This is a genomic window from Sneathiella sp. (genome assembly GCF_036960985.1).
Taxonomy (GTDB): domain Bacteria; phylum Pseudomonadota; class Alphaproteobacteria; order Sneathiellales; family Sneathiellaceae; genus Sneathiella.
In genome coordinates, this window is the sequence record NZ_JBALWD010000018.1 from 1 (window position 1) to 57,671 (window position 57,671).

Sequence of the window (57,671 nt, forward strand, 5' to 3'; positions counted from 1 at the left end):
CTCACTTTTGAAGCTCTAAAACAGTATAGTCGACACAACGCTTCTCTTCCTTCTAGCACCACACTTACATGCCGCCTTACAGATGCTTCAGCGAGGGCTTAACAATCCAAACAAATTGAAGAAGAACACGCCCGGCTCTTTGAATCAGAATTCCCGCGCCAGGAGGTATAGATCGACTGCCGACTATGGCCGATGCACTTAACAAGAAGCCTTAAAGGCAACTTCAATGTTCAAGTAATAAAGTGTATAACGCCCGGACCTAATTAAACGCGTCGATGGCACGTAATACAGCTGGGCCGATAAGCACAATGAACAATGCGGGTAAGATAAAGATGATCATTGGCACTGTCATAATGGCCGGCAAACGAGCTGCTTTTTCTTCTGCTTTCATTAGACGCTCTTCACGCATTTCAGCGGCGAGTACACGCAAGGCCACAGCCAAAGGTGTACCATATTTTTCTGTTTGCAGCAGTGTATTGACAAGTGTCGTCATCGCCTGGAAATCAACGCGGCTAGCGAGGTTTCCAAGAGCTTGTTTTCGGTCCGGTAGAAAACCTAATTCAATAGAGGCTAACCCAAATTCGTCTGCCAATTCTGGCGACGAGTTGGCGATCTCACGACATACTCTATCAAGACCACTATCCAGATTCAGCCCAGCTTCAGTACAGATAACCAAAAGATCGAGCGCGTCTGGCAAGGTTTTACGAATTGCTTCATATCTTTTCGACACTTTGTTTTTCACAAGCATATCCGGAAGGATATACCCAACAAATCCAGCACCGATTGACGCAAGAATACAAACAAAAAAATCCCAATCCCAGGGATTTGTCCCTAGAAAGTACATCAACGCTAGGCTTGTAAATAACAGAGGCAACGATATTTTTGCAAAGAGGTAAGTAACGAGCGCATCCTTTGAACGCCAACCACCTTGAGCGAGTTTTGCCGCCATGACGCGGGCACGTTCACCTCGCATGAGTTGCATTTTTTTCACAACCCCATGCATGAGGTTTTCGCGCACAATTAGCTTGCTGCGTTGTTTGGTCTCATTGGCGATGTTCTCTTTTAGCGCCGTCCGCCGCTTATCCAGGCTTTTAATTCGCCCTGGCAACGCGTCTTTTACAAGAAATGCTCGCCACATCATTAAGGCAACAGCCAAGGATGCCCCGCCCGCAATAAGGGCTAACATATCCTCGGACCGAAGAAAATCTGGTAATAGGCTAACTAGATCGACCATGTCGCCTCCTAAATTTCAAATCTGACCATTTTTGCCATTACCGCGCACCCCGTTCCGATCATTGTTAGACCGGCACCAATCATATAGGCACCTCTAGGATCTTCGATCAGCGTACCAACATACGCATCATTGGCGAACCATAAGAGTACGAACATGATAAAAGGCAGAGATCCAATAATCCAGGCACTGGCACGTGCTTCTGAAGACATCGCTTTAATTTTAAGTTTAATTTGCCGACGTTTGCGCAAGGTATTGGCGAGTCCGCCCAATGTTTCAGCGAGGTTACCGCCCGTCTCCCGTTGAATGGAAATGGCAATAATCAAAAATTTGAAGTCTGGTAGATCAATCCTTTTAGCAACGTCCCAAAGACCATGCTCAATACTCTGCCCGACACGCATTGCATCTGCCACGCCCCGAAATTCCGCACCGACTGGATCGGGCGCGTCGTTACCAACTGTGACAATCGCCTCACTGATCGGCAATCCTGCACGCAGGCCGCGGCACATAAGCTCGATTGCCTCTGGAAAGGTTTTCATAAATTTTTTAATCCGGCGCTGTCCAAGAAACCCAACAACTACATGCGGAAAAAATAAACCGCAGAATAAGCCCATTGGAATAGCAAGAAACAGCTGAATATCGTATAAAACGTGACTCAAGACCGCTACAACTAGCGCCAATACAACAGCGATCGAAGAATACTGAGAAATCGAGATTTTTCTCCCCGTTTTCTCAAGCCTACTGCGAAGAAGATCTGGGTTGGGAATCAATTTTTTTAGTAACAGATCAACTATTTTAATACCGCTAGTTTCTTGCGATCTCCGGGCTGTCTCCCTTGCTTTGGTTTTACCGGTCGTTTTCTGACCTTGGCTTATCTCTGATAATCTACGCCGTGAGTTGGAAGCATGATTTGCTCCACCAGCAAACGCAAATACCAAAAGCAGCGAAATCAATAAGGTAGCACCGCCAACGACGAGCATAACTGTTAACTGATCGATAGGTCCGGAAGTTCCAAACATTATACAGCTCCCAATAGCATTTTTTCTAAGCCGAAATAGGCGGCACGAGGGGCGAAATGAGGGCGTAGTCCCGTCGACTTGAAATCACCCAGCAACCGACCGCCTTTATCTTCCCCATGGAATTCATACCAGAAGAGGTCCTGCATGGTGATGACGTCTTCCTCCATGCCGACGACTTCGGAAATATATGTGACACGACGCACACCGTCCCGCATCCGGCTAATCTGGACGATAAGATCAATGGCAGACGCAATTTGTGTCCGAACTGCCTTCGCCGGCAAATTCACATTGGACATGCCAACCATATTCTCTAGCCGTGTTAAAGCTTCTCTCGGACGGTTAGCATGGATTGTTGATAGAGATCCATCATGACCCGTATTCATAGCTTGCAGCATGTCAATTGCTTCGCTGCCACGAATCTCACCAAGAATAATTCGGTCAGGACGCATCCGCAGAGCATTTTTCAATAGATCTCTCATGGAGATCTCACCGCCACCCTCCAGGTTTGCCGACCGTGTTTCCAGTCTTACAACATGAGGTTGCTGTAGTTGAAGTTCTGCTGCATCCTCAATGGTGACAATTCGCTCACCCGGATCGATTAACTGCGAAATGGCATTAAGCATTGTGGTTTTACCCGAGCCAGTACCACCCGAAATCAAAATATTCAAGCGACACCTACCAGCAACGCGCAAGACAGTTGCCGATGCAGGAGACAGGTTTTTTGTGCGCTCCATTACATCCAGTGTTATTTTTTGTTTCGCAAATTTACGTATTGAAATAGTGGGCCCGTCAATCGCCAGTGGCGGGATGATAATATTAACACGGCTACCATCGGCCAGGCGGGCGTCCACGAGTGGGCTGGTTTCATCGACACGACGGCCAACATGACTCACAATTCTACTTGCAACGCTTAGTACATGAGCATTATCTCGAAATTGGCAATCGGACAGAACGAGCTTACCTTCTTTTTCGATAAACACTTGTTTCGGGCCGTTGACCAAAATATCTGTTATGCCGTCGTCAGCCAATAACGGTTCAAGCGGACCCAAACCGAGCATATCATGCATCAGGCTTTCAGTTAATTCGCGTTGCTCGCGTTGATTAAGCTGAATACGCTCCTCAATCAAAATGTCCGTAATAATGTCCGAGATATCGCGAGCAAGATCCAGCCTATCCATCGTAACGGCAGCACTGATATCAATACGTTCCATTAACAAGGGCTGCACAATAGATTTGATACCTTCTAGATGCGCATTAATTTTAATGCCCGTCGTTTCCGGCGCCATAGACAGATTGAAAACGGCGGAGGAATCTTCTTCTTCCTCCTCTTCCGTATCCGCACTTCTGGCCAAAGGGACAACTGGCTCAGCGAGTTCTTCCTCTTCAGCAGATGGATTTTCCTGGAACGAAGCAAGATTTTGAGGTTGATCGAATTCCGCTTGAATTTCCGCAGGAGCGACAGGGTCAGCACCAAAGACTGTTACGCCTTCCTCAACAATCTGTGTATTATCCGGCGTGTTGGCACTTGTTGTAGATTCGGAAAAATTTGTTTGTCCCGAACCATTAGTAGCAGCCGTAGGACTTACGGGCGTTGCTCCATTTGTATTTTTCTTATTTTCGAATTCAGACCATAATCCGACCGTCAAGTCATTCACCAAAGTCCGTTGCTCGAGCACATTCAGTTGAATCTTCTCACGCGACATCGCGTCGCGAACGAACGTTTTTACCTGTTGAGCAACGACGGAACGGTTTTCGTCGGTCGAAAGATTTGGTAGAAGCGTGTCTCGAACTTCCGGCATGTATTTTGCCAAAAGCTCAGCCGCCGTTGATCCTGCCGCACTTGGTGCAGTGGGAACAGGTTTGACTTTACTGTCAGAAGAAGATGATCTCCACAAACTCACCCTTTAGGCCCCACTTCTTTTTTCTTCTTGCCACCTGGAACCATCTTGAAAAGTCCCTTCTTTTGCGGCTCAGTATAATCGGAAACATCTGCTGAGATTTCGCGCAGAACTTTAGCGATTGAAGATTTCGCAGCAACCTCACCGATTGCCTTACCCGCATTCGCACAAATCGTCATAGTTTTTGCTTCTTCCGGAACGGTATAGTCTACTTTTTCATTCAACCCACGTTCGAAGTCCGCTTTGGAAACCTGCGCAGATCGCTCAGTACCTACTCGGCTTACTATTTTTAAGATGCGACCTTTTGTTTGCAAAGACGTCATTGCCTGGGTAATGCGGTTAATATCGCGAATACCTGCTAATGATTGATCTGAAATCAAAATCACCGTGTCCGCAGAGGCCAACAACGCACCTTGTGTCGGGAGAAGGTGGCGTGGCAAATCTACAATCACCTGGTTATAGTCCTGGCTAATTTCGCCAATCAAGGTATCAATCGATTCTTCACTTAGTTCGACTACCTCGTCGATTGGTTCTTCCGTGCCCAGAACAGCAAGTTTATCGCCGTCTTTCACGATCGCACTGTCTAAAAACAATTTATCCAAACGATGCGGGTTTTCCAGTGCTTCACGGAAACCGCCACCAGTTTCGATATCAAGGGACAATGTTGAAGTGCCAAAATGTAAGTCGAGGTCTAGCAATGCTGTCCCCAACTTCTCTTCATTCGCCATAATCCAGGCCATGTTCGTTGCAATAGTAGTTGCCCCGACGCCACCGCGTACACCAACAACAACTGTCAAGCGGCCGCTTTGCGCAGCCTGAAAGGCTTGAGATTGTCTATCAACATTTTCGACAGCGTCCTTTAGAACTTCCATCGTGAGCGGCTTTACGAGATAATCTTTCGCGCCCAGTGCTATCATTTTGCGAAATAGACTAACATCATTTGATGTCCCGAGAATGATCAGCGTATTGTTTGGGCCGACTTTTCGAATAAGACGAGTAATATCGCCATCTGGATCAATACTCTTACTTATATCTGCCAGAATAACTTTAGGAGAATTTCCCGGCTCAATACGTTCAAGTGCGGCTGCTATACCGCCATCTTGACTAGCGTCGGCAGACCATTCCAGAGCGGAGCAAACTTCGCGGCTTACGCCCAAGGAATGTTCGTCATCTACAAAGGCCATAAAGTCTTCGCAAACTTGTGTTCCAAATAACGTGCTTAAATTTGATGCTGCGTTGCCCATGCGTTTAATCTCCCTTAATTGCTTTCCGAACTGGTTGAAGCACCGCCTGCACCAGCGCGGTATGTCTCAACAGCTTTAGCTGCACGTTCTCCGATGGCAGGGCTCGAATTATTTGGGTCGATCAGATCTTTTGGATTGTCGACCATTCCCGCCAATGCGTTTGCTGTCGAACAACCCATATTTGGCAGTGGAAGGTTTTCAAACCCTAAGCCTTTCGGACGGTACCATCCGTTTTCACAATCTGGATCGACAGTAGCCACATATTTTGTGGAATAAACTCGTAATGAATCCCGGCTGTTCTCTTTAGTGACAACAGGCGAAATTTTGAAACCACGGTCTTGCAAGAACTCACTTACTTCGCCAAAACGTTGCTCATTAAGACCGCTATTGCCAACGAATGTCGGTAATTCAACTTCAAGGTCCGCTCCAAAGCCTATTCCTTGTGCTTCTAAAAATCCAAGTATCTTACCTTTTGACAAGTCACTCATTCCGGCACGGCCTGGTTCAAACTCAACGATAACCGTCGGCGTTAGTTTATCCACGCTAATATTCTTTGCTAAGTTGGCGTTTTGAGGTGACGCCGTCTCGTTGAAACTCGGATCAAAAGCAACTGGAGAACAAGCTACTGACAATGCAGACAGTGCAACCAGACTAATCAAATTTAATCGTTTCATTGGATTTTTCCGATACATTTGGGTTACTCCAGAATAAAGCCTGCAGGACCAACTAGTTTAACCTGGTCGTTCGCAGCAGTTGTTGATGAAGGTTGGGCCGTTGGAGCGTCTTTACCCAACGTCGGCCGGAAATTCTCACCGTCTACATACATATCGCTATCATTCGGTGGAATATATCCATCCGTAGGATCTGCAATACGTGAATTGGAAGGCTTAACTAAATATGGTGTAACAATTATGATCAATTCAGTTTCATTTTTCTGGAAAGAAGCAGATCTGAATAGAGCACCCAGGATAGGAATTTCTCCTAACAACGGTGTTTTGGAAATATTATTGTTACCATCATTATTCAGCAAACCGCCAATAGCAAAACTCTGCCCACTTGCAAGTTCAACCGTTGTTTCTGCGCGTCTCGTTAATAATGACTGAATAAAAGAACCGTTCACATTAATTGCAGAATTTGAAGAAAGCTGGCTAACTTCAGGCTTAACCTGCAGATTTATACGGTCTTCACCAACAATCGTCGGAGTGAATTCCAATTGAACACCGAACGGTTTGTATTCGACCGTAACAGCACCATCTTCTTGTGGTACGGGAATTGGAAATTCACCACCTGCGAGAAAATACGCAGACTCACCAGATAGAGCTGTCAGATTTGGTTCGGCTAGAACGGTTAATAATCCTTCTTCATCCAAAGCGTCAACCAAGGCATTTACATTGACGTTATCGTCTTGATAACCTGCATACCCTTGAGTTCCAGTCGTTGGCCGAATAATAGTACCCGCGGCGTCCACAATGTCAGCCCCTCTCGCGAAACCCAGAGCCGCATCGCCGATATTACCCAAAACTTCCCAGTTCACACCGAACCGCTTTGTGACAGATCGGTTAACTTCAGCAACCCGGACGCGAAGATTGACTTGCATCGCACCCTCAACATCTATGCGATTGAAAACAGTTCCGCCGCCAAGGTAAAGGGCCGCCATACGATTAGCGTCTTCGGCTTCCGCAGCCGTCTTTACTCGGCCCGTCAACATAATACCTGTAGGTGTTGATCGCGCTTGCAGCCCGCCATATGCAGAAATACTCTCCAAACTCTCGTTGAGCGACGTCACATCATGAGTGATCGTTACCGGAGAATTCAGTAGAACTCTGCCTTTTGCATCCAGGGCGAATAAATTTGTGCTACCGGTCCCTTTACCAAAGACATAAATAATCGTTGGTGACTGTACCTGCACATCGGCTAATTCTGGATTTCCGATAAAGACAGATGTCGCGGGTTTATCAAGTTGAACCAGCTTTCCTGAATTCAGCGTTAAGGCAAGAATATCACCTTTTGAATTAATAACTTGCGCTGCATTAGACATTGACGGAGTTATCACGGCTAAACACAAAGCCAACCCAAACGCTGCTATCGGTTTTACTATTTTCGTCAGCATTGAAACTACTCCTTAGTCGAACAACTTCTGCTTGGCTTCGCCAGCTCTTACGACATTGATAACTGTTGTGGGAATTCCTGTACGTCGCGGACCCGTAACAATAGAACTTGCCTCGCTATCCCATGTATGGCCACGTCCGCGCTCACTCTTAAATACAAGTTTACCGTCTTTACTCTTTTTCTCGTCAGTAACTTGAGCCAGGCTTCGTAGCGATAAACTTAACTGTCCCATTTCCTTGGCAACTGTAAGTATTTCAACCTGTTTAGGCGTTACTTCAAGCGTTGCAAGACCGCGTACAGATGCTGCCTGTTCTTGATCATTCGTCGACTGATCCATGGCAATAACTCTGGCATTTGTAAGTATTGTTTCACTCGCACGTCGCGCTCCTGATCCGTCATCTTCGGATTCAGATTCTGTAACCCTACCGTGCGTCAAAACAACGTCTACCCGATCACCGGGAAATACGAACCCCGCAATACCGGATGATGCATTAATCGATATTGAAATAGCACGTTTTCCCGGATTCAAAACTGCAGCTAAGAAGCCTTGTTCGCCTGGCTTAATAAACCTCGAATCGGTGACTGGTTCGCCATTTCCGACGCCCTGCCGTACAACCGTTCCGATAAATTCCTCCAAAGTACGTACATTTTCTACAATATACACTTCTTCCATATCGTCAGAATCCGGCCAGGGCTGCCATTTCAAATGTTTCTCTTGCACCAAGGTTCCTGCAGGAAGATCTGTAGAGACGACAAGAATCTGATTCTCGGCCCTAACGGGAGCAACATCAACAGTTTCTACAAGGGGCTGTTTTTGCTGTCCAACCCAACTGCGAACGAAGAAAATGGTTGACCCAGTGATTAATAGAGCAAAAACGATTAGTAAAATTTTTCGCGCCATGGTGCTAAATCCATTATGTTTCAATTAAATACTACGTTACGCCGCAAGACATTAATTTCAGGTTAAATTTAGGATGATTTCATATGCTTATGCCGATAATTTTTTCGTAGGACACAAGAATACTCAAACTCCCAAATGCAACGGCAACACCATATGGCACCTGCGTTTTCGATCGTATCGCAAACATCACTCCACGTGCGAAACCTGTTCCTTCGAAAGCCTGGCGAATTCCTTCACGCGAAACAATCAAAGTCACTAAAATCCCGCCAGCCATAACGGTTACAAACAAAAATTCTGTGAGAAGCGATGGCCCTGCCCACAAAGAAAGGGCCGCTATCATTTTGATGTCGCCTGCTCCGAATAATTTTAAAGTGAAGAGAATAAATCCAACACCAAGAACACTCGAGGCGGCAATCAAGCTACTTACCCAATCGACGTTATCTGGTGTAACCATAATCATCAGGGGGTAAAGTATTACGATGGCAATACTTACAAAATTGGGGATGGTAAAATCTCGGATATCTGACAGAGCGGCATACACAATTAACGAGAATAGAAAAAATAATATCAAGTGATAAAAAATAATCATTCAGAATCTATTTCGAAAAATGCTCTTTCATTTGGAAAGAATTACTTAAGCAACAAACTGGCCTTCCGCCAGAAGGGCTTAGAAGACACAGCTGTCCACACCCGTATTCGTTATGGCAAAACTTCCACCAACCGCCGTACAAAAATCGTCAGTTATGTTTGTAAACGAGGTCAAGATTGTATCGCCCGTGGCTGTAAATGCGACCACTCCAGCGACAGCGACGAGAGCCGCAATTAATCCATATTCAATTGCTGTGGCTCCGGCATCGTCCTCAAAAAACTGAGTAAATTCAAACATAATGACCTCCAAAACTCTTCTTCAGCAATGTCTTAAAAAAATTGTTCAGTATTTGTAGAGTGGGTGGAGCGCTTCAAAAAGCGCTCCACCCGAGATTCTCATTAAGACTTAGTCTTATGTGCAGCTGCCCGCACCGTTATTAGTCAGGACGAAGGTGCCATCTGTACCATTACAAAGAGCTGACGCAATATCACTGAATGCTTTAGTGACTGTGTCACCAAGAGCAGTAAATGCAACTACGCCAACCAATGCAACAAGCGCTGCGATAAGGCCATACTCAATGGCTGTCGCACCCGACTCATCATTTACGAAAGAACGAATAACTTTAATCATTTTCAGTCTCCTAATACTCAGGAAAAATTCCTGACACTAAACAAAACTTGGTTTTCAGCCCCTCAAGGAAAATAACCCGTCGGCACCTAGACTTTTCAGCCTGCAACAAAGCGCAACCTGCAAAGCCCCTTAACATCTAAAGCGCTTTCCAAGTTCGTCTTGCCTCGCGCCTTGTTGAGCATTTAAACCTCAATTGATTAATCAATAGTTAAAAGAAAAATGATTTTTATGTCGTAATTCGAAGTAAAAATTGCATAAATTTTTAAATATATTCTTTATTTATTAGTATAATTTAGAAAAAATTATGAATTCTATGTTTCTAATCTACCTGACCTATAATAAAGAAGAGTAATACTTCGGTAAAATAAGTTTTTATTTCTCATTACATAGATAAAATTTTGTAGAAATTTACAGGAATTCTTTAGGCAACGTTAATGTTTTAGGCACATATTATTCGCAATTAATTTCGTCATATTAAATATGGTGTCAGCATGAACAAAAGATTTACCTTCACTTCGTTTTACCAAAATCTAAGAGAATTTGGCCGTAATACTCGCGGCGTTTCTGCCGTTATTATTGCGTTTCTTGCAATTCCTTTGTTTGGCTTCGTTGGGCTTTCAGTCGATCTTGGCCGTGCCTATGTGTTAAAATCTAAGCTATCAACGGCTGTTGATGCTGCAGGCCTAGCTGCAGGCCGAAATATTTTTGCAGACGACGCAGAAATTTACGCCGATGCACAAAAATATTTCGATGCGAACTTTCCGTCAGGATATATGGGCACATCTCCCATTACAATGGATGCAACAACGTTAAATTGGGATGCTACCCGAGAAAAAATTACACTTAATGTACGAGCAGACATGACGACTACATTCATGAACGTACTAAAACAACCAGAATTAACTGTTGGTGCAAGTACTGAGATTACGCGATCCAACCGAGGCCTGGAATTAATCATGGTTCTTGATAACACAGGATCAATGGCACGTGACAGTGGCACAGATTCTTATACTGGTGTCGAAGCCACTATGAGAATTGAGGATCTGAGAAGATCCGCAAAGAAACTTACAGAGATTCTTTATAGCAACGAAGATACACAGGATAACCTGTGGGTAGGGCTTGTCCCGTACGTTACGCAGGTGAATGTCGGATATGACAATATAGCTTTTTTGAAATCAACTGAAAGAAGCAATATTAAAAGCAGCTCATCCAGCATCTTTAAGGACGACACAACACATCACCAATCGATAGCCTCGGGTGGTACTAGTTATGGATGGAAAGGCTGCGTGGAATTGCGCGGCAATTTAGATGGCGGAACAACAGATGTGACAGATAATCCGCCGAGTAACGACTTCGCGCCATATTTTTACACGTCCAATACATACGATAATGATTGGATCGGTAATGGAATTACACATCAAACATTCGGACAGAATGATGTGGACGATTTCTTTGATTCTGTAGGTGAAGGCCCCAATGCTGGCTGTCCTAGTCCCATACTTCCGTTGACTGCAGAAAGATCGGTTGTTGACGCGGCTATTGACGACATGCGCCCGTGGTACAGCGGCGGCACGATGGGTAATGTTGGTATGGTTTGGGGGTGGCGCGCAATCTCTCCACGCTGGCGCGGTTTATGGTCGGGATCGTCCACATACAACCTGCCAACGGGATATACTGCCCTTCCTATTGACTACAATGACCCACTAATTGACAAAGTCGTCATTATGATGACTGATGGCCAGAATCTCATATTCAGCCATCAAAGCAGTACAGATGGCTATGATTATAACTCCTATGGTAGCAAAGACGTTGCCGCAACGGCTGTGGCGACAACAAAACACAATGAATATGGCCGCCTAAAAGGATATAGCAGCTCTGTTCGGGCAGGGTATGAAGATGATGTGGATGCAAAATTTGCTCAATTGTGCACTTCCATGAAATCCGCTGGTATCACGATATATACTATTAAGTTTAAAGCCGGAAATGAAAGCCTATATAGGAATTGTGCCACTTCGACGAAACATTACTACGACTCCCCCTCTACAGCTGATTTGGAAGCAGCCTTCACATCTATAGGGCAAGAGCTCAGTAACTTGCGTATCTCCAAGTAACCCTTTACGGTTGCTAGTGAAGTAATAAAAGCGACGGTTCTGCCGTCGTTTTTTTTATTGACCGGGCCGAAGCAAAGTAAATATTCTAGCGTGTTGCAAGGCGTATTGTAGCAACATTTCCATCCATCATCTCAATGCACCAATGATGTCGCTATAGCGTAGGTTAAATGGTGGGGATTGTGTCTGGGGTCCCTAGAGAGAGAAAAGCCTGACCTTTCTCATTGAATACAGCTATTGCCCACGCTTCTCGACGACATAGCAGGACTAATTCAGGCATAAAACTAGCAACGACAACTGCCGTGCCGATAAATCCGCAAAATTGGAAGACTGATTACGAATTGTAACAAATTAAGGAGAAGCTGGAAACTCGATTTTGTCCGTAAATCGAGGACGGAAAAAGGCGTTTCTATAAAAGACTTGATCGCCAAAAAACCCAATATCACCTGTAAGATAAGGAGTATAGTTATATACGAGTTCGGCTACAACGAGTGTTTCACCATTATCTAAGGTCTCACCGGAACCGGCATCCGGAAAAGCTGATGGCAATGTCGCATTTCCATTTATCGTCGTACCAATTGCACTCACTGCGCCGGTGACGGATCCAGATATACGCTGACTCAGTATTTCTGGCGCTTGCCCAGTCCGTCCTTCAACCGACGTCAATATCATCATTGCGTCACCCGTAATATCGAATGGCTGGGCCATAAAAAACGCCGAATCCATGATATTTGAGATTTCTGTTTCTGTCATTGTCTCATTGCCTGAACGGGCTACCAAATCAGAAAGCGTTGCAACAATTCTATCCAGTTTCTGCATTATCAATGCATAACGCGCCACCTCAAAACTACCGGCGGCAAGTAACATTAATAGAGGCAATAACATGGCAAATTCGACCATGGCGACACCACGGCGATTGCGTATGAAGGAATAGACACCGTCCAGCGATTTGTCTTTAAGTTTTCTAAGCAGGGTTTTCATACTGACCTCAACTTTTCATATGGGTGTAAGGAACGCTTCGCTCCGTCCCACCATTAATATTAATAAGGTTCATTTTGCACCACAATGGAGGCGGCCATTGGAATTGTTCCGTCTAAAATCGGAAGTACCTCGCCGCTTAGAAAATTCCAGTTGTAGGAAATCGTATAAAGTACGATATCCCCTTGCACGCCGAGGCCGGCAGTACCGAAATCTGCGTCATAGGTGCCATTCCCGTTCACCTCGGTCCATGGTTCTCCTGTGGGGTATATGGTTCCGTCTGGGGCAGTAAACGGCCCTGGATCCCAATTACCATCCCCATCAAGGTCCGTAAAATCTTCGCCTTGACCTACATATGCGAAATTTTCATAGACGAGTGTTGTCACATCAGCCGTCGTCAACCCCAACAAACCTAAGGAAGCTTCGTTGATCATATCAACAATCGCCTGGTCGTTACTGACACCGTCCTGAATTTGCCCGGTTAACCCGAGGCGTGACGCATCACGCAGACTACCTTCGACGACAGTATTGATGAACATCCCAATGCTCAGTTCCATAATACCGACCAAAACAAGGATCAGCACCGGTAAAACCATAGCTAATTCGACTGCGGTTGCCCCTTTAGTCTCTTGGGCAAAAGCTTTTAAGATCTGGCGCTTTAAAATACCGTGTCTTTTCATGGGACATCCTTCCACTAATTACGTGAAAACATACCCTAAAGCCCTTAATTCCTCGTTAATAGCTGTCGTGAAATTTGCTAAAATGTTAAGTAAAAAAATCTACAAAACTACTCTTTACCACCGAAGCGAAGTTCCCATTCCCCGACTTCATCATCCGTAATCTTGCGAAAGAGAACATCTGGAATTTCGAACTCATGCCCTGCCTGCAAAATATTCAATGCCTCTGCACAATCGCCTTCGATCCAATCCTTGGATGCAAGGTCCAGCCCAAGTGCCTCAGAAATTTTTGCCGAGGTTGCCGGGATGGCTGGAGCACTCAAAACCGCAAAAATTCGAATTAAATTAATCGCAATTCTTAAACTCGCAGCTGCGGCATCTGGGTCAGTTTTAAATACAGTCCACGGTGCCACTTCCGTCAAATACTCATTTCCCATTACCCAAATGGCCCGAAGCTCTTGCATAGCCTTGCGAACCTGAAGATCGTCCATATGGGTATTGTAGTTTTCCAGACGCTCATTCAACGCTTTTGCCAATAATTGCTCACGCTCTCCCGTCTCGCCGCCGGATGGAAGCGCATTACCAAATTTCGAGCTGCAGAATTTCAATGTCCGATTGACAAAATTCCCTAGAGTATCGGCGAGATCTTTATTGACTGTCCCGGCAAATCCATCCCAGGTAAAACTGGCGTCGGAAGTTTCTGGTGCGTTTGCAAGTAAATAGTAGCGCCAATAGTCTGAAGGCATTATTTCGACAGCATCAGACATAAATATACCGCGCTTTTGGCTCGTTGAAAACTTACCACCGTAATAGTTTAACCAATTGAAACCTTTAATATAATCAACCATTTTCCAGGGTTCTCTGCTGGCGAGTTGCGTACCTGGAAAAGTAACGGTATGGAACGGGACATTGTCTTTTGCCATAACCTGCACATATCGTACATCGTCCGCTTCGTACCACCAGGATTTCCAGTCACGGTTGGCTGGATCTTCGTCGGCCCATTCCTTTGTCGCAGCAATATATTCAATCGGCGCGTCAAACCAGACATAATAAACTTTATCCTCCATGCCCAGCATATCAACCGGAACACCCCATTTCAAATCTCGCGTTATGCCCCGATCATGAAGGCCCTCATCAAGCCATTTCAAAGCGATAGACGAAACCAGTACCGGCCATTCCGGATGTTTATTCACCCAGGTCCGAATTTCATCAGAGAGTTTTGATTGAAGCAAGAATAAATGCCGGCTTTCACGCACCTCTAGATTAGTGCTTCCTGATACCGCAGAACGGGGATTGAGCAAATCGGTTGGATCCAGAAGGCGCGTACAATTTTCGCACTGATCACCTCGTGCTTTGTCGTAATCGCAGTGCGGACAAGTACCTTCTACGTAACGGTCAGGCAAAAACCGATCGTCATCGATCGAATAGATCTGACGCGTAATCCGCTCGTCGATAAAACCGTTTTCAAGCAACTTTTTACCAAAATGCTGGGTCAGTTCTTTATTCTGCTGTGACGAAGAGCGACCAAAATAGTCAAAAGATAGATCGAAGGCCGCACCCAAATCCGCTTGAACCTTATGCTGCTCCGTGCAAAATTGCGAAACTTCTAGGCCGGCCTCCCGCGCTGCAAGTTCTGCTGGCGTGCCATGCTCATCCGTTGCGCAAATAAATAGAACGTCTTCTCCGCGTGCTCGCAAGTACCGGGCATGCAAATCCGAGGGCAACATGGATCCAATAAGGTTTCCCAAATGTTTTACACCGTTGATGTAGGGCAAAGCAGAGGTTATTAAATGGCGCGTCATTTGGTTGGCACTTCCTGAGATACAGCAAAAGTTATTGTTAGCGCATGTTTTACAGGAACATGTGAAGCGGGGCAAAGCAAACAATTGTCTAGGCCATCTTTTTGAATAAATCCGCCACTTTCTTCATGAGTTGCGGACCAAATTCATTATTCCTTTACCAATAATTACGATATTTTTCTAAATAGTAGTATTTATATAGTAAAGAAGTCGGTACCAGAATGATCCTTCAACGTCTTTTTCATCAACGTAATAAAATTGGAATATTGCCTACGGCGATCCCAACAAGTGATCAGTCTTATTCTGATGCATCGGAAAATGTGAAGAGCCACAGATCCGCGCTAGCTTATTGGCAGCAAGCAAAAAGAGATAATCTGCTGCCGAGCAGAAACGATTTCGATTTAGCCGCTTTAGCGTCAATATTACCAAATATTGTCCTTCTCGATGTTATTAAAAATCCGTTGGATTTCAAATATAGAGTCATTGGTAATGAGGCGATGCAGAATTTTACGAAAAACTATACCGGTGTAGCAATGTCTGAAATACCGGGAAAAGGCCCGGAATCAGCAGTTTTTTCAAGCCTGAAAACTGTCGTCCAAAGCAAAGAACCTTGTTCACAACATATCCCTTATGTTGGCCCAAATCATGATTTTAAAAAAATTTCATCCCTCGCATTGCCACTTGCCAAGGACCATGTAAACGTTGACAAAATCATGATCGTTGTCGAATTTATTCGAATACAGCCGTATCACAAGCACGCTTAACAGATGTCGCTTTCAGTATAAAATCATCTTCTTGTTTTCTTTGTCCTTGTTAAGCTGTCGCTCTATGAGCGATGGCGAACTGTGGTTATACTTCCAGAATTGCTAAACCGTAGATGGAGAAACACAGAATGATCAGCCTTCAGCAGAATAGGGAAACAACCAGCGGGCAAAAAACTGTTTCCCTCGTACTTGGATCTGGTGGTGCGCGTGGAATGGCGCATATAGGCGTTATCCAATGGCTTACTGACAACGGCTATGACATTCGGTCAATTTCCGGGGCATCCATCGGATCTTTGGTTGGCGGTATATATGCTCTCGATAAACTGGATGACTTTACTGGTTGGGTTACAGCGCTTACAAAATCAGACATCTTAAGATTGCTGGACTTTTCAATTGGACAGGCGGGTCTTGTAAAAGGCGATCGGATCATTGACACCTTGCGAGACCTTGTCGGCGACAAGCTAATAGAAGATCTTCCCATTTCTTACACGGCTGTCGCATCAGATATCGTCAATGAAAAAGAAATATGGTTCAGCAATGGCCCTCTGTTTGAAGCAATACGAGCCTCCATTTCCATGCCGATGTTTTTTACACCGGCCAAATATGGCGACCGAGAACTTTTGGACGGAGGAATGTTAAACCCTGTTCCCGTTGCCCCTACATTCCGCGATGCAACCGACGAGACAATTGCCGTCAATCTTGCAGGAGAAGCGGTAATTTTACCCAAGGCCAAAGAGCAAAATTTTGACTTTCCGGAAATAGCTGGATTTAGATCAAAGGTGAATCAATATATTGAAAACATGACTCCAGCAATATTAACAGAAACTAACTCTCGAATAGGCTTCTTTCAGATGATTGATCAGACTATAGACACAATGCAGGGTGCTATTGCGAGGCAAAAACTTGCGGCCTACCCTCCGGATATTATACTAAAAATTCCCCGTAACTGTTGTGGTACGTTAGAATTTGATCGTTCCGCGGAGATGATTGAGCTTGGATACAGTATTGCCGCAAAAACAATACGGGTTTGAGATGTTCAGGTCCCCGTTACTGTGTTAGTAAGCGGCTCCCTTTATTCTTGGACAAAACAAATGAAATTGATTGTACTTAATCTTCCGCGCAGTCTAAGCGAAACAGATTTGGCAAGTCTGTTCGAGACTTTCGGCAAAATCTCGGCCTGCAATCTAGTAATGGATGATGAAACAGGAGCCTCCAAAGGGTTTGGTTTCGTTGAAATGACAAGTGACGAAGAGGCGGAGAAAGCTATCGAAGAGCTTCACGGAAAGAAAATTGACGGAAGAAAAATTCGGGTCAAAGCTGCGCATTGAATATGGATTTCAAGGTACGGTTTTACTCGCTATCATTGGGGCCGCTAATATGTATCCGAACGCCAGCGCAACTTCAGTGAATGTAAGGAGATATCTATGCTTAGCCCAGAAGAGCGAATAGACGAGCTCGGGTTCGCACTCCCTGCTCCTGTCACCCTTCCACCAAATTTACATTTGCCTTTCACATTTGTGAACGTTCGGGGCGACAAGGTGTTCATATCTGGCCATCCAAAACAATCAATGGATGGCGCCATAGCTGGCCCATTTGGGAAAGTCGGGACGGATTTGAATACAGAAGAAGCTCAGCTCGCGGCGCGCGATATAGGATTATCCGTCCTCGCTAACCTCAAAGCTGAAATCGGGCAGTTGTCCCGTGTCGCCGGCTGGAACCGCGTTTTCGGTATGGTCAATTCGGCGCAGGGTTATGATCAGCAGCATCTTGTGATCAACGGCTTTAGTGACCTTATAATTGATGTTTTCGGTCCCAAGGTTGGACGGCATTCCCGCTCGGCAATCGGCGTCGCCGGGCTTCCTATGAATTTTGCCATAGAAATCGAAGCCGAGTTACAGTTGGCTAACAACTAATTCATTTATAGATTTTCTTCGGAAGACAGGTCGAATTTCAGAAAAATCCGAACAAATATTTCGTTTTTTCTTTGGTTTTATTTCCATATCCTTATATCAAGGGCAAGAAAAGAAATTTAGGGAAGCCTGTGAGCAAACTAGATCGCACTATTAGTATCGCACCAATGATGGACTGGACAGATCGACATGATCGGTATTTCCTGCGCCTAATCACTAGTCGCGCCTTGCTCTATACGGAAATGGTCACGACGGGCGCTATCTTATTTGGAGATGCGGATCGGCATCTACGGTTTGATCCAGCCGAACAACCCGTCGCTTTACAACTTGGCGGTAGCTCACCTGACGATTTGGCAAAATGCTGCGAAATTGCTGAACCTTATGGTTATCGGGAAATAAATCTGAATGTTGGTTGCCCGTCGGACCGGGTCCAAAACGGAAGGTTCGGAGCCTGTTTAATGGCGGAACCGAAAACAGTCGCCGCTTGCGTCTCGGCAATGAAGGCCGCTACGTCCCTCCCCGTCACTGTTAAAAACCGCATCGGCATCGACAATCTGGATAGTTACGCACATTTAACGGAATTCACCGATACCATCGCTGCCGCGGGATGCAAAACTTTTATTATCCATGCTAGAAAAGCTTGGTTGACCGGATTGAGCCCGAAAGAAAACCGTACAATCCCTCCCCTCGATTATGATCGCGTTTATCAGCTTAAACAGGATTTTTCAGAGTTAGAGATCATCATTAACGGCGGCATCCAATCAACAGACGAAATTGATCTACATCTTGACAACGTAGATGGTGTGATGATTGGCCGGGAAGCTTATCAAAATCCTTATTTTCTTGCAGAAATCGATAAGCGATATTTTGGTCTTGAAGAAACAGCACCGGAACGAAAAGAAGTTGTCGAGCGGATTTTGCCTTACATTGACCGTGAAATGGCCAATGGCGTTCCGCTTAAATCCATTTCGCGGCATATGCTTGGATTATTCCAAGGACGACCCGGTGCTAAGGCCTGGCGTCGCCATATTTCTGAAAATGCCCATTTAAACGGGGCGGCTCCGTCTCTTTTGGAAGCCGCCGCCGCAAAAACACGCTAACGAGTATTTCATATTTGCTGCGGTTTGTGCTCTTACACTCAATCAATCACTACTTTTTCGGTGATCTAAGCTATAGGCACCGGCTCCAACACCAACAAGAATGAGTAGTCCACCGGCGACCGCGATATTTTTCATCAACAAAATCATCTGGACCTGATCTTCCGGTTGAAAATGAAATAAGATCCCGGATACCACGCAAAACCCCGCCAATAGAAAAGCAGCGATACGGGTCTGCCAACCAACAATCAATGCCAAACCGCCGCCTACTTCTAAAATTATAACCAAAGGAAGGATGATACCTGGAATGCCAACTGACTCCATATACTGCTGCATACCGCTGTAATTACCAATTTTGCTAATACCGGCAGGCAGAAATAATGCTGCAACAAGTATCCGACCAATTAGGACAAATAGGGGGTTCAATTTTTCCAATTGAAGTATCCTCGGCTGATTGTTTGAAAGGCAGTCATCGTAATTTTTCACTCGCTTATGTTTTGACATCATGAACGATCTATCAGCGAACAAATTGATGAACTTATCGCGCTTGTGAATGATAGGCCTCGTTAGGCATCATATCGATAGCCACTGACATTCGGTTACTCATATTAAAAAATGCGACGGTCGCCGATATGTCCCAGATATCCCGATCAGACCATCCTATATCCCGAAGCGTTTTTCGGTCCTCTTCTTCGATCTTGGCAGGCGTCTCTGTCAATTTATTAGCAAAATCAAGCATGGTTTTTTGCTTTGGCGATAATTCAGCCGCACGATAGTTCATCACCATCAATTCCCCAAGGATTGGATCGCCTGATAATTCCCGGACAGCGGCACCATGGGCCGTAAGGCAGTAAAAACACTTATTTACAGAAGAAACAACAACTGCAATCATTTCCCGTTCAAGCTTGGACAAACCGGAATCCCCAAGCATCAAGTCACCATACATATCCGAGAAAGCCCGCAATTTAGCAGGGTCGAAGCTATAAGATGCGAGAACATTTGGGACCATTCCCAGTTTCTCATCACAAATGTCAAAGTATTTTTGCGTGCCCGCGTCCAGATCTTTTCTTTCAGGTACGGGAACATCTAGAGCGTGAATATATTTAGGCTGAGACATAGAAGGCTCTCCTTTTTAGTTGTTCTTTTGTTGGCTAACCGTTTTGCCCACGATGCCGTAGGAGATGGTCGGCGAGAACACAAGCCATCATCGCTTCTCCGACGGGAACACCGCGAATTCCGACGCACGGATCATGCCGACCCTTGGTCATAATTTCTGTCTCATTGCCATCTTTGTCCACCGTATCACGCGGTTTAAGAATGGACGATGTCGGCTTTACGGCAAACCGAACAACAATATCCTGCCCCGTAGAAATTCCGCCAAGAATTCCACCGGCATGGTTACTGACAAATCTTGGTCCGGTCTCATTTCCCTGACGCATTTCGTCAGCATTGGTCTCACCAGTCAACGCCGCAGTTGAAAATCCATCGCCTATCTCAACACCTTTAACGGCATTGATCGTCATCATCGCTCCGGCGAGATCAGAATCAAGTTTTCCATAAACGGGAGCTCCAAGGCCTGCCGGAACACCAGTCGCAACAACTTCAATAATCGCTCCGACGGAAGAGCCATTTTTTCGAATTCCATCGAGATATTCTGCCCAGTTATCCACCATACCCGGATCCGGGCACCAGAACGGATTTGTATCTATGACCTCTAGAGAACATCGCTCGCGATCTACAACACGGTCACCTATCTGCGTCAAATACCCTTTGATAGTAACGGAGGGGCCGAGAATTTTTCTAGCGATACCACCTGCAGCCACCCGAGCAGCTGTCTCACGGGCGCTCGACCTGCCGCCACCACGATAATCGCGAATACCATATTTCGTATGGTACGTGTAGTCTGCGTGTCCCGGTCGAAATTTGTCTTTGATATCACCATAATCTTTAGATCGTTGATCTTTGTTTTCGATTGACAGGCTTATGGGGGTCCCTGTTGTTTTCCCTTCGAACACACCTGACAAGATCTTCACCAAATCCGGCTCTTTACGTTGCGTTGTGAATCGGGATTGCCCGGGCTTACGGCGGTCCATCCAGAACTGAATTTCCTCTTCGCTCACTTCAATAAGTGGCGGGCATCCATCTATGACGCATCCAAGGGCTGGGCCATGACTTTCGCCCCAGGTTGTGACCCGAAAAAGATGGCCAAAACTATTATGTGACATAACGAATTCCGTCTAAACTTAACTGAAATGAGGTTTTCACTTCTCTATGTCCGGTGCGTCTTCCGCTTTCATCCCGACCACATGATATCCAGCATCGACATGATGGGTTTCACCAGTCACGCCGGCACCTATATCGCTCAATAAATATAACGCTGATCCGCCGACGTCATCGATTGTGACGTTTCTCTTCAACGGAGAATTATATTCATTCCATTTGAGAATATATCTAAAGTCCCCAATGCCAGAAGCCGCAAGCGTTTTTATGGGCCCGGCGGACAATGCATTCACCCGGATATTATTTTTTCCCATTTCCATGGCCAGATAACGAACGGAGGCTTCCAAGGCGGCCTTAGCGACACCCATCACATTATAATGAGGAATAACTCGCTCAGCACCATAGTAGGTCAACGTCACCATACTGCCGCCGTCTGACATTAACGGAGCTGCACGCTTTGCGAGCGTTGTGAATGAAAAACAGGAAATATCCATGGTCATCAAGAAATTATCGCGAGTTGTATCAGAATAATTTCCGCGTAGCTGTGCCTTGTCCGAATATCCGATTGCATGAACGAAGAAATCAATTTTTCCCCATTTCTCTTCCAGTACCGCAAAGACGGCGTCCATTGAGTCATCGTCACTTACATCACATTCAAGGACAGTATCTGATCCAACGCTTTCCGCGAGCGGAATAACCCGTTTTCCCAGAGCTTCACCTTGATATGTAAAAGCAATTTCTGCGCCATGCTCATGTAATGTACGCGCTATCCCCCAAGCGAGCGAATGACTATTGGCAACCCCCATAATCAATCCTCTTTTGCCTGCCATCAGACCGTTATGCTGTGTCATCAACGAAACCCCATCATTACAAATACCGTAACCATCTTACTATCTAACTTGACTGAGAAACACAGTCAAAAGACTTATTGGGCCTAATATCTACAACTATTAGTCCTTTAATTTTGATCGTGCGTCATAATCGTGTTTCTCCGACCATTTTGTAACCCAATCTTGTAATTCTTCATCTTGCTGATCAGGCAGGACGACTTTCAGCTTTACAAGCTGGTCCCCTCTTCTCCCTTTTTTCGGCGCACCAATGCCTTTTCCTTTTAGACGGAGAGTGGTCCCGGTGTTTGAACCTTGCGGGATCTTTAAATTAACAGTTCCATCTACTGTGGGCACTTTAACTTGCGCACCGAGAACGGCTTCCGGCAAACTAACCGGGAGTTCAACCAGCACGTTAGATCCTTCGCGTTTGAACAAAGCATGCGTTCGAACAGAGACGTTTATTAATATGTCACCGGAGGGTCCACCCCCAGTACCTTTGTCGCCCTGCCCTTTAAGCCGGATTTGCTGTCCATCAGTAATTCCGGCAGGAATATTTACATCAAGTGTTCTGCCGCCTTCCCCCATAGTCAGACGGCGTGTTCCTCCAAGAGCACTTTCAACGAAAGTTATCTCAATAGCAAACTTGCGATCCTTGCCTTTTTGGACAGTCTCTCCTTGAAAGCCCCCTCGCCGGAAATTACCAAATATCTCAGAAAAAATATCTTCCGTGCCGCCTCCACTGAAACCGGTTGTCGATTGGCGAAATGGTCCAGAACGATCGCCACCGAAACCAGGATGCTTTTCTTGGCCTGATCCATCGATTTCACCTCGATCGTACCGAGCCTTCAGTTTTTCATCGCCCAGGATATTATAAGCAGCGGATATTACCTTGAACTTCTCTTCAACTTTCGTATCGCCCGGATTGGCATCTGGATGATGTTTCTTCGCAAGCTTGCGATAGGCAGACTTTATTTCTTGCGGATTAGCCCCCTTCGCAACACCGAGTATCGTATATAAATCTTTCATTGATTATTGTATCAATCACTCTTTTATCAAAAACAGGCTCAAACTCAGCCTTCTATCATTTGTAAAAACACATGTCTGCGTTAATTCGTTCTCTGTATTTGCCGTATTTCCATATGCGTCAATGATTTTTCCAAATTTGCAAGTGCAACACTGGCATCAGCCGATCCATTATCCTTTGCCTTTTCCCACCAGTAATACGCGCGAACCCGATCAATTGGGACAGCGTGGCCACTAAAGAAAAGCCTGCCCAACCGATATTGTGCTTCGGCGTTATTTTGTTGCGCCAGTACAGCCCATATACTCAAAGATTGCTGATACTCCTTCAAAGTATATGCCAAATCCGCCATTTCCAGTTTCTCTTCAAGCGTTAAGCCGTTTTGTCCGGTCGCTTTCGTCGAGACAGTTACCGCTGACGCTGCCGCAGCGGCTTTCGGTACTGCTGCAGACGTTGGCGCGGGAGCGGCCACAGTTTTGGCCGTTGGTTCAGTAGCTTCTGCCGCATTGCCTTGTGTCGACGATTGCGGGGTCACCGCCACCGCCGTTGGAACCGCGGCTACGGCAGCAACCTTTATTTCTGGGTTATCTTTGCTTGTTGTTTCCGCCGGCAAAGTATCTTCTTCTTGGTTGGCGGCCACAACAGGCACGGCAACGGCTGTTGCCGCAACTGCAGCTGGTTTCTCTTTCGCCAGTGACTTCAATGCGTCATAAAAACCTTGTTTCTGAACAGTCTCAGGAGCGGCTTCAGCCGATTTTGATGTCTCCGAAGCGGGTGTGTCCGAAGATCGAATAACTTCCGTCGCCACAACCGCACTCACCGCTGCGGTCGCCACCACCGGGGCAACTTTAAGTGATTCTTCTGGTTCCACGGCGGTCGTTGACGCTTTCGCCTCACGCGCTGGTTCTGATTGTTCAGCCGGAGTACCTGCCTTCGCAACGACTACACCTGACTTTAAAGCGGCGGCTTTTTCAATTGCCGGTGCATAACCGGCCTGCGCAGCCTCCTCATACCAACCCAATGCCAATTCGTCATTTTTTTCAACGCCAAGTCCGTTTTCAAGCAGAAGTCCAAGATTATATTGCGACAGCACATGTCCCTGTTGTGCAGCGCGGGCGAACCATTGCGCCGCCTGTTCGTAGTCTTGCGGGACACCTTCACCCTTCAGATACATATCGCCAACATTAGCCTGCGCACGGTCAATACCAAGTGTTGCCGCTCTTTTGTACCAGTTCATTGCTTTTTTAAAATCTTGGTCCACCCCTAGACCACGTCGATATATATGGCCGATATTCCGCATTGCAGCCGGATCGTTGTTTTGAGCGAGGGGCAGCCATTCGTCGAACGCTTCCTTATAATCACCCGCCTCGTAGGCCGTGACGCCATCGGCGAAATCAGCCCGCACAACATTGGCGGTGGTCGCAATAAGCGCAACCATCAGAGCCAAACCCAGGGAACTTTTGCGGAACTTAATCTTCAAAACGTCCTTAATTTCCTTCTTACCGACATAGATTTTCTTTGACTGGAAAATTTATCGCCGCTTAGCTCATTATTTCCCACGAACCATCTGGTTTACGGCAGGCTTGTCCATAGCCTTTCTCAACTTTTCCGCCAATAACTATATCTTGTTGAAATTCACGGCAATAACGTCCACCGCTATCATTCCCATCACGTACCGGCGTAATCGTGCCAGAATTACCGCTTTGCGGGTTATTCCAGGTAATTGCTTGACCAATCGGAGCCGTAGTCGCACGCTTTTCTGCCCTGTCCAACTGAGCCCTATCGGCGGCGTCGAGCGTTTTACCAACGTCTGAACCGATCATCGCGCCCGCCAGAGTACCAACCCCAACCGCAACAAGTTGGCCGGTCCCTTTACCGAACAATGAACCTAGTAGCCCGCCGCCAACCGCCCCAATAACTGCACCTGCCGTTTGCTTCTCATTATCCTGATTAGCACCACAGCCTGTCACTGCTAAAAGCGCTGTCAAAGCAACCACCAACGTGAATTTCGATTTCATCATGTTTCCGTCCTTATTCTTTCAAAGTCGAACTCAGGGATTGCCCCCGTTTAATTCCATACTCCAGTATATATGGGCATTTTGAACTTTGATAGCAAAAGACAGATCACAATAGATTACAATTTGTTATATTTCTCCGGTTTACAAAGCATCGACATTCTCCATACAGGCGGTTAAACATAGCTATGGACTACATTCTTTCATTATTCCTACTAACGAATCGGCCAATATGACTGTGAAAACAATTTCCGAACTTCTCCATGAATTTCAACAATGGATGCGTGAAGCCGAAGAGAAAGAGCCAAACGATCCGACTGCCATGGCATTGGCGACTGTTGATCCACAAGGGCAACCGTCGGTCCGCATGGTTCTGCTTAAACATGCTGATGATCAAGGATTTGTTTTTTATACGAATTTTGAAAGTCAGAAGGGTAGCGAGCTTCTCTCGACACCCCGGGCAGGCCTCTGTTTTCATTGGAAATCGTTGCGCCGCAGCATTCGGATTCAAGGAAGAATTGAGCAGGTAACGGACGCAGAAGCTGATGCCTATTTTCAAAGCCGACCTCGCGACAGCAGGATTGGCGCCTGGGCAAGTCAGCAATCACGCCCTATGGAAGGCCGCTTTGAACTGGAAAAAGCAGTGGCTAAATATACGGCAAAATTCGGCATCGGCGAAATACCGCGCCCAGACTATTGGTCTGGATTTCGTGTAATCCCCTCACGCATCGAATTTTGGCGGGATCGCCCCTTCAGACTTCATGAGCGCCGACAATATAATTTGGCAGATGTTGGCTGGACAGAAAGTACTTTATACCCTTGATCTTAGATTCAACTTTTAATTTATCTCGAAAGCGATTGATTTTGTGATGGAAAAATCCGACACAGGCACACATGGAGGCGAGAATGGCAGATTGATGCGCTCCGCCACGTATGCCTCTGTGACCATCGCCATTATCCTTATTTGCATAAAACTGGCAGCCTATCTATCCACCAATTCAGTCGCTATTTTGTCGACCTTGGTTGATTCCCTTTTGGATATGGTCGCGTCTGTAATTAACCTTGTGGCCGTTCGACATGCGCTGGTGCCCGCTGATCATGATCACCGTTTTGGGCATGGCAAAGCCGAAGCATTGGCAGGATTATTTCAATCGGCAATCATCGCCGGATCCGGTGTATTCCTTGTTTTTCAAGCATCTGAACGTCTCCTCAACCCAAAAGCACTCAATTCAAGTGATTTGGGGATCGCGGTAATGGTTGTGTCGATTGTTCTGACACTCTTTCTTGTCGCATATCAGCGGTACGTTATCCGTAAGACGCGATCAGTGGCTATATCCGCAGATTCCCTGCATTATGTAGGCGATGTCCTAATTAATGGGAGCGTTATCGTCGCCCTCATTCTTGGAGGTGTCTTTCATTGGATCTATGCAGATGGTGTTTTTGCCATTGGAATTGCCTTGTTCCTTCTTTTCAGCTCTTGGAAAATAATCCGCGCGTCTTTTTCTGATTTGATGGACGAAGAACTTGAGGACGCAGAAAGAACAAAAATAATTGAGCTTGTTACAGCCCATCCAGGTGTTTTAGGCATTCATGATTTACGGACGAGAAGATCCGGCCAACAAGTCTTTATACAGATGCATCTCGATATGGATGGAGGCATGACGTTACATGATGCCCATCAAATTTCAGATAGTGTTGAAAAAGAACTGATCACAGAATTCCCCGAAGCTGAAGCTATTATCCACCAGGACCCAATACATTGAGACGCGTATTAACCTAGGGCAATAATACCAAGTAGATTGTGAACCAAGCTGTCACCCGCATTTGCGAAACCAAAAGTGTTTATTTTTGAAGGCGTTATGGTTATACTCTAATCTGGTTTAATGGATGGGAATAACATGACAATTAAATCTATACTGGTCCCTCTAACGGGAAACGACACCAAAAGTGACACAGTTGCACTCGAAAGGGCATTTACCCTCGCTGCTCATTTTAGTGCGCATGTCGATGCACTCCATATCAGCATAGATCCTCGAACAGCTGCAGCATTTGTCGGCGAGGGAATGACGTCGACAATGATCGAGAGCATTATCGACATGGCGGAAGCTGATGGGAAAAATCGGCAAAAAAATGCACGGGAGTTATTTGAAAGCTTGCGTGAAAAGAAAGACATTGCTTTAACCACAGGATCTGAAAACCAAATAAGATCTGGTGCGACAGCCCGATTTCTAGAAAAACAAGGGAATCGAGAAGACGTCATCGAATCTTTCGGACGGTTATTTGATCTGATTATCATTGAAAAAGCGCCGCAAGAAGAAGATGCCGCCAATGCATTAATGATTAACGCAGCTCTGAGAGAAACCGGTAGACCTGTTCTACTTCTGACCCCTGGATATACCGGCACTATTGGAACAAATGTTGCTTTGGCATGGAATGGATCTGTTGAATCAAGTCGTGCACTGACTTATTCCCTCCCGTTTTTAACCACAGCATCAAAAGTAACATTGATTTCGGCAATCGATGATTTGGATGAAGAAATTCATCCCGATGAGGCTATTCACTATTTGGCACTGCACGGAATTTCGGCCGCTACTTGCGAGATAAAAGGCAGCAATGGGAAATCAACCGCCGAATCGTTGTTGGCTCAGGTGACAAATTGCGACGCAGATTTATTGGTAATGGGGGCTTTTACAAAAAGCCGGCTTCGGCGAATGTTCTTTGGTGCCGTCACTGAAGAAATAATGGAAAACTGCACGATACCTGTCCTGATGGCCCATTAATCAATCGGTTCAGTGGACAGAGATTGTTCAAACTTTATCACGATCAAGGCAACTTTGGGTGATTGCGACCTTTTGTCCCTTGTCAAAGAAACGGCATTGTCGGTATTTAGGAGCATACGTCGTTAAGACGCAAATAGCTGAGGGCAGCAAACATGAATTATGAACATGTGTTCGCGCAGGCGATCCAATCGCTTAAAGACGAGAACAGATACCGTGTATTCACAGAACTCGGCCGTCACGCGGGTAATTTCCCGAAGGCGACGCGGCACCTGCCCTCCGGCGATACTCAAGAAGTTACAATCTGGTGCTCAAACGATTATCTGGGTATGGGGCAACATCCCGACGTTTTAGCGGCAATAAAAGATGCAACAGATCGCTATGGCGCCGGCGCCGGCGGCACAAGAAATATTTCCGGCAATACCCATATGATCTGTGAACTGGAGAGAGAGCTCGCCGATTTACATGGCAAGGAAAGTGCGCTGGTTTTTACTTCCGGCTTCGTTTCCAACGATGCAACACTTAGTACATTAGGCAAATTACTTCCCGATTGCGTCATTTTGTCGGATGAGCTCAATCACGCATCGATGATTGATGGCGTGCGCCATTCCGGATGTGAAAAACGTATTTTCCGACACAACGATGCCCTTGATCTGGAAGAAAAGCTCAAAGCTATCGACCCTTCTCGTCCAAAAATTATTGCGTTTGAATCAGTCTATTCTATGGACGGCGATATCTCGCCAATAAAAGAATTTTGCGACCTTGCCGATAAATATGGTGCGATGACTTATCTCGACGAAGTCCATGCCGTTGGATTATACGGCCCGCGTGGTGGTGGTGTCGCCGAGCGTGAAGGATTAATGGATCGGATCACCATTATGGAAGGCACGTTGGGGAAAGCGTTTGGTGTTGTCGGTGGATTTATTACATCGACACAGAATATTGTCGATTCCATTCGTTCCTACGCGTCTGGTTTTATCTTCACCACAACATTGTCCCCCATCATGTCAGCAGGTGCGCTAGCTAGCGTCCGGCATCTTAAGAAAAGCCAAAGGGAACGAGATCAACACCAGGAACGCGCCGCAGCATTAAAAGGTCTTCTGATAGATGCAGGCCTTCCAGTGTTGCCTTCTGTAACTCACATAGTTCCCGTGATGGTTTATGACGCTAATTTATGTAAACAAGCGAGCGATATGCTGCTTGAAGAGTATGGGATTTACCTACAGCCAATCAACTATCCAACCGTGCCTCGTGGCGAGGAGCGCTTGCGTATTACCCCTACACCTTTTCATGACGACAAAATGATGTCGGATCTGGTTGCCGCATTGAAAGATGTGTGGAGCCGCCTGGATTTGCGCCAGGCAGCTTAATTCATCAGACGAAGAAATCTGGGAGTAATTCCTCTTCACTAACGCCATCAAAGCGGTATTTGGACAGATCTGTCACGCCGACAGAAGCCATTGTTTCGTCATCAATGCAGAAATTTCCGCTGAATTCCCGCGAGGGCTTTGTTAAAATTATATGGGCGGCGTCAGACATAATCTCGACTTTCCGGCATTTTTTCTGAACATCACCGCCCCCAATCAAATCCATCGCCGCCGTTGCAATTGCAGTTCTAGGCCACAAAGCATTAAAGGCAATACCGTCTCTTTTGAATTCTTCTGCCATCCCTAATACACAAAGGCTCATGCCATATTTAGCCATGCTGTAAGCAACATGTGGGGAGAACCAATGAGTTTCAAAATTGAGAGGCGGCGATAGGTTGAGAACATGGGGATTCTCCGCTTTTTTTAGGTAAGGTATCGCCTTTTGAGAACAAAGATACGTCCCACGAATATTGATTTGATGCATCAAATCATATCGTTTCATTGGCGTCTGCAGAGTTCCTGTCAGACTAATAGCTGATGCGTTATTCACCAGAATATCAATACCGCCAAAAGTCTCTGCGGCTTTTTCCATAGCTGCTTCAACTAATTCTTCTTCCCGGACATCGACCACTAACGGCAATGCTTTGCCCCCGGCGGCTTCAATTTCTTCAGCTGCGGTGTAAATGGTTCCAGCCAGTTTTGCATGCGGTTCTGCGGTTTTCGCCGCAATAACAACATTTGCACCGTCAGCGGCAGCACGCTTACCGATCGCCAAACCAATACCGCGGCTTGCCCCAGTAATGAAAAGCGTTTTTCCTTCTAAGTCAGCCATTTACGTCCATCTTTCTGAAATTGGTTTATTTGCCTTTGAATTCAGGCTTTCTCTTTTCCTTGAAAGCTTTAACACCTTCAACCCAGTCGTCGCTGGCGGCACACGCAGCAAAACTCTGGGCCTCCAGAGAAAGCTGGCTTTCCATGCTGTTTCCTAAAGAAGCATTTAGGAGTGCCTTGGTCCGGCCAAGAGCAAAAGTTGGTCCATTCGCTAACCGCGACGCAAGCTTGTCTGTTTCAGATAAAAGATCGTCTTTTGGAACAACAAAATTAATCAAACCCATTTCGCGTGCAGCATCTGTGCCAAAACGATCCCCCAACATGGCTATTTCCATTGCTTTCTTAAGACCCACTATACGCGGCAAGCTATAGGTCCCGGAGCCATCTGGTGTCGTCGCAATTCCGATATAGGCAAGTGTAAAGAAGGCATCTTCTGCCGCGATAACCATGTCACAGGCCATCATCAGTGATAGACCGAAACCTGCTGCGGCGCCTTGAACACTTGCAATGACGGGTTTGTTCATCCGTTGAAGAGTAAACATAGTTGGATGAAGGTTATGAATTCTCCGTTCGAAATTCTGCCGGCGCTCTTCAGGCGTTTTATTCACAAAATCGTTGAACGATTTGACATCGCCACCAGCCATAAAATGATCGCCAGCACCCTTAATGACCACACAGCGGACACTGTCATCGGTTTCAATATCGGTTACTGCTAGGAACAACCCTTCACGCATCTCGAGAGACAAAGCATTACGGGCCTCTGGTCGGTTCATAGTTATGGTCGCAATGCCATTTTCTTTCGCAACAATCAAATGATCAGTCATCCAAAATTCTCCTTTTTATTTTTGTTTATTGCTATCAGGCGACTGCAGCGCGAACGGCAGTAGCACGGCGAAACCGCCAAACACCGTCGTCACCGCATTCTCGGTCAAGCTCTCCTTCGTCGACTAAATAGTGGCAGTGAGCAAGACCTTCAGAAATGGCGAGACCTTTGTCAGAATCCGACAGTTCCCGATCAAAAAGAACGGGTAATAGATCGATGGCCGATTGTGGCGACACGCAAGCAGCCTTTAACCGATTTAGTCGATCGTTGTGATGGCTTTGGTAAAATTCCAATTGATTATGTAAACCCGTAAACACATCATTATGAGCTGGAAGAACCAGCGTATCCGTCGGCAATTTCATATATGTATCAATAGAATCAATAAATTGCTTCAATGGATTCGCCATCGGTTCTGCAGGATAAACACCTATATGGGGCGTTATGCGAGGTAGAACCTGGTCACCGGAAATTAAAATACCGTCCGCTTTAGAGTACAAGCAAGCATGCTCTGGGCAGTGCCCACGACCAACGATGACTTGCCAATCACGTGACCCAATCCGAATAATTTCATCATCAACAATGCGGTTGAATCCCATGGGAACTTCTGTCATCGCTCGATTAAAATGATTAAAGCCGCGTGACTTAACACGCTCCAACATTTTGTCGTTAAATCCCACAGAGCGATAGAAATCAATTACAAATTCAGGTGTTTCATCAGCCGCTTCAAGATACAGCATGCGCCCAAAAGTCCATTCACCAAAAGTCATGGTAAGCGGTATATTCCAGCGATCGGTTATCCATCCTGCTAGTCCCATATGGTCCGGATGAAAATGTGTACAAATTAGACGCGTAACAGGCTTTCCCTTTAACTTCGTCTCGAAAATAATTTCCCATAATTCTTTGATCCGATCTGAATTAAACCCGGAATCCACCATGGTCCATCCATTATCGTCTTCAATCAAATAGAGGTTAATATAGTCAAGGCCCTTAATCGGAATTGGCATCCGGACCCAAAGCAATCCCTCTTTTACTTCGAGGGCTTCTCCATCATCTGGGCGTGTCGCGAGCGGGTATTCTATTTCTTGTTTATTCATTATGAACCCTATTTTAATCGCAAGAGAGGTCGTGCATTGCTCGACCTTCATTTTATCTTAACGTTTACGTAAACGTCAACAACAACTCCCCTATTACGCAGATAGCTGTTCCTCGGTGATTGCAAACAATGTATCCGCTCCTTCTGTAACCGGACCAAGTAACGCAGTTGCTTGCGGCATAATTTGGGCCGCGAAAAAATGCGCCGTCACAATTTTGGCATTTAGGAACCCTTCATCACTATCACCAGCAGCTAAAAGACTTTTCGCCTTTAGGGCCGATTTCGCAAGCAAATAACCGCCAACGATGGTCGAGAACATCCTTAGATAAGGCGTTGCGCCGGCGGGTGCCGCATTCGGATCATTCGGAGCATTTGTATATAGCCAGTCTGTCGCTTCTTTCAGAGCTGAAATGGCCAGGCCCAAATGCAGAGACATCGCCGTGAACTCATTTCCTGTTTGCGCCAATTCTTGAACCACGCCATCCATATCTGCTAAAAGCGTTTTAACCGGCGCACCGCCATTGAGGCCCAGTTTTCGCCCTACAAGGTCTAATGCCTGAATGCCATTGGTGCCCTCATAAATTGGTAAAATACGTGCATCTCGGTAATATTGACCAACACCGGTCTCTTCCACAAAGCCCATACCACCATGTATTTGAACACCAATAGAGGCCAATTCGACACCGAGGTCCGTAGACCAGCCTTTTGACATTGGCGTCAGCAGTTCAGCCATTCCCATACTTTCTTCACGCACGGTCTTATCCGGATGGTGATGCGCCTTATCCAGGCATTCCCCATTTAAATAAATAAGGCACCGCATTGCCTCGATATTCGCCTTCATTGTCATGAGCATACGACGAACATCTGCATGATTAATAATTGGAGCCATCTCGCCTTTTGGCATTCCAGGCCCCTGCCCCTGCTTCCGATCGCGGGCATATTCAACGGCCTGTTGATATGCCCGTTCGGCAATTGCTAAACCTTGAACACCGACATTGAGACGCGCGCTGTTCATCATAGTGAACATGCATGCCATCCCTTTGTTCTCGCCGCCAATCAGATAGCCGATACAATTTCCTTCATCGCCATATGACATGACCGCCGTTGGGCTTGCATGAATACCAATTTTTTCTTCCAATGAAACGCATCTCAGATCATTTCGGGCACCAAGACTACCATCTTCATTCACCAAAAATTTTGGTACGATGAAGAGGGAAATACCGCGAGTGCCTGCAGGAGCGCCAGGCGTACGAGCCAAAACAAGATGAATGATGTTCTCGCTAAGCTCATGGTCTCCGTAGGTAATGAAAATTTTCTGCCCAGAAATACGCCAACTTCCATCTTCTGCCGGAACGGCTTTTGATCGAAGGGCACCGACATCCGAACCTGCTTGGCTTTCCGTCAGGTTCATCGTTGCAGCCCATTTGCCACTCACAAGTTTTTTCAAATAGGTTTGTTGTTGTTCCTCGGTCCCGTGCGCCAGCAGAGATTCAATTGCTCCCTGGGTTAACAGTGGACAAAGAGAAAAAGCAAGATTTGCAGAATTCCACATTTCGACGGTTGCCAGAGCAACGGCACTAGGTAGTCCGCCCCCATCGAATTCTTCCGGCGCGGAAATACCGTTCCATCCGCCGTCTACAAACTGCGCGTAAGCATCTACCCAACCATCCGGGGTCGTCACAACCGCATCTTTAACATGAGATCCCTGCAAATCACCGGACTTGTTGATTGGAGAGAGCACATTCGTCGCAAATTTTCCGGCTTCTTCCAGAACAGCATCCACAACATCGCTTTCAGCATGTTCGAACCCCTCAAGCTTTGACAGAGCATTGAGGTCAACGATATTGTTTAACACAAAGCGCATATCTTTTAGCGGCGCTACATATTCGCCCATCTGAACTTCCTTCCAAATACGGTTTTCATTTGTTTTAACCGTTATGACATAATGAGCAACGAGAAAAAAGCCCTACCCAATCCAACAATCACGCTCGACCTCATCACATAAAGGAGTAAAATGGCATTTCACGGCCCAAGAATGAGTAATGTTATGAGTGAAGTATTGCAGCCCGATCCTGCTGGGCTTAAACGAGCGGCAGAGTACATACAATCCGGAAGCCTAGTCGCTTTTCCGACGGAAACCGTCTATGGTTTGGGCGCTGACGCATTGGATGATACCGCCGTCGCCAGCATTTACGCGGCAAAAGGCCGCCCGAGCTTCAACCCTCTTATCATTCATGTTCCGTCTATTGCCGTCGCCGAGAAATATGTTGTTTTCAGCGATATCGCCCGCCGGCTTGCCGACAACTTCTGGCCCGGGGCATTAACATTGGTTTTACCCAGAACCAAGGATTGCGCCATATCAAAACTCGCGAGTGCTGGGCTCGATACGTTGGCAATCCGTATCCCGGGACATCGCCTCGCCTTGCAATTTTTAACAGAATGCGGTCGTCCCTTGGCAGCCCCGAGTGCTAACCCTTCCGGAAGTATAAGCCCGACAACAGCTCAGCATGTAATCAGCAGACTCGGTAACGCAATTTCCGGCGTCCTGGATGGCGGTGCCTGTCCCGTTGGGGTAGAAAGCACAGTTGTTGGCTTTGAAAATGATATTCCAGTACTTCTGCGGCCAGGTGGAATAACCAAGGACGCCCTTGAATCAGCGGTCGGCGAAGTTTTACGCCATAGTAATGATGGAACCATAAGTAGCCCTGGGATGCTCCTCACTCATTATGCCCCGGCATGTCCGGTACGGCTTGATGCAGCGGATAAAAAACCGGGTGAGGCGTTCTTGGGTTTCGGACGAGATCAAGATAAATTGTCGGATATAAACTTGAGTGAAGCTGGCGACCTGACAGAAGCAGCTGCCAAGTTATTTGCAGCCTTCCACATGCTCGATGAAATGCAAGTAAAAGCAATTGCCGTCGGCCCTATTCCGGAAATTGGACTAGGAGTTGCCATAAATGATCGGTTGCGCAGAGCTGCCGCGCCGAGAAAATAAAAGAGGACATGATCGTGAACTTAATTGAGCAATTGACCCAAATAGTTGGCGAAAAAGGCATTCTACTGGATGAAGTAGATATGCGGGGATTTGTTGTTGAATGGCGAGATAAATTTGTTGGAAAAGCTCGCGCCATCGTCTTACCAAAGTCTACGGAAGAAGTTGCTGCAATTGTAAAGATCTGCGCGTCGTCAAAAACACCTCTCGTGCCACAAGGCGGAAATACGAGCCTTGTGGGTGGCTCCATTCCCTTCGCAAAAGGCAATGAGGTCGTTTTGTCCCTTCGCCGCATGAATACCATCCGTGATGTTGACCGTCTCAACGGCACGATGACCGTAGATGCCGGCTGCGTATTGGTGAATTTACAACAAGCGGCAGAAGAAGCGGGTTGTATCTTTCCCTTGCGTATTGGATCAGAAGGTAGCTGTCAGATCGGCGGTAACATTTCAACCAACGCAGGAGGTGTCCAGGTTCTGCATTACGGCAATACCCGAGAACAAGTTTTAGGATTAGAAGTTGTACTGCCGGACGGCCAGATTTGGGACGGCATGACAAGCCTTCGCAAAGACAATACTGGCTACGACTTGAAACAGTTATTTATCGGCGCGGAAGGCACTCTTGGGATTGTCACGGGCGCCGTTGTCAAAATGTATCCACGACCAAAGTATCAACAAGTTGCTTTGGCGGCTATTCCCTCCGTCGAGGCGGCTGTAGAGTTTTTGAATCTAGCTCGAACACTGAGCGGCGATCAAGTCACTGCAATTGAAATTATTCCGCGGATCGCAATCGACATGGTCTGTCGACACGTGCCAAACTTTTCCGACCCAATGCCGGCCAAATATGACTGGCAAATACTTGTAGAGCTTTCTTCGAGTAGTACAGAAGATTTAGCCGGTCTCATGGAGACAATACTCGAAGCCGGTTTCGAGCAGAATATTGTCATCGACGCCGTCATTGCGGCGAGTGAAGCACAGCAAGCTCATATTTGGAGTTTGCGGGAAGAAATATCAGGCGCACAAAAACCAGAAGGTGGCAGCATCAAACATGATATTTCAGTCCCTGTATCCCGATTTGCGGATTTTATCCGTGATGCCGACATTGCAGTGCGTAAGATAATTCCTAATTTTCGATCCGTTGCTTTCGGACATATTGGCGACGGCAATGTCCATTACAATCCTATGCAGCCACTTGATATGGATAGGGAGGAGTATCTTGGTCATTGGCAGGAAATTAGCCGTGTTGTTCATGATATTGCGGTAAGCATGCGCGGCAGCATTAGTGCTGAACACGGCATTGGTCGTTTGAAAGCAGACGATCTTGTACATTACAAGCCTGCGATCGAAATCGACCTTATGCATCGGATTAAAGCGGCCCTTGATCCTGACGGAATAATGAACCCTGGCAAGCTACTAAAATAGAAGTGATAACTTAGGTCTGCTTTGCAATAAACGGCAAGATAGCTTCCGCTTTTACCGGGCGCGAGAAGAAAAATCCTTGCGCATGATGGCAGCCAGACTTTTTCAAAAAAGCAACTTGCTCTTCTGTTTCAACACCTTCAGCCAAAACTTTAAGTCCCAAATTGCGGCCGAGGCTAATGACAGTCTTCGCGATCGCTGCGTCATCAGCATTTATAGTCATTCCATCTATAAATGCTTTATCAATCTTAAGCACAGAAACAGGCAGCCGTCGTAAATAGCTCAAAGAAGAATATCCCGTTCCAAAATCGTCAATTGAGAAACCAACACCGAGCGCACCAATTTTTAAGAAATTTTGTAGTGCTAGCTCAGGATCTTCCATAATCACACTTTCTGTGATCTCCAATTCAAGAAGGTTTGGAGGGCATTCTGTTTCTTTTAGTATAGTGCGAACTAGATCAACAAAATCATCGTCTTGGAAAACAGACAAGGATAAATTGACAGCTACTTTGAAATCGGAGTTCTCAGCGTCTAACCAGGCTTTACGCTGCAGACAGGCTTCTCGCAATACCCATTCACTTATGGGTGCGATAAGACCCGACGTCTCAGCGACAGGAATAAACTCATCTGGTGATACAAATTTTCCGTTTTCCCTTTCCCATCTCAACAAGGCTTCAACACCAATTATTTTTCCCGAGCCAAGATCGATTTGGGGCTGATAGTCCAGCGATAAATCTTCACGTCCAATGCCAATTTTCAGGGCATTATTCAGCTTAACTCTTGCATTAATTTCGCCAGCTATTTCTTTGTTATAATAACGGAAGTACGTGCCGCCCTTACCCGACAGAGTTGCCAAAGAAATATTAGTACTCCGCCACAACATTGCAGCGTTGTCTGCGTCATCTGGGTAAATTGCAAGGCCAATACGTGGCGTTACATGTGGTAAATTTACTCGCCCTGCTGGCCCCCTCTCAAAAAGTTTATGGATGGTTTTGGGAATTTGCTGAAGTCCGAGATCCGCGTCATACGGGATACACAATCCGAAGCCGTCTCCAGAAGTTCTGGCGAGCGAAATAGCGTTTGGAAACAAAAGTGACAACTGTTCCGACACGAATTGAAGCAGATCATCCCCTGCTTCATGTCCCAAGGCTATGTTGAGTTCTGGTAAATAATCCAAAACGAACTGGACAACAATAAACCGGCTTTTGGATGAGATAGCCGTTTCTTCGATAAAGGTTTGAATATCTGATCGGAATTTTGCTCGGTTATCTAATCCAGTAAGTGAGTCATTAAATGCCAGTCGTTTGATCTCTTCGAACATATCAGCATTTTCGAGCCCCAGTGTTACGTTCGCGCAAATTAAATCAATTTGGCGTTTCTCAATAATCGTTGCACCTCTGACTGTATGCAAAACAACGGCGCCTTTAAAAATGCCATTTCGAAGCAACGGTAAAACGCTAACCTCTCCGCCGTGATCATTTGCACCCGTTTGCGAAACTTCCTGGATAGTATTAAATATCCGCGCATCAACCACATCGGCAACTTTTCTCCTTATTAATTCTTCATAACTCCCTTTACCAGCCGCGAGGATGAGATCACCGGATTTATCATCAGGAACGCAAAAAAAACAGTGCTCCGTTTCGGCGTGAATGAGCTGAAGCTGCGTTAAAATGGTAAGGCAAAACTCCTCAACGGAGCGCACACCATAGAGCTCTTTGGTAATATCCAATATGGTCTGTAAAGATTGTCTGCTGGATTGATCTGTTTTTACACGTTCATAGGATTGAAGGGCGATGGTCAAACTGGAAAACAGTTGAGGAACAGTCAGGCTCGAAATGTCCAAGTAATCGCTGACATCATACTGTCGCAAAATGTTCAAATCTTGCAAATATCCAGCAGGTCCGCCAAATAAAATAATACGGATCGTTTTGTTTTCGAGCTCTTGGCGGATTTTTTGAACGAATGAAATCCCGCTCATTTTTTTCTCGCGCGACACATCGACCAATAAGACAGAAATATCGTCTTGCCCCGTCAAAAAGGATAATCCCTCAGCTTCGTTTTCTGCTTGAAGGAAATTGACCGTTTGATCGTCATAAAGAAAAGCATCAAGGGGGTTATATTCGGGCACAGCTTCAAAAGCAGTCGCACCGACAATCAGCACTTTCAACGTAGGTAAATCGGACAGAGGATTGCTTTTGTCTTGCGATTTATTATCTGTTGTTACATTTACTTTCGAAATTGTCATGTTCGTTTCGATACTAGATACGCGCCCACTTCGCATAGTGAGTGATTTTGTATAAAATCGCAATTTTTATTATTAACTTATGCGAGAACTACTAAATAACCTCCGAATTCTCCGTTAAGTAGTAATTTTCTACTTAAAATCTACAACAAGAGCGCAGATCCAAGTCCGTGCCCTTTCCTATATTTGACTTTAATAATGAGATAACGTACTACAATTCTCGCCTGCTAAGAAGAGTCGGCTTTGCTTTTTTTTCGGGTAGATTAATCGGGGGATTTAAATTGGCAGACCGAAGAGATTGTGCTGGATTAACACCTCACCCTCTGCGCTTTGATATCAGCAATGAGTTACATGCCAGGCCCTTCGAACAGTTGATCGCGCCCCTATACGGCACGATGTATGCGATGTTCCGCGAAGACCATGCAGAGGAAGAAGATTACCGACATATCTGTGACATCTGCAATCGCTATGGAATACACCCGCCCCGCAAAAATACAAACCACTTCTCGGCGGATTTCGGATCATTCCGATTACGTTGGGAGCGGCATACCGAGTTCACAACTTATACATTCTTTCGAACAAATCACGATCACATCCCGTTCTCCAGAAGTGCGTGCGAGGAAGTTCCGAAGGATTGGCTCAGCTCTCTACCCGGCGTACTACTTACCGCTGTCAAAATAGAATTACTGGATACGACAGGATCCAAACCTACAGATACTGAATTGGATGACTATTTTGTTTCTGAAAGTCTGGTCAGCAGTATCATCGGCGGCGATGCAGCGCAGCTTTGGACCGATTTACGGATCGACAAGGATGGATATAACCGAACTTTGATATATGACCACAATATGCCGCCTCAAAAAGCCGGGCGCGTAATTCTGCGGATCTTCGAAATTGCGGTATACAGGAACCTAGCATTGCTTGCTCTACCCCTCGCATGGGATGTAAGCCGAAAAGCTGCCTCTATAAATACGGAACTCGCCGACTTGACCGAGCAGCTCAGTTTAGTCAACAGCCGTGAAGACGAGGCAACATTGCTACGAAATCTCACAAGAGTTTCAGCTGACATTGAAACCCTCTCTGCGAAAACCGCTTACAGGTTCAGCGCAACACGTGCTTATTATGCAATTATCCTATCGCGGATTACTGAACTGAAAGAAATTCAAATCGCGCCGTACCAGACAATTTCTGAATTTTTGGATCGCCGATTAACACCCGCCGTAAGAACTTGCAATTCAGCAGCTGACCGACTTTCCGATCTATCGCGCCGCGCGACACGATCCGCAAATCTATTGCGCACCAAAACAGATTTTGCACTTTCGGAGCAAAATCAAGCACAGCTTGCGTCGATGAACAAGCGAGCACAACGTCAATTACGGCTGCAGGAAACTGTTGAAGGACTGTCTATTGCCGCAATTTCATACTACCTGGTGAGCCTCGTGGGATATGCAGCTAAGGCTGGCAATAGTGTTGGCTTGTCCGTAAATGCGGATTTGGTCAAGGGTCTGTCTATCCCGATTGTTCTTTTTGGTGTCTGGTGGGCCCTCCGACGTTTCAAAAAACGTCTTTATAAAGACAGCTAACTTCTATTTTATAATTATTTCAGGGCCCATAAAGGTCGTTGGCAACCATGTCGATAGACCGGGAATGTACGTAACCAAAATCAGGAAAACGAAAAGGATGCCAAGCCATGGTAGCGCCGCTTTCACCACGCGCATCATCGGCATGCCGGCAACGCCAGAGGTCACGAATAGGTTTAATCCAACGGGCGGTGTTATCATTCCGATTTCCATATTCACAACCATAATTATTCCAAGGTGAATTGGATCGATACCCAACTCAATGGCGATAGGAAAGACCAAAGGAGCGACGATTACTATCAAACCGGAAGGCTCCATAAACTGCCCGCCAACAAGTAGAATTACATTTACAACAATCAAGAAAGACCACCAGCTCAAGCCGGCATCCAGCATAGTACCCGCAATCTGTTGCGGGATCTGTTCATCGGTCAACACATGTTTCAAAATGAGCGCGTTCGCGATGATAAATAATAACGTGATAGTCAGCTTTCCGGCTTCAAAAAGTGTGTCCCGCGTGTCCGGATGGAAAAATACTGTCACCAAAGCCTGTGGCTTGCGAAATATCGAGATTGGCTCTGCCCCCTCACGATGCAAAGGGCCCATATCCCGATAGATAAAATTAGCAATAAAGAAAGCGTAGACGGAGGCAACAGCTGCGGCCTCCGTTGGTGTAAATACACCCCCGTAAATTCCACCCAGAATAATCACAATCAGGAACAAACCCCACGCGGCCTCTTTTGCGGAAGAAAAAACTTCGACCCAACCCAACCAATCTCCTTTGGGCAGGTTTTTCCATTTGGCGGCAACATAGATACCAACCATCAACATAAAGCCTGCCAGCAAACCAGGAATGACTCCGGCCAGGAACATTCGGCCGACAGACACATCAGTTGCAGCCGCATATACCACCATGACAATGGAGGGTGGAATAAGAATTCCAAGGGTTCCGGCGTTACAAATAACTCCTGCAGCGAAATCCTTGCTATACCCAGCCTGACGCATCCCCGCGATAACGATAGTCCCGATGGCAACAACAGTCGCTGGTGAGGACCCAGACAATGCAGCAAACAGCATGCAGGCGAAAACACCGGCAATGGCCAGGCCGCCACTAAAATGCCCAACAAGAGCGATCGAAAAGCGAATAATACGTTTAGCAACACCGCCGGTCGACATAAAGCTCGAGGCCAGAATAAAAAACGGGATAGCAAGAAGCGTATAATGACCCGCCATCGCTTCGTAAAATGTTTGCGCAACGGATGCCAGCGAACTATCAGAAAAAGCGAGGAGAAAAAGGATCGAACTAAGTCCAAGCGCCACTGCAATCGGCACTCCGAATATTAAAAGTCCAATGATCAAAGCAAAGAGAAGGACAACGTCCATTGATTAAGTCTCCTTGCCGAGTTTGGCAGCGGCTTCTTCAACAGCTTCTTCGGCTTCGTGACTAACGATTATCAATGTCTTATTGCCCGTCCAGACAGCCCAGCCTGCTTGCAGGAAACGAAAAAGCAATAAAGCCATCCCAACTGGCAACATCACGTAAGGTATGAGCCGGGGTATTTTTTCATATGGCTCGCCTTCATTGAACCAAACGGCAAAGATTTGGAACATTTCAGGCATGATAACATCGTCTGTCTCGTACCAGCCTTTTGCCAGAAACTCTTCTTCAAAACCCATAAAAAACCAACGCCCTTCAGTTCCAGGCAAGTTGGCAAAATTTGCCCAAAAATCCCATCCGCCTTTAAGCAAAAGCAGTGCATATATGACGCAAAGCAGAACAGCAATAAGAGTAAGGATTTTTCGAACAGGAGCGGAAACCAGATTTACGACAGCATCAACGCCCAAATGTGCAGTAATTTTAACACAATAGCTTACGCCCAATAGAATAAGCCAAGCGAAAAGAATTGATGTCACTTCTAGCGCCCAGAGGATATTTTCGTTAAATCCATACCGAGCGACAACATTGATGAAAGTAATAATCGTCATAAAGCCAAGAATTATGGCGATCAACGTTTCTTCAAGTTTATCAGTAAAATTTCTTTTTCTATGATGCCCCGTATTCGACATAGAGACCCCCTCCCACGCAATAGGTAGAAACAGACCGGCACCCCTCAATACCGGTCTGCAAAAGGTGTCTTAGTTCATATTGAACTTTTGGGCTGCCATAATGTTGTCCTTGCCAACATCACCTTCGAAACGTGTCCAGACCGGTTTCATAACATCTACCCACATCTGGCGCTGCTCTGCGTTCAGCTGACGAACCACGCCGCCGGCATTCATGATTGCGTCTTTCGCATCATTATTAACTTTAGTTGATTCCGCGTTTCTGGTTTCCGTTACTTCCCGCAAAATTGTCGTCAATTGTGTCCGGGTGTCGTCCGGCAATCCATCCCAGAACTTCGTTGATGTCACGACAAGATAGTCGATGATACCATGATTGGTTTCCGTCGTTCCATCCTGAACTTCAAAGAACTTCTTCCCGTAAATATTTGACCAGGTATTTTCCTGTCCGTTTACAACGCCAGTCTGCAGAGCACCATAAACTTCAGAAAAAGCCATTTTTTGTGGAACGGCGCCCATTGCTTCGATTTCCGCTACCAAAACATCTGAGGACTGAACACGAAATTTCAGGCCTTTTGCATCACCAGGAACAAGAAGCGGCTTGCTCGCGGAAAACTGTTTCATACCGTTATGCCAAAACTCCAATCCGAGCAAACCACGCTTGACCATCGAGGTTTTCATCGCCTGACCTGTTTCAGAATTCTGGAATGCGTCAACTGCATTCACATCCTTGAACATGAAGGGTAGATCGAAAATTCGGAATTTTTTAGTGAACTTTTCAAATTTTGACAATGACGGCGCTGCCATCTGTACATCATTATTAAGCAATGATTCCAGGACTTTGTTATCATTGTATAAAGTAGAGTTTGGGTACACCTGCATGCAGGCTTTGCCATTCATCTCATCATTTACTCGCTGCTCCAACAATGTCGCGGCGATGCCTTTAGGATGTTTATCCGTATTTGTAACATGGCTAAATTTGATGACAATTTCACCAGGGTCGCATTTTGCATAGGCTGTAGAGCCAGAGGCGATTAATACTGCAGTTGCCGCGGCAACCAACATGGTTTTACGCATTGTTTATTCCTCCCAGAATATAATATATTTGCCAGTAATTACCGGCTTTTAGCGGGCGATGTTAGAAAATGGGCCCTTGGCACCATTCTTCACGAATTTGTTTACATTGCAACAAAATCTTATCCTAGGAGTTTATTCGCCGAAGCTATTTGATCTCGATCAATCAAAAACTTAATTAGTAGCTATCGTGTAAGCGCAACCAGGCCATCGTGTTATCCAGATTCTGCTCATCGCGTCCTTTCGGAACCATATCAAGAATGTTATAAGCGGTATTCATCATATCGAGCCCGCGACTATATGTGGAATAACTATGATAAATTCGCCCGGCCTCATCTTTTGAAAAAACACTGAATCCGGGCAGTTCGTCCATACCAACTGGGCCTAATCGATAATTATAGCTGGCACGCTTACTCGTTTTGTCCTCTTCCGTAAAAGAAACGTTATAATCAAAGTTAAATTGATTGTTCAGGGATGACACCCAGGGAAAGGACCAGCCCATGCGTTTCGAAAAGCTATTGATATTATCTAACGATGTTCGTGAAACAGCGACAAGAGATACGTCCCGCGCAGCTAAATGGGCGATCACGCCATTATAACTGTCTGCCCAAAAAGAGCAGCTTTTGCATCCTACCTCCCAATCAGGGCCATACATAAAATGGTAAACAACCAGCTGACCATGTTCACCGAACAATTGGCTTAGAGCCGTCGACCCGTCATTCGTGTCAAAAAGATAGTCTTCACCCACTTCAACCCACGGTAGCTGTTGTCGCATTTTGCTCAGCGCATCCCTCTGACGGGTGAATTCTTTTTCCTGAGCAAGGAGCGCTTTGCGGCTCTTTAGCCATTCCTCGCGATTTACAATTGTGGCTGTTGTCATAACTGTCTCCTATTCTACGTATCTTGCTTTAAACCATTACCTCTTCAAGGCAACCGAGGCTGCTTGTCCAACCAAAATTATGTGATTCCGCGGATTGCTTCGTTGGTAAGCCCGCGTGTGTCACCATTAGTTCAGTCTTTGATCCTTTCTCGACGAAATCGAGAGTAACTAATGTTTCGCAATACAGGCCCTCGGTCCCTTCGCAGGATTGATTTTCAAGCAGCCAGGTAAATGCCAACTGAGTTGGACGGTTTATAACCGTGTATTTTCCTTGATGTACAATGGGATCTCCTTCAGGCGGCTGCATCAAAAAATGGTAAGATCCACCAACCACTAAATCAATATCCGCGTTGGGAAGCGTAAATCCTGATGGCCCAAACCATTGCGCTACCAAAGCAGGATTTGTCCATGCATCAAATAGGCGATCTGCAGAGACGTGAAAAAGATGAGATAGGGTCAACGTATAGAGTTCCGGTTTCACAGCTTGTATATTCATTTCTTCCTCTTTCCTTGTTTGGGTTTCATGTCAGATTTTTTGACCTCGTTCTCAAGGAACGCTTCCAAAGCAGTAAATTTTTCTGCCCAGAAATCTCTGTAATGCTCAATCCAATTTACGGCAGCTTCGAAAGCTTCAGGCTCCAAACGACATTGTCGCACCCGGCCTTTTTTGTGCTGTGAAACTAGATTAGCTCGCGTTAGCAATTGGATATGCTTGGAAACGGCGGCAAGCGACATATCGAACGGCATCGCCAATTCACTCACGGATTGCTCGCCTTCCGCCAGTTTTTCTAGAATCGCTCTACGCGTCGGATCGGCCAGGGCCGCAAACGTCGCGTCCAAATTTTCTGTATTATATTCAACCATATTGTTGAATATATAGCTTTCAGCCTAATTGTCAACCATATGGTTGAATGATCTGTGCATTTATCCCTGCTAGTAGGAAAACTAGGCAATCACAAAAATAAAATATGCAAGGACAGCTCCATATGAGAATATTCCGGCAGACATAACTGTATTGGATTTTCCGATGATTGATTTACCAACGACGATGACAGGTGTTCTCATGACCGGACATGGTGGCCCTGAGAAATTAGAATATCGTAAGGATATCCCGCTTCCAGTTATGGGAAAACGAGACGTCTTGATACGAGTGGGCGCCGCTGGTGTGAATAATACAGATATTAATACACGTATCGGGTGGTATGCAAAATCTGACGGCAATACAGAGGATGCGAGTTGGTCCGGTGAAGCGTTGAATTTTCCAAGAATTCAAGGCGCCGACGTCGCGGGGGAAATCGTTGCCGCGGGATCTGAGGTCGACCAAAATCGTATTGGTGAGCGTGTCCTCGTTGAACCTTGTTTAACTGAGGTTGGCGGACAACAGCCGCCCCACCCTTGGTATTTCGGGTCCGAATGTAATGGTGGTTTTGCTCAATTTACCACCGTCGCCGCACGACATGCTTACAGAATTGATAGCGAACTCTCTGAAGTGGATCTCGCGTCTTTTCCCTGCTCATATTCAACTGCTGAAAATATGCTCACAAGAACATCGACATCTGCGGGCGACAGAGTCTTGGTCACGGGCGCATCAGGCGGCGTTGGATCGGCTACGGTTCAATTGGCAAAAGCCCGGGGTGCAGAAGTAATTGCCGTAACTAGCCCTTCTAAATCAAATGGATTAGTGGCCCTCGGGGCGGCCCAAACAATTGGACGGAACGAAAATTTAAAAGTGGCGTTGGGTGAAAATAGTATAGATGTCGTCATTGACTTGGTCGCTGGTCCTGCTTGGCCAAACTTGCTGGATGTTCTTCGCCCATTTGGTCGCTATGCCGTTGCCGGTGCCATTGCCGGCCCGTTAGTCGAATTGGACGTACGAACTCTTTACCTTAAAGATCTGAGTTTCTTTGGCTGCACGGTTTTGGACCCAAAGGTGTTTAAAAATCTCATTCGCCTCATTGAAACCAAGGCAATAAAACCTCTTGTCGCAGAAGTTTTTCCGTTGGAGAATATAGGAGAAGCGCAGACGGTGTTTCAATCGAAAAAACATACAGGGAAAATCGTTCTTCAAATCCCGAGTTAGCAAACGTCCTTTTAAAAATCGTCGAAAAGCCACCTCAGAAACTAGTTCTGATTAAGATGCTCCAATGCAATGCCAAACGCGGCTGAATCAGGAAATACTTGGTAACTCGCAATCCTGCCCTCTGCCATCGTAAAAATATTAACGACAACGGCCTTCGCTCTTTTTCCTGTGGCGCGAACCAGCCATTTTCCTTCAAGGACGACGATCACAGTGCTTCCGTCAATAAATGTCTCACGCGGGACGACGCTTTCAATTACCAAATGATCTGCAACAACGGACAGAAAATCCTGAAATCCTTCAAACCCTTCCCACACGCCACCCCACGGTAAAATATCGATCACATCATGATAGGTAACAATAATGTCTGCAGACACCACTTCCCTCATCGCATCTCGATCGCCAGATTTCATGGCGGAATAATAATTTGTCAGCGTAGCTTCTGTATCAGCACGAGACATACCCATCCTTAAAATTATTGTGAGAAACGAACATGTGCCAATAAGATTTTCAGCATTTGTAAGAAAAACAACGGCAAGTCACCGAACGAAAATTCTCTCAAATGGAAGAATCAATTAAAGGCGTCTTCCCAGTTACCTTTGGTTGCGGCTTTAGAGTATTCAGTCGCCCGATTTTCAAAGAAATTCGTGTGTTCAACGGCGTTCAAGATACTATCGAGCCAGGGAAGCGGATTCTTCGGGATCAAATAAATTGGATTCAAGCCTAACTGGCTAAGACGACGATCTGCAATATAGCGGATATAGCCCTTAATCTCGTCAGCTGTCATTCCTTCAATATCACCTTCGCCAAAAGCTAGATCAATAAAAGCGTCTTCATGATGGACGATCTCACGGCATGTTGCATATAAATCCTGTTGGAAATCGTCCGTCCAAACTTCTGGATTTTCCGACACAAAAGTCTTGAATAGCTTTATGATTGAATTGCAATGCAGTGTTTCATCGCGAACAGACCATGTTACAATCTGCCCCATTCCCTTCATTTTGCCCGTCCGAGGGAAATTGAGAAGAATAGCGAAACTGGCAAATAATTGCAGACCTTCCGTAAAGGCACCGAACACGGCCAATGTCTTGGCAATATCGGTATTGCTCTCTACATTAAACTGCTGCATGAAATCATATTTATCCTTCATTTCCTTATAATGAAGGAACGCAGAATACTCTGATTCCGGCATACCAATAGTATCCAAAAGATGCGAATAAGCCGCAATATGGACTGTTTCCATATTTGAAAAAGCTGCCAGCATCATCTGAACTTCTGTCGGTTTGAATACGCGGGTGTAGTGCCGCATATAGCAGTTATTTACCTCGATATCGGACTGCGTAAAAAACCTGAAAATCTGGGTCAGCAAATGACGCTCTGATTCAGTCAGGTTATTATGCCAATCCTTGACGTCATCCGCCAACGGGACTTCTTCAGGCAGCCAATGGATTTGTTGTTGCATCAACCAGGCATCATAACACCAAGGATAAGAAAATGGCTTGTAAACCGGTTTCGCATCAAGCAACGACATGGGCAGACTCAATTGTTAAAAAAGATCAAAAAAAGGAACGCTAGCCTGTTATTGGCAGGCTAGGCATTCTTCATAATCGGTGGTCTCACCGACATTTACAAGAGGCGATTTAGCGGCAACTGCCAGACTATCAGCCAGCTCTTTAAGTTCAGCCGGCAATTCTTCTTTCGTTGCAACTACTTCCGCGCGCTGCATGGATTTAGAGCGGCAATAATAAAGGCTTTTCACGCCCTGTTTCCAGGCTTGGAAATGTATTTGATGCAAGTCTCGCTTATGCACATCGGCTGGCAGAAAAACATTTACGGACTGAGATTGGTCAATCATTGGCGTACGGTCTGCAGCCAGCTCAATAATCCATCTCTGATCCAGCTCAAAAGCTGTCTTGAACACATCCTTTTCATGATCATCCAAGAAATCGAGATGTTGGACAGATCCTTCGCTCACGGTGATGGAACTCCAGATATCCTCGTTATCATGACCTTTTTCTGCAAGCAGAGCTTTCAAATGTGGGTTGCGGACGTTGAAAGATCCAGACAAGGTTTTATGGGTATAGCTATTTGCCGCCGCGGGTTCAATTCCCGGGCTGGCACCACCACAAATAATGGAGATCGAGGCCGTCGGTGCGACCGCTGTTTTATTGGAAAACCGCTCGTTAAACCCATAATCTGCCGCATCAGGGCATGCACCACGGAGATTAGCCAGCGATTTTGACGCAGCATCTACACCTGCCTGAATATGGCTGAATATCTTGTTGTTCCAGACTTTCGCCATAACAGATTCCAGAGGAACTCGTTTTGCCTGTAAGAAAGAATGAAACCCCATTACACCCAGACCAACACTCCGCTCGCGCATAGCGGCATATTTCGCTCGCGCCATTTCATCTGGTGCACGGTCGATGAAATCCTGCAGGACATTATCCAGGAAAAGCATAATGTCTTCGATGAAGCCATCTTGCGTTTGCCATTGGTCATATTTTTCAAGGTTTAGCGATGAAAGACAGCAGACTGCAGTCCGATCATTTCCCAAATGATCGATACCCGTCGGCAACATGATTTCAGCACAAAGATTGGATGTTTTCACGGACAAACCGGCCAATTTATGATGCTCTGGCACGAGGCTATTCACCCGATCATTAAAAATGATATACGGTTCACCCGTTTCGACACGCGCCGTCAAAATCCGGATCCACAAACTGCGGGCGCTTACGGTTCTAACAACGGCGTCATCTTTCGGGCTGGTTAGTCCCCATTCGCCATCTTCTTCAACGGCCCGCATAAATGCATCTGAGACAAGGATGCCATGATGAAGATTTGGTGTTTTCCTGTTCGGGTCACCGCCTGTTGGTCGGCGGATCTCAATAAATTCTTCAATTTCCGGATGAGAAACAGGAAGATAGACAGCAGCTGAACCGCGGCGCAGGCTGCCTTGGCTGATGGCCAATGTCAGACTATCCATAACCCGCATAAACGGCACTACACCAGACGTTTTACCAACGGCACCGACGCCTTCACCGATAGACCGCAAGTTCCCCCAATAGCTTCCGATGCCCCCGCCCTTGGATGCCAACCAGACATTTTCTGTCCATAAATCCACGATACCCTTCAAGCTATCGTTGGATTCGTTCAAAAAACACGAAATTGGAAGCCCCCGAGAAGATCCGCCATTACTCAAAATAGGCGTTGATGGCATGAACCATAATTTGCTGATATATTCATAAATACGTTGCGCATGAGCGTCGCCTTCTCCATAGGCGCTGGCAACCCGTCCAAATAAGTCCTGATAGCTCTCTTCAGGAAGCAAATACCGATCGGTCAGCACGGCCCTGCCGAAATCAGTCAAATACTTGTCGCGACTATGATCAATATGAACACGTGCACCGCCTTTGACCTGAACGATGTCTGTCAGCATATCAACCGTATCAAGCATCCAACTTACCCCTTCTTCTCGACTTATCAGTCATGACCTAATTTCAAATATTAGTCAAAAATTACAATATATCTGCCATATTTTTACAATAATTGCAGGATAGACAGCATGAACATCCCGAATATTGCGGTATTTCGCTATTTTGAGCTTCTTTGGCGAGTCTTTAACGTCCCCGAATTCGCGAATAGCCACTACATATTGTATAAATGTTCTTTCCGCGTCAACAACTTGTGGAAATACTTTGTAAAATAAATTTCTTGACGAATCGATAAACCATAGATCCGCTTTCGATTCAGTTCTTACGCACTCTTTACACACCAAATCGAGTTTCAATCAGGCAAGCTTAACAAGAGATCGTACAATTAAAATTCCACAAAAACTATATCAGTTATCTCAGTCTTTTAATCATTAAAAAAGGCGCTGAAATAATCTTCCAGCGCCTTGAACTTTAAGCTTGTCTTATAATCCTAATGGTAAGCCAATTTTCCTAATGAGCTGATTCAGATAACAAAGATAAACTCGATATTTTTTCCTTTATCCTGAGCTTCTCTCGTTTAAGATGACTAATTTGCACATGATCTGCAGACGGGCTGGCCATTTCAGTCTGAATTCTTTGTTCAATCTGGGTATGTTTTTCGGTCAGCTGTGAAACATGGTCTGCTGCGCTCATAGTATATCTCCTTAAGCTAAAAAAGACAGGACGCTGGTGTACCAGCGATGGACAACTCTATGTTACAGATTTATGAAGCAACATGATATGTTTCAATAGCTCGCGACTTTTTATTTTTACGAAAGCTGGACGAAATGACGGAAAACAAAAAGCTCATAATAGGTATTAGTGGCGCGTCCGGTGCGCAATACGGTATTCGCTTCCTGGAAGCCTGTCAGGCCTTAGACCTGGAAACCCATCTGGTCATCAGCAAGGCTGGCGAAATCACGATTACTCAGGAAACAAAATACTCTGTCGCCGATGTCAAAGCACTGGCGACTGAGACCCATAACTCGATGAATATAGGGGCGAGCATTGCATCTGGATCTTTTAAAACGAACGGTATGGTCGTTCTTCCTTGTTCTGTCCGTTCAATGTCGGAGGTTGCAACCGGAGTGACCAGCAGCCTATTGACTCGCGCTGCAGATGTTACTTTAAAAGAACGCCGCAAGCTTATAATAGCAATTAGAGAAACACCTTTTCATACGGGTCATCTTCGAACCATGACACAGCTTTCTGAGATGGGCGCTATCATCGCACCCCCTGTCCCGGCATTTTACACCCGACCTCAATCCGTGAATGATATCGTTGATCAATTTGTAGGGCATGTCCTGAATTTACTCAGCATTGAGAATTCATTGTCGAAAACTTGGACTGGTTTGGGAAAGTAAACTTACGCCGTTACTAATGGAAAAAACAAATCAGTATATTTTGGATTCGCAGCAGGAAACGATTCTTGCCATATGACCAATAAGGCCGCACGGTCTTCATTATTGATATCTTCAATCATCCGGTCCAAATAAGCCTGTAAATTAGCAGCAGCTTCCTGCCCCCTCTCCTGCATATCAAACGAACCAGTCGCCGGTCGTACCACGATCTCGCTCAGTATCTGAATTTCCATATGTTCGGAGTATAATTCACTTTCTGAAACAACGCGCCCCAATTCAGCACCAAGCCTGCCGTCGGCGGGTGCGATAGGACCCTTTAGAAATCGCCGCACATGCCGTAACGGAGCGACGACTTGGGATTGCCATACAATACCGGCATCAATACCAGCGGTCATTTCTTCTTCGGTCATTGCCCCGCGTCCGCTGGCAGCAACCCAAATGCAGAAAAGAATCAAATTAACGTCCAGGCCACGCCGATCCTGAAGACTGAGACAGGCTTCTTCGACATCTTGCGAGCTGTAAAGTTTAGCTGCATAATCCCACAACTGGCTCGGAGGAAATGACGCTGAATTATATATAGCCAAAATCGCAAACTCCTGAAGAGCGTTCGGAAATGAATAATCGCCGCACATAACGTGCTGAGGCTAGGCTTATATCCTAAAAAGTGCTAAAATAGGGTTGATATTTATGCTAATGGCTAAGAAGACTAGCATATCTTTGACCCTTGCTGGAAAAATCGTTGCCGGAGCAGCTGTAATTACATGTCAGAAATAGACGAATACGAGCAACTTAGAATGAGGTTGGCCCACTTAAAAGCGGAACATGGAGATCTGGATTTGGCTATTGATGCCTTAATTTTATCCGGTAATTACAATACCTTACAGCTTCAGCGTCTCAAGAAGCGCAAATTGGTATTAAAGGATCAGATTTTCTCCACGGAAAATGCGCTTCTACCAGATATCATCGCTTGATATGGCTTCCAAGCACGGCTCTTAGACACTTTTTTACTATGAAAAATCTGACTTTTTATTTTCATACATAGCGGCATCCGCTGCGTTGAGTGCTTGTTCCGCATTGCTTCCCGATTGGATAGGAACAACCCCTGAAGACAGCCCAACCGTCAGGGTTTCATCATTCCAGACGATTGGTTGCTGCTGAAACAACAATGGAATACGATTTATCAATATGCGAGCGCTATCTACGTCAGTGCGCGAAAGAATGAGGCCAAACTCATCGCCTCCTAATCGTCCGACAATATCTGTATCCCGGACACTATCAACCAGCCGTTTAGCAACTTGGGACAGAACAGCGTCCCCGGCTTCATGTCCTAAGTTATCGTTGATTGCTTTAAACTTGTTCAAGTCTATGTAGACAAGGCTCGCTTCCGTTTTATACCGCTCCACTGAGGCTTGCACCCGGGTGAGTTCACGTACAAATGCTCTTCGGTTATAAATGGGAAGCAGTGGATCCTGATCCGCTAACTGCTCTGTATCGTTGAGACGCCGATTAACCTGACCCAAGGATTGCCGTAAATTATCAACTTCTGCCATCAACGACATTATCGCGTCGCGAACGCGGGGGGTTAATTCTTCTTCCGGAATGCCCAGGACAGATGTTGTATCGTTTATTTCACGCGGTGGCGATCCGGATGACGGTGTACTTTGTACGCCTGATTTGGTGGCTCTGCTCGACCGGTCAGATGCGCGCGATGCGGTTGTTGAGCTAATTTTCACGAATATACCTAACTGCTACATACCCAATAACAAATTGAAGAATACGGTATTTAAAATCAAAACTCAAAAGAATCTATTATAAAAATATGATTTAAAATCTACTCAAATGTTATGGAACGCTTTACTTGCGTCTTTTTGAACCTTGCCTATAATCCGCCCCTTCAAAAACAGTCCTTTATTTCGGAAATTTTCAATGACTACGCAAGACATCTGTATCGGTATTATCATGGGGAGCCAATCAGATTGGGAGATCATGAAGAATGCCGCCGAAACATTGACAGCATTGGATATTCCGTTCGAGACGAAAATCGTTTCTGCCCATCGGACACCTGATCGGCTTTATGATTATGCGAAAGCTGCAAAGGACCGCGGCCTCAAAGTCATTATAGCCGGTGCCGGTGGGGCTGCCCATTTACCAGGAATGGCAGCTTCCATGACCCCTCTCCCGGTACTGGGTGTACCCATTGAGAGCAAGGCATTAAAAGGAATGGATAGCCTGTTATCTATTGTTCAAATGCCTGGCGGAGTTCCTGTGGGAACTTTAGCCATCGGCAAAGCGGGTGCCATAAACGCGGCACTACTTGCCGCTCAGATTCTTGCGCTCGAAAATGAAACATATGCGCGGGCCGTCAGAATCTGGCGGGAGCAACAAACTGAATCTGTTGCAGACGAACCCCATTCCTGATTTTAAGGATTTTCCATGACGTTGATCGCACCCGGTGGACATATCGGCATACTCGGAGATGGCCAACTTGGTCGAATGATGGCCCTGGCTGCTGCGGAAATGGGATATTTTGTTCATATCTTTGGCCAGGAAGAAAATAGTCCAGCCGCCCAAGTTAGTCATCGGTCAACAATCGCAGATTATAACGATAAAATAGCTTTGGAAGCCTTTGCCAACTCCGTTGATGTGGTCACGTTGGAATTCGAGAATATTCCAACTGACACTATTATGTTCCTCAATGATATCGTGCCAGTCCGACCCAGCCGGCAAGTATTGGAAGTCACACAAGATCGTTTATTGGAGAAAAGTTTTATCAATAATCTAGGCATCGGCACGGCACCTTTCGCCAATGTAGAAAGTATCGGGGAATTAACACATGCAGTGCAGCAAATAGGAACACCCGCTATTTTGAAAACCCGTCGCCTTGGTTATGACGGCAAAGGCCAAACCAAAATAGATCACGCGAGCCAGATTGATACAGCGTGGTCAGAAATGAAAAACGCCCCTTCGATTTTAGAAGGTTTTGTCAATTTTCGGCTGGAAATCTCCGTCATTGTGGCACGCAGCGCCAATGGAGATATCCAAACATATGTTCCTGTAGAAAACCGCCACAAAAATCATATTCTGGATATTACTCTGGCGCCGGCTAACATTTCGGAACCTGTAGCGAAACGGGCAGAAGAAATTGCGCAGACGATCGCAACGAAAATAAAACTCATCGGTCTTCTTGCCGTTGAAATGTTCGTAACGCTAGAGGACGATGTTCTTGTAAATGAACTGGCACCGCGCCCTCATAATTCCGGCCATTGGACAATCGAAGCTTGCGCCACCAGCCAGTTTCAACAAATCATCAGAGCGATCTGCGGATTACCACTCGGAAACCCGGTTCGTCATTCCAATGCAACCATGATAAACCTGATCGGCACCGACATAGATCAATGGTCGGATATTATAGACGACTCCAAAAACTCTTTTCACTTATATGGTAAAGCAGAATCTCGCGCCGGCCGAAAAATGGGCCATGTAACTAAGCTGTTGCCGTTGGATGAAAAACCGGAAATTTGAAATACAAAAGTTACGCCCAACCACCCGCGAAATAAAGTACCTGGCCTGTAATGAAGTTTGATTTATCAGACGCCAAAAACACCAAATAATCCCCCGCTTCTTCGCGCTTACCTAGACGGCCCAATGGAATCTGCGCCGTAATTTTCTTATACGCGGCCTCATTTTCAATAATTTCCTTCGGAAAATATGTCGGGCTTTCCACAAAATTCGGGGCCAGCGCATTCACCTGTATATTGTACCGACCTAGCTCCTTAGCCAGCGTTTGAGCCAAGGCATTTGTTCCGCCTCGCGCCGCTACATACATAGAATAATTTGGAATACCGTGTTTGGGTGCGGCAGAAGAGACAAAAATTATCTTGCCTTGTGACGCTGCTTTCATATGTTTCGAGGCTACTTTGGCATATCTGAAACCGCGCACCATCAAGGCTTCAATCGTTTCTCGAAAATCATCGATGCTGGCCTCGTCAATGGCCGCTTTCAATGCTGGAAACGCGTCATTATTGATCATGACATCCAGCCGGCCTTCCGCGGCGATAACATGTTCAACGATCGCCTCTGGTTCTTGCTCGGAAAGAGCTATGGCACCTGGCACTTCAGATTCGAATGAAGCCCGGCTATCGGCATCTTCGAAAGCAGCGTCTTGAGCGTATATTGTCGCCCCTTCAGCTGTCATCGCTTTCGATCCGGGGATTCCCAGAAAATGCATGGCATCCGTAATCAGGATAATTTTATTTTTAAGCATTATGTTGTCCCGAAAAAATGGGACTAGTTTATTCCAATCCCGCTATCGTATTTCGGAATCTAGAATACGGCCTCGTATGGGAAAGGCAAGATGGATCAACACTTGACCGATGAGATCAGTGACCTCCGCCCATCGGGCCTGTTTTAATTGAATATTCTACGGCCACGCCATAGTCAGGGTCATCATTGGAATCGACCATTAACTGACCTGCGCGATGCAGCAAGCGATGACAATCCCGGGACAAATGACGCAATTGAAGTGACTTGCCTTGCGCTTCATATTTTAACGCCAACGCTTCAATAGCTTGTAAGGCTGATTGATCTACAACGCGGCTATCCAAAAAATCAACGATTACCAAGTCAGGATCAGATTTAGGATCAAATATTTCACCAAAACCATCGGCTGAACCGAAGAATAACGGCCCATCAATTCGATACACTTTCGCGCCGTCATCATTGATTTCCGATCTAGCATGAATTCGCGTTGCATTGTTCCAGGCGTAAGTCAGGGCGGAAACTATGACTCCGACAATGACCGCGATAGCGAGATCGCTCAGGACAGTCACGGCCGTGACAAGAACAATGACCAATGCATCAGACATCGGGATTCGCTGCATGATACGAAAACTCTGCCAAGCAAACGTACCAATAACGACCATAAACATCACGCCAACGAGTGCCGCGAGTGGAATTTGTTCGATTAAACCAGACGCAAACAAAATAAAGGCAAGTAAAAACAAGGCTGCGGAGATACCGGAAAGCCGTGTTCGCCCACCAGATTTCATGTTGATCATCGATTGCCCGATCATGGCACAACCGCCCATGCCGCCGAAGAACCCGGTTACTGTATTGGCCACGCCCTGTGCAACACATTCCTGAGAGGCACCACCGCGCTTTCCAGTGATCTCTCCGACCAAGTTCAAAGTGAGCAGGCTTTCGATCAATCCAATTGCCGCCAGGATCAAGGCAAAAGGGAAGATAATTTTCAAGGTTTCGAGCGTTAGCGGTACCATAGGAATATGGAAAGCCGGCAATCCGCCCTGAATAGATGCAAGGTCGCCAACCCTCGGAACATCAATACCAAATGCAATAACGATCACCGCGACGATACCGATGCCGGCAAGCGGCGCGGGAATAGCTGAAGTCATCTTTGGAAATAGCCAGATAATTGCCATGGTCAAGGCGACAAGCCCCAGCATGATTGCCAGCGGGATACCGGTCATCCAGACTTTGTCACCATTTGCATCCAGAATCTGAAATTGTGTCAGCTGCGCCATGAAAATAACAATGGCCAGACCGTTGACAAATCCCAACATCACTGGATGTGGCACCAAGCGAATAAATTTACCCAACCGAAAAATACCTGAAAGAATTTGCAAGATACCCATCAAGACGACCGTCGCGAACAGATACTCAATTCCGTGCAACGCCACAAGCGACACCATGACCACCGCGAGTGCTCCGGTCGCTCCCGAAATCATGCCAGCCCGGCCACCAATGACAGCCGTGATTAACCCAACAATAAAAGCAGCATATAGACCGACCAAAGGATGAACGCCGGCAACGAAGGCAAAGGCTACCGCTTCAGGTACTAAAGCGAGGGCAACAGTTAAACCGGAGAGTAGTTCGATTTTCACGCGGTTGGGCGTAAATTTCATCAGATCGCCTGTATTTCGGCCCGTCCGGGCCAATCGGTCAGCGAAAGCGGCAAGCGTTGGCTTGATCAAAGAGTAATTCCATTTTTTCGGAGAGTTAATTAGTGGCTCTTCATAGACTAATGCACGCGTTAAGCAAAGCACTTGATGTGCAGCGCAGCAATCACGCCAAAAAAATTGACAACCTTTGGCAGGAACGACATCCTGATCCATAGAAAAATAATAAAACTCGAAAGGATCCGTTTATGACTCTTATCGAAGGCCATCGACCGATCGAGCCGCCGCAAGGCGTCGCCGTTTGGGATATCGATCCCTACGACACGGCTATTCTGACCGATCCAACAGACTATTATCACGAACTGCGTGCTCGCGGCCCTCTGGTTTATATCCCGAAATACCAAATCCTATGCTGCGGCCGATATGCCGAGATCAAAACTATTTTTAATGATTGGGAGCGATTTGTCTCCTCTCGCGGGGTGGGTCTGCAGGATTTTAAGTTGGACGAGCCCTGGCGACCGCCGAGCATCATTCTGGAGGCTGATCCACCGGATCATACAAAAACGCGTACGGTAATGGCCCGTGCCATGTCTCCTCGCGCTGTAAACCAGTTAAAGGAATTTTTTCAAAGCACTGCCAATGATATGGTTGACCGGCTTCTGCTGTTAGA

The 57,671-nt window shown here is 46.1% G+C and carries 58 protein-coding genes (1 of these 58 running past the window's edge); 19 read left to right on the forward strand and 39 right to left on the reverse strand.

Annotated features, from left to right (window positions below; genetic code table 11):
• Nucleotides 1–259: 259 nt before the first annotated feature.
• From V7723_RS11615 to V7723_RS11660, 10 genes are all read right to left on the reverse strand, one after another.
• Entirely contained in the window at nt 260–1,234 is a 975-nt protein-coding gene (locus V7723_RS11615) for a type II secretion system F family protein (RefSeq protein ID WP_335684638.1), read from the reverse strand.
• Between the two features lie 8 nt (nt 1,235–1,242).
• Nucleotides 1,243–2,250, reverse strand: a complete 1,008-nt coding sequence (locus V7723_RS11620; RefSeq protein WP_335684639.1) for a type II secretion system F family protein — start codon at nt 2,248–2,250, stop codon at nt 1,243–1,245.
• Entirely contained in the window at nt 2,250–4,151 is a 1,902-nt protein-coding gene (locus tag V7723_RS11625) for a CpaF family protein (RefSeq protein WP_335684640.1), read from the reverse strand. Before V7723_RS11625 ends, V7723_RS11620 begins: the two co-directional genes overlap by 1 nt.
• Complete coding sequence (locus tag V7723_RS11630) at nt 4,148–5,392, reverse strand: AAA family ATPase (protein WP_335684641.1); 1,245 nt, start codon at nt 5,390–5,392, stop codon at nt 4,148–4,150. Before V7723_RS11630 ends, V7723_RS11625 begins: the two co-directional genes overlap by 4 nt.
• A gap of 14 nt (nt 5,393–5,406) precedes the next feature.
• Nucleotides 5,407–6,066 (reverse strand): CpaD family pilus assembly lipoprotein, encoded by a 660-nt coding sequence (locus V7723_RS11635; protein WP_335684642.1) that lies wholly within the window; start codon nt 6,064–6,066, stop codon nt 5,407–5,409.
• 23 nt (nt 6,067–6,089) lie between these two features.
• Nucleotides 6,090–7,502: a type II and III secretion system protein family protein gene (locus tag V7723_RS11640; RefSeq protein WP_335684643.1), complete on the reverse strand. Its 1,413-nt coding sequence runs from the start codon at nt 7,500–7,502 to the stop codon at nt 6,090–6,092.
• A 12-nt stretch (nt 7,503–7,514) separates the two neighbouring features.
• The gene (gene cpaB / locus V7723_RS11645; protein ID WP_335684644.1) at nt 7,515–8,402 is read right to left on the reverse strand and encodes a Flp pilus assembly protein CpaB; all 888 of its coding nucleotides are present in this window, start codon (nt 8,400–8,402) and stop codon (nt 7,515–7,517) included.
• Between the two features lie 79 nt (nt 8,403–8,481).
• Complete coding sequence (locus V7723_RS11650) at nt 8,482–8,991, reverse strand: A24 family peptidase (protein WP_335684645.1); 510 nt, start codon at nt 8,989–8,991, stop codon at nt 8,482–8,484.
• A 78-nt stretch (nt 8,992–9,069) separates the two neighbouring features.
• The gene (locus V7723_RS11655; protein ID WP_335684646.1) at nt 9,070–9,288 is read right to left on the reverse strand and encodes a Flp family type IVb pilin; all 219 of its coding nucleotides are present in this window, start codon (nt 9,286–9,288) and stop codon (nt 9,070–9,072) included.
• A 114-nt stretch (nt 9,289–9,402) separates the two neighbouring features.
• Nucleotides 9,403–9,621, reverse strand: coding sequence for a Flp family type IVb pilin (locus V7723_RS11660; RefSeq protein WP_335684647.1), 219 nt, complete (start codon nt 9,619–9,621; stop codon nt 9,403–9,405).
• Nucleotides 9,622–10,112: 491 nt separating this feature from the next.
• On the opposite strand from V7723_RS11660, the gene V7723_RS11665 reads away from it, so the two are divergent.
• Nucleotides 10,113–11,732, forward strand: a complete 1,620-nt coding sequence (locus V7723_RS11665; RefSeq protein WP_335684648.1) for a TadE/TadG family type IV pilus assembly protein — start codon at nt 10,113–10,115, stop codon at nt 11,730–11,732.
• Between the two features lie 348 nt (nt 11,733–12,080).
• Here V7723_RS11665 and V7723_RS11670 read toward each other — a convergent pair whose 3' ends face one another.
• The 3 genes from V7723_RS11670 to metG all read right to left on the reverse strand — a co-directional run bounded on the left by V7723_RS11670 (nt 12,081) and on the right by metG (nt 15,186).
• Nucleotides 12,081–12,710 (reverse strand): TadE/TadG family type IV pilus assembly protein, encoded by a 630-nt coding sequence (locus V7723_RS11670; protein WP_335684649.1) that lies wholly within the window; start codon nt 12,708–12,710, stop codon nt 12,081–12,083.
• Nucleotides 12,711–12,769: 59 nt separating this feature from the next.
• A complete protein-coding gene (locus V7723_RS11675) occupies nt 12,770–13,387 on the reverse strand; it encodes a TadE/TadG family type IV pilus assembly protein (RefSeq protein WP_335684650.1) in 618 nt (205 codons plus the stop codon).
• 107 nt (nt 13,388–13,494) lie between these two features.
• The gene (gene metG, locus V7723_RS11680) at nt 13,495–15,186 is read right to left on the reverse strand and encodes a methionine--tRNA ligase (RefSeq protein ID WP_335684651.1); all 1,692 of its coding nucleotides are present in this window, start codon (nt 15,184–15,186) and stop codon (nt 13,495–13,497) included.
• A gap of 218 nt (nt 15,187–15,404) precedes the next feature.
• On the opposite strand from metG, the gene V7723_RS11685 reads away from it, so the two are divergent.
• The 5 genes from V7723_RS11685 (at nt 15,405) to dusA (ending at nt 18,957) form a co-directional block, all read left to right on the forward strand.
• Complete coding sequence (locus V7723_RS11685) at nt 15,405–15,947, forward strand: PAS domain-containing protein (RefSeq protein WP_335684652.1); 543 nt, start codon at nt 15,405–15,407, stop codon at nt 15,945–15,947.
• A 128-nt stretch (nt 15,948–16,075) separates the two neighbouring features.
• Nucleotides 16,076–16,978 carry a patatin-like phospholipase family protein gene (locus V7723_RS11690; RefSeq protein WP_335684653.1) on the forward strand — a complete coding sequence of 301 codons (903 nt, stop codon included), beginning with the start codon at nt 16,076–16,078 and terminating at the stop codon, nt 16,976–16,978.
• A 60-nt stretch (nt 16,979–17,038) separates the two neighbouring features.
• Nucleotides 17,039–17,275: an RNA recognition motif domain-containing protein gene (locus V7723_RS11695; RefSeq protein WP_335684654.1), complete on the forward strand. Its 237-nt coding sequence runs from the start codon at nt 17,039–17,041 to the stop codon at nt 17,273–17,275.
• A 96-nt stretch (nt 17,276–17,371) separates the two neighbouring features.
• Complete coding sequence (locus V7723_RS11700) at nt 17,372–17,860, forward strand: RidA family protein (protein WP_335684655.1); 489 nt, start codon at nt 17,372–17,374, stop codon at nt 17,858–17,860.
• 128 nt (nt 17,861–17,988) lie between these two features.
• Entirely contained in the window at nt 17,989–18,957 is a 969-nt protein-coding gene (dusA, locus tag V7723_RS11705; RefSeq protein WP_335684656.1) for a tRNA dihydrouridine(20/20a) synthase DusA, read from the forward strand.
• 42 nt (nt 18,958–18,999) lie between these two features.
• Here dusA and V7723_RS11710 read toward each other — a convergent pair whose 3' ends face one another.
• The 7 genes from V7723_RS11710 to V7723_RS11740 all read right to left on the reverse strand — a co-directional run bounded on the left by V7723_RS11710 (nt 19,000) and on the right by V7723_RS11740 (nt 25,046).
• A complete protein-coding gene (locus tag V7723_RS11710) occupies nt 19,000–19,389 on the reverse strand; it encodes a DoxX family protein (protein WP_335684657.1) in 390 nt (129 codons plus the stop codon).
• Nucleotides 19,390–19,492: 103 nt separating this feature from the next.
• The gene (locus V7723_RS11715) at nt 19,493–20,071 is read right to left on the reverse strand and encodes a peroxidase-related enzyme (RefSeq protein ID WP_335684658.1); all 579 of its coding nucleotides are present in this window, start codon (nt 20,069–20,071) and stop codon (nt 19,493–19,495) included.
• Nucleotides 20,072–20,105: 34 nt separating this feature from the next.
• Complete coding sequence (gene aroC / locus V7723_RS11720; protein ID WP_335684659.1) at nt 20,106–21,179, reverse strand: chorismate synthase; 1,074 nt, start codon at nt 21,177–21,179, stop codon at nt 20,106–20,108.
• A 36-nt stretch (nt 21,180–21,215) separates the two neighbouring features.
• Nucleotides 21,216–22,025, reverse strand: coding sequence for an enoyl-ACP reductase FabI (fabI, locus tag V7723_RS11725; RefSeq protein WP_335684660.1), 810 nt, complete (start codon nt 22,023–22,025; stop codon nt 21,216–21,218).
• Between the two features lie 99 nt (nt 22,026–22,124).
• Nucleotides 22,125–23,030 carry a J domain-containing protein gene (locus tag V7723_RS11730; RefSeq protein ID WP_335684661.1) on the reverse strand — a complete coding sequence of 302 codons (906 nt, stop codon included), beginning with the start codon at nt 23,028–23,030 and terminating at the stop codon, nt 22,125–22,127.
• Nucleotides 23,031–23,110: 80 nt separating this feature from the next.
• Nucleotides 23,111–24,463: a tetratricopeptide repeat protein gene (locus V7723_RS11735; protein ID WP_335684662.1), complete on the reverse strand. Its 1,353-nt coding sequence runs from the start codon at nt 24,461–24,463 to the stop codon at nt 23,111–23,113.
• A gap of 103 nt (nt 24,464–24,566) precedes the next feature.
• Nucleotides 24,567–25,046 carry an RT0821/Lpp0805 family surface protein gene (locus V7723_RS11740; protein WP_335684663.1) on the reverse strand — a complete coding sequence of 160 codons (480 nt, stop codon included), beginning with the start codon at nt 25,044–25,046 and terminating at the stop codon, nt 24,567–24,569.
• Between the two features lie 226 nt (nt 25,047–25,272).
• Here V7723_RS11740 and pdxH point away from each other — a divergent pair, with 226 nt between their 5' ends.
• The 4 genes from pdxH (at nt 25,273) to hemA (ending at nt 29,187) form a co-directional block, all read left to right on the forward strand.
• Nucleotides 25,273–25,863, forward strand: coding sequence for a pyridoxamine 5'-phosphate oxidase (gene pdxH, locus V7723_RS11745; RefSeq protein WP_335684664.1), 591 nt, complete (start codon nt 25,273–25,275; stop codon nt 25,861–25,863).
• 46 nt (nt 25,864–25,909) lie between these two features.
• Complete coding sequence (locus tag V7723_RS11750; RefSeq protein ID WP_335684665.1) at nt 25,910–26,803, forward strand: cation diffusion facilitator family transporter; 894 nt, start codon at nt 25,910–25,912, stop codon at nt 26,801–26,803.
• A 135-nt stretch (nt 26,804–26,938) separates the two neighbouring features.
• Complete coding sequence (locus V7723_RS11755; RefSeq protein ID WP_335684666.1) at nt 26,939–27,820, forward strand: universal stress protein; 882 nt, start codon at nt 26,939–26,941, stop codon at nt 27,818–27,820.
• 152 nt (nt 27,821–27,972) lie between these two features.
• Nucleotides 27,973–29,187, forward strand: a complete 1,215-nt coding sequence (hemA, locus tag V7723_RS11760; protein ID WP_335684667.1) for a 5-aminolevulinate synthase — start codon at nt 27,973–27,975, stop codon at nt 29,185–29,187.
• A 4-nt stretch (nt 29,188–29,191) separates the two neighbouring features.
• On the opposite strand, the gene V7723_RS11765 is transcribed toward hemA, so the two are convergent.
• The 4 genes from V7723_RS11765 to V7723_RS11780 form a co-directional block, all read right to left on the reverse strand.
• Nucleotides 29,192–30,016 carry an SDR family oxidoreductase gene (locus V7723_RS11765; RefSeq protein ID WP_335684668.1) on the reverse strand — a complete coding sequence of 275 codons (825 nt, stop codon included), beginning with the start codon at nt 30,014–30,016 and terminating at the stop codon, nt 29,192–29,194.
• Between the two features lie 25 nt (nt 30,017–30,041).
• On the reverse strand, nt 30,042–30,839 hold the full coding sequence (locus V7723_RS11770) for an enoyl-CoA hydratase/isomerase family protein (protein ID WP_335684669.1): 798 nt from the start codon (nt 30,837–30,839) through the stop codon (nt 30,042–30,044).
• 34 nt (nt 30,840–30,873) lie between these two features.
• On the reverse strand, nt 30,874–31,932 hold the full coding sequence (locus V7723_RS11775; protein ID WP_335684670.1) for an MBL fold metallo-hydrolase: 1,059 nt from the start codon (nt 31,930–31,932) through the stop codon (nt 30,874–30,876).
• A 93-nt stretch (nt 31,933–32,025) separates the two neighbouring features.
• Nucleotides 32,026–33,825: an acyl-CoA dehydrogenase family protein gene (locus tag V7723_RS11780; protein ID WP_335684671.1), complete on the reverse strand. Its 1,800-nt coding sequence runs from the start codon at nt 33,823–33,825 to the stop codon at nt 32,026–32,028.
• A 153-nt stretch (nt 33,826–33,978) separates the two neighbouring features.
• Between V7723_RS11780 and V7723_RS11785 the strand changes: the two genes are divergently transcribed.
• Nucleotides 33,979–34,926, forward strand: coding sequence for an L-threonylcarbamoyladenylate synthase (locus V7723_RS11785; RefSeq protein ID WP_335684672.1), 948 nt, complete (start codon nt 33,979–33,981; stop codon nt 34,924–34,926).
• Between the two features lie 8 nt (nt 34,927–34,934).
• Nucleotides 34,935–36,344 (forward strand): FAD-binding oxidoreductase, encoded by a 1,410-nt coding sequence (locus V7723_RS11790; protein WP_443024220.1) that lies wholly within the window; start codon nt 34,935–34,937, stop codon nt 36,342–36,344.
• Between the two features lie 10 nt (nt 36,345–36,354).
• On the opposite strand, the gene V7723_RS11795 is transcribed toward V7723_RS11790, so the two are convergent.
• The gene (locus V7723_RS11795; RefSeq protein ID WP_335684674.1) at nt 36,355–38,586 is read right to left on the reverse strand and encodes a two-component system response regulator; all 2,232 of its coding nucleotides are present in this window, start codon (nt 38,584–38,586) and stop codon (nt 36,355–36,357) included.
• Nucleotides 38,587–38,864: 278 nt separating this feature from the next.
• On the opposite strand from V7723_RS11795, the gene V7723_RS11800 reads away from it, so the two are divergent.
• Nucleotides 38,865–40,166, forward strand: a complete 1,302-nt coding sequence (locus V7723_RS11800) for a DUF3422 family protein (protein WP_335684675.1) — start codon at nt 38,865–38,867, stop codon at nt 40,164–40,166.
• Between the two features lie 3 nt (nt 40,167–40,169).
• Here V7723_RS11800 and V7723_RS11805 read toward each other — a convergent pair whose 3' ends face one another.
• The 6 genes from V7723_RS11805 to V7723_RS11830 all read right to left on the reverse strand — a co-directional run bounded on the left by V7723_RS11805 (nt 40,170) and on the right by V7723_RS11830 (nt 45,039).
• A complete protein-coding gene (locus V7723_RS11805) occupies nt 40,170–41,543 on the reverse strand; it encodes a TRAP transporter large permease (protein WP_335684676.1) in 1,374 nt (457 codons plus the stop codon).
• A gap of 3 nt (nt 41,544–41,546) precedes the next feature.
• Nucleotides 41,547–42,227, reverse strand: coding sequence for a TRAP transporter small permease (locus tag V7723_RS11810; RefSeq protein WP_335684677.1), 681 nt, complete (start codon nt 42,225–42,227; stop codon nt 41,547–41,549).
• Between the two features lie 69 nt (nt 42,228–42,296).
• The gene (locus V7723_RS11815; RefSeq protein WP_443024221.1) at nt 42,297–43,286 is read right to left on the reverse strand and encodes a DctP family TRAP transporter solute-binding subunit; all 990 of its coding nucleotides are present in this window, start codon (nt 43,284–43,286) and stop codon (nt 42,297–42,299) included.
• A gap of 187 nt (nt 43,287–43,473) precedes the next feature.
• Entirely contained in the window at nt 43,474–44,175 is a 702-nt protein-coding gene (locus tag V7723_RS11820) for a DUF899 domain-containing protein (RefSeq protein WP_335684679.1), read from the reverse strand.
• 28 nt (nt 44,176–44,203) lie between these two features.
• On the reverse strand, nt 44,204–44,671 hold the full coding sequence (locus V7723_RS11825; RefSeq protein WP_335684680.1) for an SRPBCC family protein: 468 nt from the start codon (nt 44,669–44,671) through the stop codon (nt 44,204–44,206).
• Nucleotides 44,668–45,039 carry an ArsR/SmtB family transcription factor gene (locus V7723_RS11830; RefSeq protein ID WP_335684681.1) on the reverse strand — a complete coding sequence of 124 codons (372 nt, stop codon included), beginning with the start codon at nt 45,037–45,039 and terminating at the stop codon, nt 44,668–44,670. Before V7723_RS11830 ends, V7723_RS11825 begins: the two co-directional genes overlap by 4 nt.
• 163 nt (nt 45,040–45,202) lie before the next feature.
• On the opposite strand from V7723_RS11830, the gene V7723_RS11835 reads away from it, so the two are divergent.
• Complete coding sequence (locus V7723_RS11835) at nt 45,203–46,255, forward strand: alcohol dehydrogenase family protein (protein WP_335684682.1); 1,053 nt, start codon at nt 45,203–45,205, stop codon at nt 46,253–46,255.
• A 41-nt stretch (nt 46,256–46,296) separates the two neighbouring features.
• On the opposite strand, the gene V7723_RS11840 is transcribed toward V7723_RS11835, so the two are convergent.
• The 4 genes from V7723_RS11840 to V7723_RS11855 form a co-directional block, all read right to left on the reverse strand.
• On the reverse strand, nt 46,297–46,713 hold the full coding sequence (locus V7723_RS11840; protein WP_335684683.1) for a nuclear transport factor 2 family protein: 417 nt from the start codon (nt 46,711–46,713) through the stop codon (nt 46,297–46,299).
• Between the two features lie 110 nt (nt 46,714–46,823).
• Nucleotides 46,824–47,783, reverse strand: coding sequence for a ribonucleotide-diphosphate reductase subunit beta (locus tag V7723_RS11845; RefSeq protein ID WP_335684684.1), 960 nt, complete (start codon nt 47,781–47,783; stop codon nt 46,824–46,826).
• A 48-nt stretch (nt 47,784–47,831) separates the two neighbouring features.
• Complete coding sequence (locus tag V7723_RS11850) at nt 47,832–49,691, reverse strand: ribonucleoside-diphosphate reductase subunit alpha (protein WP_443024222.1); 1,860 nt, start codon at nt 49,689–49,691, stop codon at nt 47,832–47,834.
• 505 nt (nt 49,692–50,196) lie between these two features.
• Nucleotides 50,197–50,379, reverse strand: a complete 183-nt coding sequence (locus V7723_RS11855) for a YdcH family protein (RefSeq protein ID WP_335684686.1) — start codon at nt 50,377–50,379, stop codon at nt 50,197–50,199.
• A 134-nt stretch (nt 50,380–50,513) separates the two neighbouring features.
• On the opposite strand from V7723_RS11855, the gene V7723_RS11860 reads away from it, so the two are divergent.
• Nucleotides 50,514–51,089, forward strand: a complete 576-nt coding sequence (locus V7723_RS11860; RefSeq protein ID WP_335684687.1) for a UbiX family flavin prenyltransferase — start codon at nt 50,514–50,516, stop codon at nt 51,087–51,089.
• 2 nt (nt 51,090–51,091) lie between these two features.
• Here V7723_RS11860 and V7723_RS11865 read toward each other — a convergent pair whose 3' ends face one another.
• Nucleotides 51,092–51,670, reverse strand: coding sequence for a TIGR02444 family protein (locus V7723_RS11865; RefSeq protein WP_335684688.1), 579 nt, complete (start codon nt 51,668–51,670; stop codon nt 51,092–51,094).
• 177 nt (nt 51,671–51,847) lie between these two features.
• Here V7723_RS11865 and V7723_RS11870 point away from each other — a divergent pair, with 177 nt between their 5' ends.
• Nucleotides 51,848–52,057: a YdcH family protein gene (locus V7723_RS11870; RefSeq protein WP_335684689.1), complete on the forward strand. Its 210-nt coding sequence runs from the start codon at nt 51,848–51,850 to the stop codon at nt 52,055–52,057.
• 36 nt (nt 52,058–52,093) lie between these two features.
• Here the strand turns inward: V7723_RS11870 and V7723_RS11875 are convergent, their stop codons facing one another.
• Nucleotides 52,094–52,819, reverse strand: a complete 726-nt coding sequence (locus V7723_RS11875; protein ID WP_335684690.1) for a GGDEF domain-containing protein — start codon at nt 52,817–52,819, stop codon at nt 52,094–52,096.
• A 193-nt stretch (nt 52,820–53,012) separates the two neighbouring features.
• Between V7723_RS11875 and purE the strand changes: the two genes are divergently transcribed.
• Together purE and V7723_RS11885 are read left to right on the forward strand one after the other, a co-directional pair.
• The gene (gene purE, locus V7723_RS11880; RefSeq protein ID WP_335684691.1) at nt 53,013–53,504 is read left to right on the forward strand and encodes a 5-(carboxyamino)imidazole ribonucleotide mutase; all 492 of its coding nucleotides are present in this window, start codon (nt 53,013–53,015) and stop codon (nt 53,502–53,504) included.
• A gap of 15 nt (nt 53,505–53,519) precedes the next feature.
• Nucleotides 53,520–54,608, forward strand: coding sequence for a 5-(carboxyamino)imidazole ribonucleotide synthase (locus V7723_RS11885; protein WP_335684692.1), 1,089 nt, complete (start codon nt 53,520–53,522; stop codon nt 54,606–54,608).
• Between the two features lie 10 nt (nt 54,609–54,618).
• Here the strand turns inward: V7723_RS11885 and V7723_RS11890 are convergent, their stop codons facing one another.
• Together V7723_RS11890 and V7723_RS11895 are read right to left on the reverse strand one after the other, a co-directional pair.
• Entirely contained in the window at nt 54,619–55,350 is a 732-nt protein-coding gene (locus tag V7723_RS11890) for an SDR family oxidoreductase (protein ID WP_335684693.1), read from the reverse strand.
• Nucleotides 55,351–55,465: 115 nt separating this feature from the next.
• Nucleotides 55,466–57,076 (reverse strand): SulP family inorganic anion transporter, encoded by a 1,611-nt coding sequence (locus tag V7723_RS11895; RefSeq protein ID WP_335684694.1) that lies wholly within the window; start codon nt 57,074–57,076, stop codon nt 55,466–55,468.
• A 173-nt stretch (nt 57,077–57,249) separates the two neighbouring features.
• On the opposite strand from V7723_RS11895, the gene V7723_RS11900 reads away from it, so the two are divergent.
• Nucleotides 57,250–57,671 carry the start of a cytochrome P450 gene (locus V7723_RS11900; RefSeq protein WP_335684695.1) on the forward strand. 796 nt of this gene lie beyond the right edge of the window, so 422 of the gene's 1,218 nt are visible here — the first part of the coding sequence; it begins with the start codon at nt 57,250–57,252; its stop codon lies off the right edge, out of view.

Coding starts and splice junctions, on each gene's coding strand:
- V7723_RS11665 (WP_335684648.1), top strand. CDS start 10,113: ATGAACAAAAGATTTACCTTCACTTCGTTTTACCAAAATCTAAGAGAA.
- V7723_RS11755 (WP_335684666.1), top strand. CDS start 26,939: ATGACAATTAAATCTATACTGGTCCCTCTAACGGGAAACGACACCAAA.
- V7723_RS11790 (WP_443024220.1), top strand. CDS start 34,935: ATGATCGTGAACTTAATTGAGCAATTGACCCAAATAGTTGGCGAAAAA.
- V7723_RS11650 (WP_335684645.1), bottom strand. CDS start 8,991: ATGATTATTTTTTATCACTTGATATTATTTTTTCTATTCTCGTTAATT.
- V7723_RS11685 (WP_335684652.1), top strand. CDS start 15,405: ATGATCCTTCAACGTCTTTTTCATCAACGTAATAAAATTGGAATATTG.
- V7723_RS11615 (WP_335684638.1), bottom strand. CDS start 1,234: ATGGTCGATCTAGTTAGCCTATTACCAGATTTTCTTCGGTCCGAGGAT.
- pdxH (WP_335684664.1), top strand. CDS start 25,273: ATGACTGTGAAAACAATTTCCGAACTTCTCCATGAATTTCAACAATGG.
- V7723_RS11750 (WP_335684665.1), top strand. CDS start 25,910: ATGGAAAAATCCGACACAGGCACACATGGAGGCGAGAATGGCAGATTG.
- V7723_RS11850 (WP_443024222.1), bottom strand. CDS start 49,691: ATGCTGACAGACATCGTTCAGGTCAAAGGCGGTGCACGTGTTCATATT.
- V7723_RS11670 (WP_335684649.1), bottom strand. CDS start 12,710: ATGAAAACCCTGCTTAGAAAACTTAAAGACAAATCGCTGGACGGTGTC.
- V7723_RS11840 (WP_335684683.1), bottom strand. CDS start 46,713: ATGTCTCGTGCTGATACAGAAGCTACGCTGACAAATTATTATTCCGCC.
- V7723_RS11640 (WP_335684643.1), bottom strand. CDS start 7,502: ATGCTGACGAAAATAGTAAAACCGATAGCAGCGTTTGGGTTGGCTTTG.
- V7723_RS11695 (WP_335684654.1), top strand. CDS start 17,039: ATGAAATTGATTGTACTTAATCTTCCGCGCAGTCTAAGCGAAACAGAT.
- V7723_RS11885 (WP_335684692.1), top strand. CDS start 53,520: ATGACGTTGATCGCACCCGGTGGACATATCGGCATACTCGGAGATGGC.
- V7723_RS11675 (WP_335684650.1), bottom strand. CDS start 13,387: ATGAAAAGACACGGTATTTTAAAGCGCCAGATCTTAAAAGCTTTTGCC.
- V7723_RS11655 (WP_335684646.1), bottom strand. CDS start 9,288: ATGTTTGAATTTACTCAGTTTTTTGAGGACGATGCCGGAGCCACAGCA.
- V7723_RS11740 (WP_335684663.1), bottom strand. CDS start 25,046: ATGATGAAATCGAAATTCACGTTGGTGGTTGCTTTGACAGCGCTTTTA.
- V7723_RS11715 (WP_335684658.1), bottom strand. CDS start 20,071: ATGTCTCAGCCTAAATATATTCACGCTCTAGATGTTCCCGTACCTGAA.
- V7723_RS11870 (WP_335684689.1), top strand. CDS start 51,848: ATGTCAGAAATAGACGAATACGAGCAACTTAGAATGAGGTTGGCCCAC.
- V7723_RS11635 (WP_335684642.1), bottom strand. CDS start 6,066: ATGAAACGATTAAATTTGATTAGTCTGGTTGCACTGTCTGCATTGTCA.
- V7723_RS11845 (WP_335684684.1), bottom strand. CDS start 47,783: ATGTCGTTGCTTGATGCGAAACCGGTTTACAAGCCATTTTCTTATCCT.
- V7723_RS11805 (WP_335684676.1), bottom strand. CDS start 41,543: ATGGACGTTGTCCTTCTCTTTGCTTTGATCATTGGACTTTTAATATTC.
- V7723_RS11780 (WP_335684671.1), bottom strand. CDS start 33,825: ATGGGCGAATATGTAGCGCCGCTAAAAGATATGCGCTTTGTGTTAAAC.
- cpaB (WP_335684644.1), bottom strand. CDS start 8,402: ATGGCGCGAAAAATTTTACTAATCGTTTTTGCTCTATTAATCACTGGG.
- V7723_RS11630 (WP_335684641.1), bottom strand. CDS start 5,392: ATGGGCAACGCAGCATCAAATTTAAGCACGTTATTTGGAACACAAGTT.
- V7723_RS11830 (WP_335684681.1), bottom strand. CDS start 45,039: ATGGTTGAATATAATACAGAAAATTTGGACGCGACGTTTGCGGCCCTG.
- V7723_RS11890 (WP_335684693.1), bottom strand. CDS start 55,350: ATGCTTAAAAATAAAATTATCCTGATTACGGATGCCATGCATTTTCTG.
- V7723_RS11855 (WP_335684686.1), bottom strand. CDS start 50,379: ATGAGCGCAGCAGACCATGTTTCACAGCTGACCGAAAAACATACCCAG.
- V7723_RS11620 (WP_335684639.1), bottom strand. CDS start 2,250: ATGTTTGGAACTTCCGGACCTATCGATCAGTTAACAGTTATGCTCGTC.
- V7723_RS11820 (WP_335684679.1), bottom strand. CDS start 44,175: ATGACAACAGCCACAATTGTAAATCGCGAGGAATGGCTAAAGAGCCGC.
- V7723_RS11660 (WP_335684647.1), bottom strand. CDS start 9,621: ATGATTAAAGTTATTCGTTCTTTCGTAAATGATGAGTCGGGTGCGACA.
- purE (WP_335684691.1), top strand. CDS start 53,013: ATGACTACGCAAGACATCTGTATCGGTATTATCATGGGGAGCCAATCA.
- V7723_RS11770 (WP_335684669.1), bottom strand. CDS start 30,839: ATGACTGATCATTTGATTGTTGCGAAAGAAAATGGCATTGCGACCATA.
- V7723_RS11765 (WP_335684668.1), bottom strand. CDS start 30,016: ATGGCTGACTTAGAAGGAAAAACGCTTTTCATTACTGGGGCAAGCCGC.
- V7723_RS11785 (WP_335684672.1), top strand. CDS start 33,979: ATGAGTGAAGTATTGCAGCCCGATCCTGCTGGGCTTAAACGAGCGGCA.
- V7723_RS11795 (WP_335684674.1), bottom strand. CDS start 38,586: ATGACAATTTCGAAAGTAAATGTAACAACAGATAATAAATCGCAAGAC.
- hemA (WP_335684667.1), top strand. CDS start 27,973: ATGAATTATGAACATGTGTTCGCGCAGGCGATCCAATCGCTTAAAGAC.
- aroC (WP_335684659.1), bottom strand. CDS start 21,179: ATGTCACATAATAGTTTTGGCCATCTTTTTCGGGTCACAACCTGGGGC.
- V7723_RS11690 (WP_335684653.1), top strand. CDS start 16,076: ATGATCAGCCTTCAGCAGAATAGGGAAACAACCAGCGGGCAAAAAACT.
- V7723_RS11700 (WP_335684655.1), top strand. CDS start 17,372: ATGCTTAGCCCAGAAGAGCGAATAGACGAGCTCGGGTTCGCACTCCCT.
- V7723_RS11730 (WP_335684661.1), bottom strand. CDS start 23,030: ATGAAAGATTTATATACGATACTCGGTGTTGCGAAGGGGGCTAATCCG.
- V7723_RS11810 (WP_335684677.1), bottom strand. CDS start 42,227: ATGTCGAATACGGGGCATCATAGAAAAAGAAATTTTACTGATAAACTT.
- V7723_RS11775 (WP_335684670.1), bottom strand. CDS start 31,932: ATGAATAAACAAGAAATAGAATACCCGCTCGCGACACGCCCAGATGAT.
- V7723_RS11825 (WP_335684680.1), bottom strand. CDS start 44,671: ATGAATATACAAGCTGTGAAACCGGAACTCTATACGTTGACCCTATCT.
- metG (WP_335684651.1), bottom strand. CDS start 15,186: ATGACGCGCCATTTAATAACCTCTGCTTTGCCCTACATCAACGGTGTA.
- fabI (WP_335684660.1), bottom strand. CDS start 22,025: ATGACACAGCATAACGGTCTGATGGCAGGCAAAAGAGGATTGATTATG.
- V7723_RS11815 (WP_443024221.1), bottom strand. CDS start 43,286: ATGTTGGTTGCCGCGGCAACTGCAGTATTAATCGCCTCTGGCTCTACA.
- V7723_RS11860 (WP_335684687.1), top strand. CDS start 50,514: ATGACGGAAAACAAAAAGCTCATAATAGGTATTAGTGGCGCGTCCGGT.
- V7723_RS11835 (WP_335684682.1), top strand. CDS start 45,203: ATGATTGATTTACCAACGACGATGACAGGTGTTCTCATGACCGGACAT.
- V7723_RS11735 (WP_335684662.1), bottom strand. CDS start 24,463: ATGGTTGCGCTTATTGCGACCACCGCCAATGTTGTGCGGGCTGATTTC.